The following is a 56,259-nucleotide window of genomic DNA, read 5'->3' on the forward strand; positions in this document are numbered from 1 at the left end:
GCATCGGGCAGGTCCTCGGCCGTGGCGCTGGACCGGACCGCGAACGATGCCTCCGCGTCGTCCCCGGCCAACTGGTCGTACGCCGCCCGGATGTCGGCCTCGAGCGCCGGCGGGAACGGCTGCTCCACCACCGCGCGGCGGATCTCCTTCCCGGCCGCGGCCAGCGCCCGGACGTCGTCGGTGTCCAGCGTGCGCAGCTGCTCGGCGATCCGGGCGGCCAGCCCGGTGTCGCCGAGGAAGCGCTGGTACGCCGCGGCGGTGGTGGCGAACCCGTCGGGGACGCTGACCCCGGCGTCGGCGAGGTGGGAGATCATCTCGCCCAGCGAGGCGTTCTTCCCGCCCACCACCTCCAGGTCGCCCAGCCCCAGCTCGGCGAACCAGCGCACGTTGTCCTCGGTACGGATCTCGCTGCTCATCAGGTGGCCCCTCTTCGTCGAAGGTCGCGGTTCGTGGCCCGGCCGGCGGCGCGCCGCTGTCGGGCCAGGGTCTGGATCACCACGGCGGCGATCTCCTCGACGGAGGCCGCCGAGGTGTCCACCGTGGGCAGGGAGTGCGTCTCGTAGATCGCCGTCGCCCGGCGGAGCTCGAAGCGGCACTGCTCCTCCGAGGCGTACCGCGAGTCCGGGCGACGTTCCTGCCGGACCCGGCTCAGCCGGGAGACCGTGGTGGTCAGCCCGAAGCAGCGGTCGCGCAGGTCGCGGACGGGGCGGGGCAGGTCGGTGGTCTCCAGGTCCTCGTCGACCAGCGGGTAGTTGGCCACGAACAGGCCGTGCTGCAGCGCCAGGTACATCGCGGTCGGGGTCTTGCCGCAGCGGGAGGGCGCCAGCAGGACGACGTCGGCCCGGTCCAGTCCGCGCGGGCTCAGGCCGTCGTCGTGCTCGATGGCGAACTCGATCGCCGCCATCCGGTCGTTGTAGCGCCGGACGTCGCCGACCCCGTGCAGCCGCCGGGCCTCGCGCAGCCCGCGGGCGCCCAGCTGCTCCTCCACCCGGGCCATGTGCATGCCGAAGAAGTCGATGATCGGGGCCCGGGTCTTCAGCAGCTCCTCGCGCACCTCGTCGAGCGCCGCGGTGGTGAACACCAGCGGCGCCACCGGGCCGGCCATCGCCTCGTCGAGCTGGGCGACCACCTCGCGGGCCATCTCCACGGTGGAGATGAACGGGATCAGGGTGCGCTCGAAGTGCACGTCGGGGAACTGGATGAGCAGCGCGTTGCCCATCGTCTCGGCGCTGATCCCGGTGCTGTCGGACAGGAAGAACACCGGGACGACGGCGTCCGGGTCACGGTCGGCCGGGAGCGGACCGGTCACCGGGCACCCCGGCGGGAACCACCGGCAGCACGGCGGGAGCCACCGGCAGCACGGCGGCAGCCACCGGCAGCACCGCGGCAGCCACCGGCGGCACGACCGTGGCGACCCGGGGGTCCGAGCATCACGTGGGCACCTCTGTTCTTCCGCGCCGTTGCAGAGAAGAGCGAGCTCGCCGTGAGCATCACACGCCGGCCGGGACCGCGGCGTCCCTGCTCCGCTCCCCGGAAGACCGGCCCCTGCGGGCCCCCGCAGGCGCACGGTCAACAAGTGACGAACGGGAACGGTTCGTCTCGTTGCGGATCTCACCCCCAGAACGGCGGGCGATCACCTACTGTCGGTCCCAGCGCGGACGCACAGCGTGGTCACAACGACCAGCACCGCGGTCCGTACCCGCCACCGAGAGGAACCCCGTGACCCTGCCCCAGCGCTCCCCCGCTCCGGCACTCCCCCGGCCGACCGCCCACGCCGCGCACCGCCCCACCCAGCTCCCCCACGGGCGGCCCGTGGTCCCGGGCCCCCGGACGGCGATGCGCCCCGCGCCGGTGCAGCCGCAGGCCCAGCGACCGTCGGCCCCGGGACACGTGACCCAGCGACCGGCGGCCGAGCGGCCCGCTCCCCGCCCGGTGGCCGCGTTCCTGACCGTGGCCGAGGTGGCGGCGATCATGCGCGTCTCGAAGATGACCGTGTACCGCCTCGTGCACGGCGGCGAGCTGGCCGCGGTGCGCGTCGGCCGGTCCTTCCGGGTTCCCGAGCAGGCAGTGCGCAGCTACCTGGCCGACGCCCGGACCGACCTGGACTGAGCCACCGGGCACCTCGGGCGGCAGCCGCCACGGGTCACCACCCCGACCGCTCCGGCGCTGATCCCCGCCCGCCCAGCACCGCCAGGGCGGCGGCACGGACAGCACGCTCCTCGCCGCGGCAGCAGGGCGTCGGCGTGGGCCGGACCTGCGACCTGTAGTGGCAGCGAGTGGTCCGGGGCGCGGGAGGTGGAGAGGTGTCAGCTCCCAGCGGTGCCCTGGCGGGCCCGGCGGCCGGCTGCTGCCACGTGGACCGCGCCGGGTACGACGTCTGCCGGCCGGAGGTCGGCGACCCGGCCAGGCCCACCCGGCCGCTGCTGGACTTCGGCGCGCGGTGTACGAGCTGCCGAAGCAGGGCGACCGGACGCCCTAGCTGACGTCGACGGACCACCGCACCGACGTCGCGCTGCTGCGCAACGACGACGTGACCGACCCCGAACTGCACGTCCCGCGTGCCGCGGCCGGGACGGCGACCGGTTCGTCGACCTCCCGGTACGCCTCCTCCCGAGCGCCCGCCCCCGCATCGCAGCCCGGCGGCAGCCGCGGTGGCGCGGGCGGGGTGGGCTCAGCCGGCGAAGACGGCGCTCAGGGCGGCGGCGGCGTCGCGGTGGTCGCGCACCAGGCTGATCCGGCCGCGCCCGGCCCGGGCCAGGTCTCGGCCCAGCTCCACGTCCACCTCCCCGGAGGTGTCCAGCAGGACGTCCAGCCGGGGCAGCCGGGCGGCGGTGAGCCGCGGGTCCGGCCCGGCGTTGTGCACGCAGTCGGACAGCAACAGCACGCGGGCGTCCCGCGGTGGCACCCCGGCCAGCTGCCGCGCCGCCGTCTCCAACGCGAAGGTCACGTTGGTCAGCCCCTGGGTCGGCACGCGCAGCAGCAGGTCCAGGACCTCGAGCGGCGCCACCTGCTCCTCCATCCGCACCAGCACTGCGGCATCGGACCAGAACGCCACCACCGCGAGCCGGTCCCGGGCCAGCTCCCCGGCCAGCGCACCGACCATCGCCGCGGCGGTGCGCACCCGCTCCCCCTTCATCGACCCCGAGACGTCGACCACCAGCACGACCGAGCGGCGCTGCCTGACCCGCTCCCGGACGACAATGTCGGTGCCCTCCGGGTACGGGTTGCCGGCGATCGCCTCCAGGGTCCGTTCCAGGTCCAGCTCGTCCGAGCCGCCGCTCCAGGCCGTGCTCGTCAGCTCCCCGACGCCGCGGCGCGGACGACGGTCCCGCGGTGGCCTGGGCACCGAGAGCCGCCGGGCGATCTCCCGGGCGCGGGCGCGAGTGCGCTGGTCGACCGAGGTCTCGGTGGCCAGGTCGGCGAGCGGAATCAGGTCGGCCGGTTCGTCCGTCGTACCCGGGGCCGTGCCGCCCCGCCGAGATGGTCCGGTCCGGGTCCGCCGGCGGTCGCCGGAGGACAGCGCCAGCCCGCCGCCGCCCCGGGCCGGCTCGTAGAGCGCGGGCTGCTCGGTCAGCTTCTTGGGCCTCCGGCGCAGCGGCCGCGCGCCGCGAGCAGCGCCGGACCGGGTGCGCCGGGTGATCGGTGAGTCGGCCTCGACGGCTCTTCAACCAGGCTCGGCGGCCGCCGGCTGCAGCAGGAAGTGGTCCGCCCAGATCTCCTGCAGCACCGCCTCCGGCGTCGTCTCGACGGTCTCGTCGAGGAAGATCCGCCCGGACAGTGCCAGCAGGAGGGCGTCCAGGACGACGGCCGTGTACTCCTCCGGCAGCCCGCGTGGCGGCGCCACCGAGGGCTCGTCGGGCAGCGCCACCTCCCGCACCGCGGCGAGCTGGGCGGCGACGAGCGCGGTGTCGATGGCCCCCCGCACGCTGCTGCCCTGCCGGACGTCGTCCCGCTCCCGGGTCGCCCTGGTGAGCGCCACGGCGTCGGCGACCAGCCGGGGGGACTCGACGCCGGTGCGGCGCCCGACGATGCCACGCTCGGCGTCGGCGTCCTGGTAGCCGATCGCCAGCCGGCACAGCCGGTCGTGCACGGAGGTCGACAGCCGGGTGGTGCCGACGTTGTCGTAGGGGTTCATCGAGGCGATCACCCGGAAGCTCGGGGCCGCGTCCACGGTGCCCACCCGGGGGACCGCGATCCGCCGCTCGGCCATCGCGGTGAGCAGCGTGTTGAGCGTGTCCTCCGGCGCACGGTTGAACTCCTCCACGTACAGGAAGCCGCCCGTGCGCATCGCCTCGACCAGCGGCCCGGGGACGAAGTTGTCCGGTGAGTAGTCCTCACGGAGCACCCGGGCCGGGTCGTGGTGCCCGACCAGCCGGGTGGGCGTCAGGTCCGCATTGCCCTCGACGAACACCAGGGGGATGCCCCACTCGGCGGTGATCGACCGCAGCAGCGTGGACTTCGACGTCCCCGGCGGCCCCTCCAGCAGGACGTCCCGGCCGGCGGCGACCGCGGCCAGCAGCAGGTCCAGTTCCCGGTCCCGGCCCACCAGGTGGCGGGCCACCCGGCTGCGGACGGCCCGGACCGAGGTGCCGTCGTCGCCGGTGACCCGGCTGCCGGTGACCACGGGGTCGCTGTGCTGGTGCGTGTGCAGGGCGTGCTCCTCGCTCCGCCGCGGTGGGGACGGCGACCGCGCGGCCACCGTCCCCACCCCGGTCACTTGACGGTGTAGCCGGCGTCGACCGGGAGGGTCACGCCGGTGATGTACCGCGCCTCGTCGGAGACGAGGAACAAGATCGCGTTGGAGATGTCGACCGGTTCCACCCAGGGAACGGGCAGCGCGTTGGTCGAGGCGAAGATCGGCTCGGCCTTCTCCCGGCTGGGTGCCGGGTCGTCGGGCGCGAACAGCCCCCACGTCTTCTGGTTCTGGATCATCACCGTGTCCACCCCGGTGGGGTGGACCGTGTTGACCCGGATGGAGTGCTGCGCGAACTCGTTGGCCAGGGTCCGCATGATCCCCACGACACCGTGCTTGGCCGCGGTGTAGTGGATCGTGTTCGGCGTCCCCTTCAGCCCGGCCGTCGAGCTGGTCAGCACGATCGCCCCGCCCCGCCCGCCCTCGATCAGGTGCGGCAGGGCCACCTTGCAGGTGTTCCACACGCCGGTGAGGTTGACGTCGATCATCTCCCGCCAGGCGTCATCGGTGAGCTCCAGCGCCGGCTGGATCTCGAACACCCCGGCGTTGCCCAGAACGATGTCCAGCCGGCCGAGCTGGGCCACCCCGTCGTCGACCGCCGCCTTCAGCGCCGCCGTGTCCCGGACATCGGCCTTGGTGGCGACGATCCGCCGGTCCAGCGCCTCCACCTGGCGCACGGTCTCGGCCAGGTCCCCCTCGGTGGCCGGCGGGTACATCCGGATCGACTCCACGGGGCCGGCGATGTCGACCGCGATGATGTCCGCGCCCTCCTGGGCCAGCCGTACGGCGTGACTGCGGCCCTGGCTGCGCGCTGCCCCGGTGATGAAGGCGACCTTGCCCTCGACCCGCCCGCTCACTTGATGACCGCCCCGGCGTCGACCGGCAGCTGCACCCCGGTGACGTAGCGCCCCTCGTCGCTGACGAGGAAGAGGATCGCGTTGCTGATGTCCACGGGCTCGACCCACTCCACCGGCAGCGCGTTCATCGTCCTGAACGACTCGGCCGCCTCGTCCCGGGTCACCTCGGTCTTCGGCTTGTCCGGCCGGAACAGCCCGTAGGTCTCCGGATTGTGGATCATGTCCGTGTTCACGGACGTCGGGTGCACCGAGTTGACCCGGATCATGTCCGGGGCCAGCTCGTTGGCCAGCGTCTTCATCATCCCGACCACACCGTGCTTGGCAGCCACGTAGTGCGCCAGGTTGGCCAGCCCCTTGATGCCGGCCGTGGAGCTGGTGAGCACGATCGCCCCGCCCCGGCCACCGGCGCGGATGTGCGGGACCGCGGCCCGCACAGTCTTGAAGACGCCGGTCAGGTTCACCCCGATCATCTCGTCCCACATGTCGTCGGTCAGCTCCTCGACCGGCGCGAAGCTGGCGATGCCGGCGTTGGCCAGCACGATGTCGAGCCGGCCGAGCTGCGCCACCCCCTCGTCGACGGCGGCCGCCAGCGCGGCGGTGTCGCGCACGTCGGCCTTCGTCGTGACGATCCGGCGGTCCAGCGCCTCGACCTGGCGCACGGTCTCGGCCATGTCGTCCTCGGTGGCCTGTGGATAGCCGACCGAGGCCATGTCCTGCAGGTGGTCGACGGCGATGATGTCGGCGCCCTCCTGCGCCAGCCGGACGGCGTGGCTGCGGCCTTGACCGCGCGCTGCGCCGGTGATGAACGCGACCTTCCCTTCGAGCTTTCCCATTCGTCCTTCTCCTCTGACGTCGTCGTCGGCGGATCCGGTCTCTCGCCTGGCGGCGGGGGATCGATCCCCGGCACCCCGCTCGGGCGCCGAGTTCAGGGGTGCGGTCGTCGTCCGACCGCCGCACGTCCGGCCCAGCCGTGCTCCGGGGCGCGTCGTCGCCGGGGTCCCCGCGGCGGGTCGGTCGCGTCGAGCACGGTGCCTCCAGGTGAGCTGGGTCACGGACGAGACGGCGACGACGGTAGTGGCACTGGGTGCCGAAAGGCAATGCGTGACGGGACGAGGTGCTCGTCCGACCAGGCGCGGACCGGATCCGCGCCGTCAGCGGCTGGTCGGTTCCGCGGGCAGCAGCAGGCGCAGCATGCCGAGGAGCGCGTCGGCGAGCTCGGTCTCCGGGCGGGCGGTCCAGTGCGCGTGCGCCGCGACGGTCGCGGCCACCACCGCGTGCCCCAGGGCCTCCGCGTAATAGGGGTCCTCGCACGGGCGCGTCCGGGCGAACTCGGTCACCGCCCGACACCACTGGGACAGCACCACCGCGGTGTGCGCGGCGAGCGCGGGGACGCCGAGGATCAGCTGGGCGCGCTGCAGCGCCCACTCCCGGTCCTGCGGTGGGTGCTCCAGCGCCGCCAGGACGGCGCGGGTCACCACGGCCGGGCAGGGCTCGGCGGGGTCCGCGGCGGCGAGCCCCTGCTGGAGCCGGGCCAGCTCGGCCGGGGACTCGACGAAGAGCACGTCGGCCTTGCTCTCGAAGTAGCGGAAGAAGGTGCGCCGGCCGATCCCGGCAGCACGCGCGATGTCGTCGATGCTCGTGTCCTCGAACCCGACCTCGACGAACAACCGCTGGGCGACGGCAGCCAGCTCGCGCGGCGTGGTGACAGCGGGGCGCCCGGTTGCTCCCGACGATCGCATCACTCGCTCCCCCACGGCCACAGTCTGCCCCGCCGGCCGGCCGGTCACCGCTGACGTGCGGCGCGCCCGGGTCAGCCTCCCGGGCCGGCGCGGCGGATGTTGGTCCAGCCGGTCCAGCCGCGCTGCTCCAACAGCCGGAACAGCCGGCGCAGCGTCGGGTGGTCGATCTGCGCGTGCTTGACCGCCATCATGCCCGGCACCTGCTCGGGCATCCGGGCCGCGATCAGGATCCAGCTGTCGCGCTCGATCTGTTCCAGCCGCTCCGGGAAGCCGAGCTCGCGCATCCGGTCGAGATAGGCGACCGCCACCGGTGGCAGCACCAGGCTCTCCCCGGCCGCGAGCTGCGCGATCCGTGCCCGGTGCCGTTGGCGGTCGCGGATCTCGGCGCGCAGCCGGCGGTCGACGTCGGCCACTGCCGCCGCGAACTCCCCTCCCCCGCAGCGAGCAGCTCACGGACCCGTCTCAGCGGCACGCCCGCCTCGGCGAGGGTGCAGATCCGGATGAGCTCGACGACGGCTGCGGCGTCGTAGCGCCGGTACCCGGAGGAGTCGCGTTCGGGCTCGGGCAGCAGCCCGGTGGCGTGGTGGTGCCGCACCGCGCGCACCGTCACGCCGGCGTAGGACGCGAGCTGGCTGATGGTCAGCACGGTGCCGCCGCCTCCCCTCGTCGTCGTGCTCAGCCGATCTTCCGGCGGTAGGTGCGCATCGCGAGCACGTAGGCCACAAGGAGCAGGCCGACGCATCAGGCGAGGGCGGTCCAGCCGTCGTCGCCGACCGGTTGCTCGGCGAACAGCCCCCGCAGGGTGTTCACGATCGGGGTGACCAGCTTGTGCTCGGCGAACCAGCGCACCGGGCCGGGCGTGCCCGACGTCGGCAAGAACGCCGAGGAGATGAACGGCAGGAAGACCAGCGGGTAGGTGGGCGACGAGCACGAGGTCCTCCCGGCCGGTGAGGATGTCGTCGACGGCGGCGAACTGCCCGGTGAGGCTGATCGACGCCCGCACCTGCGCGGGCTGGGTCGCGACGTCGAACCCGTTGACGGCGACCGTTCCGCCGTCGGCCCGCAGCAGCGTGGAGAGGATCCGCACGGTCGTGGTCTTGCCTGCGCCGTTGGAGCCGAGGAGGGCGGGGACGGTGCCCGCGGGGATGCTCAGGTCGACGCCCCGGAGCACCGTGGAGTCGCCGTAGTTCTTGGTGAGCCCGGCGATCTCGATGGCTGGTGTCGTGGTCATGGCAGCAGCGTCGCGCCCTGACCCTGCGTCAAGGTCGAGCGCCGAGGACCGGGACGGCCACGGCACCGGCGTGCGAGGCTCGGAGCTCCTGCGGCGGGCGCCGGAGGACATCGACCGGACGTGCGGAGGAGCCGGCCATGGGCGAGAGCAGCGGCGGCCACGAGCCGGTGACCTACGACCACTGCGGGCACGTCGTCGGCCCGTTCTTCCACGGGACGAAGGCGGCCCTGGCGGTGGGCGACGAGCTGGTCCCCGGCCGCGGGTCGAACTTCCACGCCGGCCGGGTGTCGAACCACGTCTACTTCACCGCGCTCGTGGACACGGCCGTCTGGGGGGCCGAGCTGGCCGCCGCCCTCGCCGGGAGCGGCGAGCGCGGGCGCGTCTACGCCGTCGAGCCGCTGGGCCCGTTCGAGGACGACCCGAACGTGACCGACAAGCGGTTCCCGGGCAACCCGACGCAGTCCTACCGCACCCGCCACCCCCTGCGCGTCCTCCGCGAGGTGGACGACTGGCAGGGGCACGACCCGGAGGTGCTGCAGCGGATGCTCGAGCACCTGGCGCAGCTGCGGGCGGAGGGCCAGGACATGATCGAGGACTGAGCGCCACCGGGGGCGACCCGGGGTGCGGTCAGGTGCCTCCGCGCAGGGCGTCGACCGGCTCGATGGCTGCTGCGCGACGGGCAGGGAGGCCGCCGGCGACCAGCCCGAGGACGGCCCCGAGCAGGGCGCCGCCGACGGCGATCCAGGGGTCGATGACCGGGGTCCAGTCCCGGACGACGGAGATGCCGATGACGGCGAAGACGCCGAGCGAGGCCCCGATGAGACCGCCCAGCAGGCCGATGACCACGGACTCGGCGACGAACTGGCCAGCGATCTGCCGCCGGGTGGCGCCGATGGCGCGGCGGAGCCCGATCTCGCCGACGCGCTCCATCACCGACAGCATCGTCACGTTGGCGATCCCGACCCCGCCGGCGAGCAGCACGATGACCGAGAGGATGACGAAGACGCCGTTCACGTCGGCCTGCACGTCCTGCCCCAGGTCGGAGCGACCGCGGGGGGCGTTGACCTCGAGGCTCTCTGGGTCGTCGGGGGCCAGGGCGAGCGCGGCCTGGGTGCGCAGCTGCGGTCCGGCGCCGATCGCGATGCGGGCCTGCGCGTCGCCGGGGGCGCGCAGGCCGAAGTCGGCCCGCGCCGTGCCGGTGGGCAGCAGCACCGCGTTGAGCAGCTCGGCGCGGACGTCGGTCGAGTCGACGATCCCCAGGACGGCGTAGGCGATGCCGTCGATGAAGATCGAGGGCTGGGTGTCGACCCGCTGGACGCCCAGCCGGTCCGCCGCCCGGGCGCCGAGCACCACCACCCGGTCGGCGCGGGCGTCGTGGCCGGCGTCGAGGAACCGGCCGGTGGCCAGGTGCCCACCGACGGTGTCCAGCAGCTCGGCGGAGGCCGCGTAGACCGGTGGTGCCGCCGTGGGCGGTTGCGACGGGTCGTTCACCGGCACCGCCGCGATGACCGCGCGGGGCAACGGCACCTCCGCCAGCAGCGCCGCCGCCTCGATGCCGGCCAGCCGTTCCAGGCGGGGAACGGCGTCCCAGGGCAGGGCGCCGGTGGCGACGGTCGCGCCGCCGCGGGTGTCCGCGGTGGCCGGGGTGACGACGAGCTGGGTGGCGGCGGTCCGGTCGAACTGCCGGGCGATCTGGCCGGCAGCGGTCTGGGCGAAGCCGATGGTGGCGATCAGCGCGGCGATGCCCAGCACGGTGCCGACGATCGTCGTCACCAGGCGCCCGGGACGGGAGCCGATGTCGGCGGTCGCCTCGCCGAGGAGGTCGGAGAAGCGGAACCGGTCGGCCGGGTCGACCGGCCGTACGCCCGGCGTCGGAACCGCGCTCCGGGACCGGCGCAACTGAGTCGGAACGCGCAGCCGGGACCGGCGCCGCGACCATCGCCGTCCGCGGGTGCCGGACGGCGGCGTCCCCCCGTCGGTCATCCGACCTCGCTCACGCGGCCGTCGGCGAGCCGGATGCGCCGCTCGGCGCGCCGGGCGACGGCTCCGTCGTGGGTGATGACGACGAGGGTGAGCCCGTCGGCGTGCAGCTCCTCGAAGAGCACCATGATCTCCGCGGACGTCGCCTGGTCCAGGTTGCCGGTCGGTTCGTCGGCCAGCAGCACGCGCGGCCGGGAGGCCACCGCGCGGGCCACGGCCACCCGCTGGCGCTCGCCGCCGGAGAGGGTGCCGGGCAGGAAGCCGACCCGGTGGTTCAGCCCCACCCGGTCCAGCGCCTCGCGGGCCCGCGGTTCCCGCTCGGCGCGGGGGGTGCCGTTGTAGAGCATGGGGAGCAGCACGTTCTCCAGCACGGTGCGCCGCGACATGAGGTGGAAGGCCTGGAAGACGAAGCCGAGCTGGCGGGCACGGACGGCAGCTCGTTCGTCGTCCGCGAGCGCGCTGGTCAGCACCCCGCCCAGGCGGTACTCCCCCACGGTGGGCCGGTCCAGCAGGCCGAGGATGTTGAGCATCGTGGACTTGCCCGAACCACTGGGCCCGATGATCGAGACGTACTCGCCGTCGGCGACGGAGACGCTGACGCCCTTGAGCGCCTGCACCTCCGGCGGCCCGGGGAAGGACCGGGTGACGTCGCGCAGCTCGATGGCCGGGACCCGAGCCGTCCCCGAGGTGACGGCCGCGAGCGGTTCGGTGGGCGGCGCCGCCGTCATCGGCCGACCACCACCAGGTCGCCCTCGCCGAGGTCGTCGTCCACGGGCCGGACCTCGACCGCGCCGTCGGCGGCCAGGCCGGTCTCCACCACCACCAGGCGGGTCTCGGCCCGGTCGCCGTCGCGCGGGTCGCCGTCGACCACCTGGACCCGGGACTCCCCGCCCGGCCCCGCGGTCAGCGCCGCCAGCGGCACCGAGAGGACCTCGCCCTCCGTGGCGCCGACCGGGATGCCGACCCGCACGTTGGCGCCCTGCAGCTGCGTGACCTGCTCGGGGGTGAGCGGATCCGGTTCCAGCCGCACGGTCCAGCGCGCGTCGTCGCCCTCCCCCGGAACGACCTCGGCGATCGACGCGGCGTGCTCTCCACCGTCGGGCAGCTCGAAGGTGGCCGGCATCCCGGCGGTGAGCAGCCGGGCGTCCGCGGCGGCCACCGTCCCGGACAGCGCCAGCGTCGCCCCCGAGACGGTCATGGCCGGGCCGTCGAGCACCGACCCGCGCCGGGCCGCCACGGCGTCGACCCGCCGGGGCAGCCCGGTGAGGTACAGGACCTCGCCGGCCGGCAGCGACGGCAGCACGGCCTCCCGGGCCCCGGTGAGGTCGCCGCGGGCCTGGGCGAGCTGTTCCTGCGCGGCGCCCAGCTGGGCGCGCTCCGGGTCGGTGTCCGGGGCCGCGTCCAGCTCCCGGCGCCGCAGCTGGGCCAGGGCGAGGGTGTCGCGCAGGTCGCCGACGACCACGGCGTCGTCCGGGCTGGTGGCCAAGGCGGCGTCCAGGGCCCGCTGGGCGCTGGCGACGGCGTTGTCGGCCTCCCGCATCTCGACGGCCGAGGGCCCACCCCGGGCGCGGGCGAGGTCACCCTCGGCGGCGGCCACCGCCTGCTCCGCGGCCCGGACGGCCTCCTGCGCGGCGCGCACCCCGTCGGCGGCGCCCTCCTCGGCGGCCGGCGCCGGGTACCCGGCCTGGGCGTACATCGCCGTCACGGCGGAGGCGGCGGTCTGGTCGAACACGTCGTCGGCGGGGTCGCCGGCGTCGATGCCGACCGCGCGCATGGCCTCCTTGAACTGGACCACGTCGGGCCCCGACACCCCGACGCGCAGCGCCCGGTAGGCCGGCAGCTCGCCGGGCAGCACGACGACCGGGCGGCCGGCGACCTCCAGGGCGACACCCAGCGGGCCCAGCTCCGAACCGACCTCCGGCACCTGACCGGTGACCACCGCCGGCCCGGAGATGGCGGAGGTGTCCAGGGTGACCTCGAGGGAGTCGGCGTACGCGACCTCGCCCCGGATGGTCACGTCGTTGCTCAGCGCCCCGAAGGCGACCGGCACGGTGACCAGCCCGGGGTCGGGCGCCTGCGCCCCCGCAGGGTCGGGTGCGACCACGAACCGGCCGACCACCAGCCCGGCGACCAGGGCCACCACCGCCACCGCGGCGGTGAGCCACAGCGGGCGGTTGCGCTGGAGGTACGCCGGCCAGGCCAGGCGTCGCCAGCGGGGTCCGCCGGCCGCGGCCGGTTCCGCTGCGCCCACCTCGTCCGGCGCCCCGTCGTCCCGGCCCCCGTCGTCCCAGCCGATGACGTCCGTACTGCCGACGTCGCCGCTGCCGACGTGCTGGCCCGCGGGCTTCCGTGCGACCACGTCAGTTCTGCTCGGCGGCGGCCTTCATGGCCTCCAGCTCGCTCTTGTGGTCGTCGACGAACTGCTGCTCGGCCTCGCGGTTGACGTCGGCGGCACGGTCGCGGTAGTCGGTCTCCTCGCGGCACTCCAGGTCCGCCAGGGCCAGCTCCACCTCGCGCTTCGCGAGGGCGTCGAGCGCGGCCTGGTCGGGCTCGCCGGCGAACTCGCCGTCCTCCGTGGGCGCCGTGCTCTCGTAGATCTCGTTGAGGTCCTCGTAGAGCGAGTTCTGCGCGTCGGTCTGGGTCGCGTAGCCGCCGTGGCCGGCGGCGTCCATGCAGGCCGCCCACTCGGCGTCCAGCTCGGCGATGCCCGGCCAGGACGCCATGCCCTCGTAGAACTCGTTGAGCGCGTCGAAGAGGGGCTTGAACTCCTCCGACTGGGACACGTCCTCACCGGCGACCTCGTGCTGCGCGGCCCCCTGGCACCCGGCGGTCTTCCAGTCGTACTCGTAGGAGACCTCCTCGTTCATCTCCTCCTCGGTCGGCTGCGGCCCGTAGAGCGCCTCGTAGAAGGCGGCCTGCTCGGACTCCGAGAGGCTGGCGACGTAGTCGCCGTTGGGGTCGACCCACTCCTCCTCCGCCGGCACCGGTTCCTCGCTGAACGGGGACTTCACCGCGCCGTACCCGTACTGCCCGACCCACTCCCGGTCGTCGGGTTCCCACTCGGTCCCGTCGCCGCTGGAGAACGTCATCGACTGGTTGTCGGGCGTGTACTCGAAGCCCTGCTCCTGCATGCACTGGGCGACGAGCTCCTCCTGCTTCTCCTGCTGCTCGGCGAACTGCCGCTCCTGCTCCTCGGGGGAGAGGTCTCCGCCGTAGACGGCGTTCATGTACTCGCCCAGCGGGCCGATCTCCACCTCGCTCGCCGAGTCGTCGGGAGCGTCGTCGGAGCCCGAGCAACCGGTCAGGAGCAGGACCCCGGCGGTGAGGGCGGACAGGACGACGGGGGTACGGCGGATGCGCATGGGGTCTCCCTGGGAGGCAGTTGCGGCAGACCGTAGCGGTCACGGACGGCGATACGCGTCATTCCCGGGTCGGATTTGTCGAGTCGATTCCTGCGACCTCCGGATGAACCGAAACGCCTGCTCACACCCCCGGACTCGGTGCCGGAACTGCCCGGTTCTGTTCGGCTCCGGCCATTCCGGAGGGCGGGGAACTGCGGCGCACGAGAAGGTGAACGGCGACTGAACTCCCGTCCCCCGACGCCGTCGAGCGTGGACGTCGAGCGACCGGCCGGGTTCCCCGCGGCCGACGCAACCGGACCGCTGCAGGTCCCCCTTCCGTCACGGGCGGCACGGCAACGCCGGTCGGCCCGGACTGCCCCGCCCCCGGGTAGCGTCGGCCGACCGCTTCGGGCTGCAGGCCCGCCGGGACAGGAGGACGGGACAGCCGATGTCCGACGCGCGCCGACCGAGCCGGCACCCGGAATGGGCCACCGGTCAGCTGGACCTGACCGCCTACCTGGACCGGATCGGCCACCCGGGACCGGTTGCGGCGACCGGCGCCACGCTGCACGCCCTGCACCGCGCACACGTGGCGACCATCCCCTTCGAGAACGTCGACGTGGTCCTCGGCCGGTCCGTGGCGGTCGACCTCGACGGCGTCCAGGCGAAGCTGGTGCACGGTCGCCGGGGCGGCTACTGCTACGAGCACGCCACCCTCTTCGCCGCCGTCCTCGAAGAGGCCGGCTTCGGCGTCCAGCGGCTGCTGGCCCGCGTCGGCGGGGACCGGGTCCGCCCCCGGCCGCGCACGCACATGGCGCTGCACGTGCGCAGCGAGGACGGTGACTGGCTGGCCGACGTCGGGTTCGGCAACGCCCTGCTCGAACCGCTGCCCTGGGGCGACGCCGGCTGGCACCGGCAGGGCGGCTGGCGGTACCGGATGACCGGCGGACCGGAGAACACCTGGCAGGTCGAGCAGCAGGTCGAGCAGCAGGTCGAGCAGCAGGTCGAGCCGCAGTCCCGGGACACGGCCACTGCCCTCTACCGCCTGGTCGACGAGCCGGTGCACGCCTCGGACGTCCTGATGGCCAACCACTTCACCGCGACCCACCCGTCCTCGCCCTTCGTCGGGCGACTGGTGGCCATCCGCAAGGACGACGACTCGTTCGTCCGGCTGCGCGGGACCGTCCGGCGGGTGGAGTGGCCGGACGGCAGCGCCGAGGAGGAGCGGCTGTCCCCGGCGCGGGCGGTGGCCGCGTTGCGCGACGAGATCGGCGTGGGCCTGTCGGAGACGGACGCCCGGGCACTCGAGGAGACCCTGACCCGCTGAGACGGGACGCACACCCGCGCGACCCGCACGCTCAGGTGGGCTTGCGGAGGGAGGCCCAGACGAGCTTGCGGTCGGCCTGGTAGTGCACGCCGTGCTCGGCGGTGAGGTCGGCGATCACGTAGAGGCCGTAGCCGCCCTGCCCGGCGGGGCGTCCCCGGGCCGGTGTGGGTGGCCGGTCGGGGGCGCCGTCGGTGACGATGACGATCCACCGTCCCTCGTCGTCGCCGACGTGCAGGATCGACGGTGGGGACCCGTGGCGCAGCGCGTTGGACGTGAGCTCGTCGATCACCAGGACGGCCCGCTCGACGGCGTCCTCGACGTCCGGGAGCACCTGCTCCTCCCGCCCGACGCCCAGCGAGGCCAGCAGGAACTGCCGCACCTGCCGGCGCACGACGCTCAGGCCGCGCAACGACCCCAGCTGGAGCGACAGCCGGGTCTCGGGTGCCTCCGGGACGGGGCTGTCGGCGTGCCAGGAGGCGTAGGCCTCGGCGTACTCGGCCGGGGTCCGGCTGGGGACGGTCGGGGTCGCGCCGGCTGCTGGGACCCGGTGGTCGACGGGGTCGGCGGCGAGGTCCCCGCCGTCCTGGCGGTTCAGCCGGACGGCGACCAGGGCGACGTCGTCGGCCGGGTGCCCCTCGACCAGCCGCTCGAGGAGCTGGTCGCAGAGCTCCTCCAGCGGCAGGTGCGCCAGCTCGGTCGCCAGCCGGTGCAGCCTGCCGACGCCGACGTCCAGGTCGCTGCCGGACCGTTCGACCAGACCGTCGGTGTACAGCAGCACCGTGGCACCGGGGGGCAGCTCCACGGTGGTCTCCCCCCGGGCGCTGGCGGTGTCCACCCCCAGCATCAGCCGGCCGGGGGCCTCGGGGACGTCGACGAGCCCGCCGTGCGCGTCGAGGACCACCGGGGCCGGGTGGCCGGCACTCGCCCACCGGAGCCGGGTGATCCCACGGGTCGCCTCCGCGGCGGGCTGCTCCAGCCGGCCCATCCCGACGGTGGCGTAGGTGTCCAGGGACAGCTGGGTGATCGCCGTGTCCAGGGCGTCCAGCACCTGCGCCGGGCTCGAGCCGCCGGCGACGGCGATGCCCCGCAGCAGGCTGCGCAGCTGTCCCATGGTCGCCGCGGCACCGGTGTCGTGGCCGACGACGTCGCCGATGACCAGGTCCACGCCACCCTCGGCGCTCGGGAACGCGTCGTACCAGTCACCACCGACCTGAGCGGTGCCGGTGGCCGGCAGGTAGCGGACCGCGATCTGGCAGTGCTCGGGGTGGAAGGGCTCGGTGAGCATGCTGTGCTGCAGCTCCTCGGCCAGCTGCCGGCTGCGCTCCGCGGAACGGCGCTCCTCGGTCAGGGCCTGCAACCGCTCCAGGGCCTGCGCGGACTGCGCGGCGAAGGCCTGCACCCGGTCGACCTCGTCGGGTGAGATCGCGCGCTCCACCGTCCAGCCGGCCAGCAGCGACCCCAGCAGCCGGCCCCGCGCGGACAGCGGGACGGCGATCCAGGACCGCTGCCCGGACTGCTCGAACACCTCCCGCATCTCCGGTGACCAGGCCTCGGCCTCGGCCTGGCTCTCGTAGACCACGGTCTCCCCGGTGCGGGCCGCCCACGCGGCGGGCAGCCGGCTGTCCAGGTCGATGGTGCCGAACCGCCGTTGCGCGCCCGATCCCAGCGACGGGGTCATGGTCACGTGCAGGACCCCGGAGTCGTCGTCGCGCAGGGCGATCGCGCCGCCGTCCGCGCCGATGGCGGCGAGGCCGGCCCCGGCGAGGATGTCGGTGACGTCCGCGACGGTCTCGGCGTCGGTCAGCTGGAGCACCACCTGCGCCATGGCGGCCAGCCGGCGGGTCGCCGACTCGCGGGAGGCGAGCACGGCCCGCAGCTCCTGCGTGCGGGCGAACAGGTCGGCCTCCAGCCCGTCCAGCCGCGCCCAGCTGCCGTCCTCCCGGCTCTCGGCGAGCCGCTCCCGTTCCGCGAGGTACTCCGACACGTCCTCCACCCGCTGCAGCACCAGCTGGGTGCGACCGGCCTCGTCGACGACGGGCGCGCTGATCAGCGACCAGGCCCGCGGGACCGGGCGGCCGGTCTCCTGGTCGAGCACCTGGTACCGGAACAGCGGCATGTGGTCGGGCAGGCCGGTGTCGCGGGCGCGCTCGAAGGAGGTCTGCAGCGGGTTGACGCCGTCGAGGTCCAGCGACTCCGGCGCGGGCGGGAACGCGGCGAAGACGTACCGGCCGATCAGCTCCTCTCGGGTGCGCCCGAGCAGCTGCAGGTACGCCGGGTTCGCCTCCACGATCCTCAGGTCCGGGGACATGACGAGGTAGGCGGTGGGCAGCGCCGCGAAGACCGCGGCGAAGTCCTCGACGGTGACGCGGTCGATGTCGATGTCGATGTCGTCCACGCTCACCTGGCCGCCCCCGATCGCTACGTTGAGTGAGTACGCGGACCGTTGCGCGCAACCCGAGGTGTCATCATGCGGCATCCACCGGCCGGCCGATCCGTGGCCCGCCGGAGCACGGTGCCCGCGCAGCTCGTGAACGCCGACTCGCCGGTGCGGTCGGGGCGACCCCCGGGGCCCCGCTGGTGCCGACCGATCCGGCGGCCGAGCCGGACCTGCGCGTCCGCGCCATCGCCAGCGGATTCCAGGCTCCCAGTGCACCGGGACCGCTCGCCGGGGTCGGCTCCACGCTGGACCGACCTGGCGGTGACCACCCAGGGGCCGCAACGCGTTCCACCGCTCCGGGCCCTGGCCCGTCGGCCGTGCGGGTCCATGGTCCGAGCGGTGGCGCCCCCGATCAGCGGCGAGACCTCAGTTGGCGCTGGTCGCCCGGCGTCGTACCCGTCGGTCGAACCGGTCGAGCCGGCCGCCCACCGGCCGGCCGACGTACCTGCCCAGCACCACGCCGGCGGCCAGAGCCAGCCCGATCGCCGCCGCGCCCACGAGCTCGTTGACCCCGCTCCGGACGTCCGCCTCCACGACGATCGCGAAGAGGCCCCGGTAGATGGCGAGTCCGGGCAGCAGCGGGACGATCCCGCAGATCACGACGAGCAGCGGAGGGATCCGCAGCCGATCGGTCAGCGCCTCCCCGCAGAAACCGACGACCACGGCCGCTGCCGCGCTCGCCACCGCTGGACCGGCACCCAGCGAGCCGGCCGCCGACGACGTCGTCCACGCCAGCGCACCGGCCACCGTGGCGACCCCGACGGCCTGCGGGCGGGCGTGCGACGCCAGCGCCCAGAACCCGGCCATCCCGGACGCCGCGACCAGCGCCACGACGAACGGCACGGTGAACGTCGCCGGGTCGACCACGCGCAGCGGGACCTGCGCCCGCTGCGCCAGGTCCAGCACGGCGGCGATGCCGACGACGATGCCGGTCGTGAACGTCAGCACCTGGAAGGCCCGCGCAACGGCGGTGACCGGGAACCCGTTGATCGCGTCCTCCGCGGCGCTCACGAAGGAGAGCCCCGCCAGGAGCACCACGATCCCCGCGGCGACGACCAGCGAGCTGCGGACCTGGACGTCCCCGACGACGAGGAGGACGGCCGACCCCGTGGCCACCGCGGCGCCGGCTGCCTGCTGGAAGAACATCGGGAGCCCGTGCCGGTCCAGCACTCGGATGACCAGCTCGATCGCGGCCGTGGTCAGCGCCGCGACCAGGGCCACCAGCCAGCCGCCACCGAGCAGGAAGGCGACGCAGCCCGCCATGCCCGACCAGCCGAGTGCGTGGATCCGCCGGCGGTAGGGGTGCGGCGCGGACAGGACGTCGTCCAGCCGACGTTGCGCGTCCTCGATGAGCAGGCCCTCGGCCGCGATCGCTCCCGCGAGGTCGGCGATCCCCTGGAGCCGGGTGTAGTCCAACCCCCGCGGGCGCACGATGCGCATCAGCATCAGCGGTGGGACGTCGTCCGGGTCGTAGCTGACCGTCAGCGAGGTGAAGGTGAGGTCGACCTGGCAGTTGCTCAACCCGTAGGCCGCCGCCACCCGCAGCAGCGTGGCGGTGACGTCGGCTGCGGAGGCCCCGACCGCCATCATCGACTCCCCGATGCGGAGGGCCAGACCGAGCGCCGCCCGCGCGGTGGTCGCATCGACCGGGCTGGGCCGGGAGCGCAGCGCGAAGGGCTCCGTCGGCGGCCCGGAACCGGAGATCGCCTTCCGCGCCCGGTCCGGCAGGCGAACGAACCGCGGCCTGCGGTCCCGGGTCGTCAGGCGCACGTCTCCAGGCTACGGATCCCTGACGAGGAACCGCGGCCGACGACCACCAGGGGCACTGTGGCTCTCCTTGCGCGACCACCGACGCCGCCGAGCCTGGGCTGCCACGTCACGCCCTGGCCCCACCACCATGCGAGCCGTGCAGATCACTCGCTTCGGTGGGCCCGAGGTGATGGACGTCATCGACCTCCCCGCCCCCCCCGGCGAGGGTCAGCAGTCCTACGAGGTGCCCTCCGCCGGCGTCAACTACGCCGACATCCACCACTGGCTGTCGCGCGACTGACCTGCGCATCCCGCTCGTCCCGTGCTGTCCCATACCCGCTGGCCATCGGCCGCTCCGGGTGGTCGGAGGCCTCATCGCGGAGCCCCGCTCCCCGGCCGGGCTCGCCGACTCCAGGCGGCACTCTGTCCCGCACGTGGCCCCATCGGGTGGGCGGGCAGCTGACCCGAGCGCTCCCGGCGGGCCGACGTGTCCTCACGATCGGACCTCCTCGGTCCTGCTCTGGAGGGAACGGGCCCGCAGGACCGTCCGGGCCCGGCCCGCCCGACGGCGGATCAGCCACTCGGCGACCGCCAGGTTGATCACCCAGCCGGCGCCCATGACGAGGGCCTCAGCGGTCGCGCCGGGCGGGCCTGCGACCAGGAGCCAGAAGGCGTTGGTGAACACCTGCGTCCCCGCGCCGAGGCCGAGGGCGTAGCCACGCAGCATCCAGGCCCGGTGCCGTCGGATGTCGCCGCCCAGGACGGCCACGACGCCGAGCGCGAGGGCTCCGGTCATGCCGATCCCCGCCGCCGAGCGGAACGCGGTCAGCAGTCCGCCGTCGAGTTCGGTGATCACGAGGGCCAGCCAGAGCCCGCTCAGCGCGGCGACGAGGCCGGCGGGGACCGCCAGCCGGCCCGTCGTCCGGTGCCAGCGCGGCCGGGCCCGGCCGGTGCCGGGCACGAACTGGAACGCGCCCACGACCGTGAAGACCGCGGCGCTGACGATGTGCACCACCAGGGACGTCGGCGCGTCCGCGGAGCGTGGCGCCTCCGGCAGGACGGCCGCCCCGCCGGTGAGCTCGACGAGGCGGGCGCCGCCGGCCGCGAGCGGCACGAGGGCCAGTGCGATGAGCGCGGCAGGGACCAGCCACTGCTGCCGTCGGCGGGATGTCGTGCCTGCTGCTGCGGTCATGCACCGAATCGTCGAGACGTCGGGGCTCGCGGTCATCGCCGGAAAGGCCGGTTCCGGCACCGTGCTCCGGTCGGAGCCGGCGGTCGTACTTCCGGCCGGCTAGTGGCCGGGGAGCCGTCGCGGGACGCGGTGCGTCTCGTGGGCCCAGATGGCGATCTCCACGCGGTTCCGGGCGCCGAGCTTGGTCATGAGGCTGGCGACGTGGGTCTTGACCGTGCTGAGCGTGATGTGCAGCTCGCGGGCGATCTCGTCGTTCGACCGTCCTCCCGCGACGGCGGCGAGGACCTCCTCCTCCCGGTCGGTGAGCGGGTCGATGGGCTGGACCGGCGGCGCGGCGGGCCCGGCCCCGGCGAAGGCGCTGAGCAGCCGGGCGGTCACGTTCGGTGCGATCAGGGCGTCGCCGCGAGCGGCGGCGTGCACGGCTTGGGAGAGCAGGTCCGCACCTGCGTCCTTGAGCAGGAACCCCGGGCTCCGGCGCGCAGCGCGGCGTACACGTACTCATCCAGGTCGAAGGTGGTGATCACGACGACGGGGATCGGGTCGTCGACGCCTGGCCCGGTGAGCAGGCGGGTGGCCTCGAGACCGTCCGTGCCCGGCATGCGGATGTCGAGCAGGCAGACATCGGGGCGCAGTCGCCGGGCCACCTCGACGGCCGCCCGGCCGTCCACAGCACCGGCGTCAAGCAGTTCCGCCACCCCGCGGTCGGCACGCTCGACCCGGTCCACCACTCGTTCACCGTGCCGACCGAGGACCACGGCGAGCTCTCGATGACCACCTACACCGCCGAGCCGGGGACGTCGTCCGAGGAGACCCTCGAGGTCCTGGCCAGCTGGGCGGCGACCAGCACCATCACCGACGACCAGCCCCGCTCCGATGGTCGGTCGGCCGTGACCTCTCCCGCTGGGCCCTTCCACCTGCCCCACTCCGTCCCCGGGGACGGCAGTAGCTGATCTGCGCGTCCAGCTGCGGCGTCGTCGGGCGCTGTGCTCAGTCGACGGGGAAGCCGGGCGGCACCCGGGTCGGTCCGGCCTCCGGCGGGCGTGGCTGGTCCTGTGGGTGCAACCGGACCGCCACCAGGGCGACGTCGTCCTCGGGTGCGCCGGGCAGCATCCGGGCCAGCAGTTCGTCGCACAGCTCGTCGACGTCGTGGCCGGCCAACTCGGCCAGGGTGGCCTGCAGGCGGGCCAGCCCCTGGTCGAGGTCCTGGTCGCGGCGCTCCACCAGCCCGTCGGTGTACAGGACGACGACCGCCTCGCGGTCCAGCGTGGCCTCCCACTCCCGGCGGGGCGCTGCGGCGTCGACCCCGAGCAGCAGGTCGGCGCGCTCGGCGGTGAGCACGGTGACGGTCCCGTCCGGCATGACCGCCATGGGCGGCGGGTGCCCTGCGTTGGACCAGCGCAGCCGGGTCAGCCCAGCGGCACGCTCGTCCTCGGTCTGTTCCAGTCGCGCCACCACCGTCGTCGCCAGGATCGGCGACTGCAGGGTCTCCATCACCTGCTCCACCTGACGCAGGACCGCGGCCGGGCCGTCGTGGTCGAGCGCCCCCACGGTCCGCACGATGCTGCGGATCTGTCCCATGGCCGCAGCGGCAGCGACGTCGTGGCCGGCCACGTCGCCGATGACCATCAGCGTGGCGCCGCCGGGTTGCATGAACGCGTCGTACCAGTCACCGCCCACCTCGGCTGCCTGGGCAGCGGGCACGTAGCGGACCACGATCTGCAGGTGGTCCGGTTCCGGCGGCGCGGTGAGCAGCGACCGTTGGAGGCCCTCGGCCAGCCCCCGCTGCTGCCGGTACAGCCGGGAACTGTCCAGCACCAGCCCCGAGCGGGCGGCGACGTGCCGGGCGGTGACCAGGTCCTCGGGGGTGAACGGCCCACGAGACGGGCCGTTCACCAGGGACAGCAGGCCGACCGGCCCCGACCGGCCCGGCAACGGCAACACGACCACCGCGTCCGGAGCGAGCGCCGCCACCAGGTCACGGGTCGGGCCGGGCACGAACATCGGCAGGACCCGGGCGGTGGCGTCGGCGTCCACGCTCTGCACCTGCCCGGTGCGCAGGGCCTCGGTGATGAGCGCGTCGTCCTCGAGCGAGCTCAGCCGGGACTCGGCGTAGGCACCGACGGTCTCCTGCATGCCCGGGTCGGTGTGCCGCCAGGCGGCCGGTCGCAGGCCACGACGGGAGCCGGCGGCCTGGTCGTCGTCGATCAGGGTCACGACGCACCAGTCGGCGATCGCGGGCACGGCCAGCTGGGCCAGCCGGTCGGCGGCCTCGTCGGCGTCCAGGGTGCCCACCAGGTCCTCGGTGATCCGGCTCAGCAGGTGCTGCCGCGCCGCGGCCCGCTCGGCCTGCTGCTGCAGCAGTGCCCGGGCGGTGATGTCGACGAAGTGCAGCGCGAGCCCGGTCGGGTTGGGCACCGCCCGCACCTCGACCCAGACGTCCAGCGGTTCGGGGTAGTGGGCGTCGAAGGACACCGGTTCCCCGGTGAAGGCGGCACGCCGGTAGTGGGCTTCGTACTCCGTGCCGACGGTCGCCGGGAACGCCTCCCACAGCGTCCGACCCAGCAGGAGCTCCCGCGGACGGCCGGTGATCCGCTCGGCCGCGGCGTTGAGGTGGGTGATCACCCAGCCGGAGTCCAGCGCCATGAACCCGACGGCCATGGACTCCAGCGCCTGCACGGCCTGGCCCAACGGCTCACGCTGGGCCGTGGTGTCGTGGACGACGCCCACGAGGTGCGCGCCGCTGCCGCCCGCACCGCCCAGCACCTGGCCCCGGGCGGCGACCCACCGCGCGGATCCGTCCGGGAACACGATGCGGTACTCCGCGTCATAGGAGCCGCCGGACTCGATGGCGCCCCGGACACGGGCCACCACCTCCGTGACGTCGTCCCGGTGCACGTGCGCGTAGACGTCCTCCGGGCGGCCGCTGAAGGACCTCCGGTCCATCCCCGACAGCTCCAGCAGCCGGTCGTCGACGACCAGCTCACCACTGGTCAGGTCCAGGTCGAACGTACCCACCTGCCCGGCGTCCAGCGCCAGCATCCAGCGGGACCGGTCGAACTCCTGCTGCCCCAGCAACTGCTCCGTGTGGGCCGCTGCGTCTTCGGCGCGCTGCTGCGCGGCCTGCAGCTGGAGCTGCGAGGTGCACGCCTCGGCCAGGTCGGTCAGCACGGCCAGGTCGTCGTCGGTCCAGGTCCGCGGCCGGCTGTCGATGGCGCACAGCGACCCGACCACCGCACCGTCGGCGTCGGTGAGGGGCACCCCGGCGTAGGCGATGACGTGCAGGTCCGGGATGGCCAGGTTGTCCGCGACCAGCGGGTCGGTGCGGGCATCGGTGATGACCAGCGGTGCGCCGGAGCGCACCACGTGCTGGCAGAAGGAGTGGCTCAACGGTGTGCAGCGGGTCGTCTGCCACGGCTCGGGCAGCCCGGCGGCGCCGGGGAAGACCTGCTGGTCGGCTGACACCAGGGTGACCAGGGCGACCGGTACGTCCAGCTGGCGGCGGACCAGGCGGGCGAACCGCTCGAACGCCGGGTCCGACAGCGGCGGCAGCGAGGTGCCCGCAGGCAGCGAGCCGGTCACACGTCCCCCTGGCGACGGGGACTCGACAGCCGATGTCCCGATGAGCGAGCCTGGCGATGGTACCGAGCCGCCGGCCTCCCGGACGGCGCCCGACCGCGACGCCGTCGCTCGGGTCGAGTTCGAGTTCGGCCGCACCGCAGCGACGTCCACGCCCGACGGGCGGTTCTCGGCAGGCGGGGGTTCAGCTCCAGTGGGTGGTCAACCGCACACTGTTGCCCGCCTCGTCGCGGCGGATTGCGACATGGTCGCACAGCTGGCGGGCGAGCCACAGGCCCATGCCGCCGTGGGAGAGGTCCTGCCCGTGCGCCGGCCCGTACCCGGCGAACGGGTCGTCCCAGCCGCGTCCGGAGTCCCGGATCGTGCACACCAGCGTGCCCGGCTCGACCCACAGCTGCAGGCCGACCGGGGGGCGGCCGTGGCGCACGGCGTTGGACGCCATCTCGTCGACGGCGAGCAGGAAGTCCTCGATGAGGTCGTCAGGCCCGTCGACTGCTGCCAGCCGGTCGCGCACGGTGTGCCGCAGCCCGATGAAGTCGCTGACGTCCTCGACGGCCAGGGCGGGCGTGGTCGACTCCATCGGCTCGACCGGCACCGGCAGGGTGGTCACGTACCGGGCCGGGTCGATGAACCCCGGGTTGCTCACCCGACCGTCGGAGCCGCGCCTGTGGGGGTGGGTGTGGACGGCGGTGTCCAGGACCTCCTGGGGCAGCCGCTGGGTGTCGAACACGCACAGGCCGGTCAGGGGCAGACCCGCGAACGCATGGTTGATCACCGACTCGTAGCGCTGCCACTCCCGCCGGTCGGCGACGGTGGTGCCGAAGTCGACCTCGCCGACCACGCGTGCCCGCGCACCGGGGGCGGCGTACTCCGTCGGCACCTTGCGGAACGTCGTGATGGCGGTGGGCGTGCGCGACCGGTACAGGGCGCGCCGCTCCAGGACGACGACCCGTGGGTCGTTGCGCACCGCCTCGCGGACGAGCCCGGTGTTCTCCTCGCTGACGGCGATGACCGCCGCCTCACCGAGGGCCAGGCCCTCCAACAGGAAGGAGCCGGCGACGGCGGCGAGCTCGTCCGGAGAGTCGTAGAGCAGTGCGTCGTGCTCGAAGCCCACCTCGTGTGTCCTCCGTTCCTGCCCGAACACACCGTCCGGGCGTCGCGACCACGTCGGACACGTGCCGCTGTTCCACCGACCATGGTCCATGACCACCCTCGGGTCAGCGCGGCGAGGCCGCCCGGGAGCGCGCGGCCCCTGCCACCACCCGGCCCGAGGTGTCACCCGAACTCCTGCCGCACCGCATGCCCGGGGCGGGACCCAGGATGTCGTCAACGGGGTCGCTCTAGCCTCGCTGCCATGCGATCAGTGCAGATCACCCGCTTCGGCGGCCCCGAGGTCCTCGACGTCGTCGACCTGCCCGACCCCACGCCCGGGGACGGCGAGCAGCTGTACGAGGTCTCCTCGTCCGGGGTGAACTACGCCGACACCCACCACCGGGAATCGTTGAACTGAGCTGACGGGAGGCCGGCGTCCGGCGGCTCAGCTCAGCGAGCGGTACAGCTGGCGGTGTGCCGTCGCGGCCGCGCTCCAGGTGTGCCGCGAAGCGAGCTCCCTGCCGGCGGTCCTGCGGGCTGGGTCCGGCCGGTCCGCCGCGGCCAGCAGCGCGTCACCGAGCTCCCCGGCGTCGGCGGCGAAGGTCGCCGCGTCGCCGAACACCTCACGCAGCACCGGCAGGTCGCGAGTGACCACCGGGACGCCGGCGGAAAGGGCCTCCATCGCGGCGAGACCGAAGCCCTCCTTGGTCGACGGGAAGGCGAACACGTCGGCGGCGGCCACGAGGGTCGGCAGCACGTCGTCGGGCACCGGGCCGAGCACCACCGGCCGCACGCCGAGCTGCGCTGCGCGGCCCTCGACGGCGGCCCGGTAGTCGCGGTAGTCGAACAGCGTCTCCCCGCCCGCGACGACGAGCGACAGGTCCGGCCGCCGGGCCTGGACGGCGGCCATGGCCTCGACCAGGTCCAGGGTGCCCTTGCGGGGCTCGATCCCCCCGACGGCCAGCACGTAGCGGCCGAGCCGGTCGCGCCACGCCCGCCGGCCGGACTCCCCCGCGGGGCCGGCGGCCGCGGCGAACCGGGCCGCGTCCACGCCGTTGGGGATGACGGTGGCGATCCGCCCCCACCCGGTGGCGACCTCGGCGGCCACCGCGGCCGAGACGCAGACCAGCGCCCGCGGACCCACGATCGCGCGCTCGTGGCAGGCGGCCAGCGCCGGGGTGGTGAAGGTGTCCAGGTGGTGCACGGTGCGTACGCAGCCGGGGACGGCGTTGGCGCTGATGCAGTCCTGAGCGTGCACCACGTCGTAGTCGTCGTCCCGGAAGGCGCTGCCGAGCACCTGGATCGAGCGGAGGATGCGGTCGCCGACGTCCTCACCGGGCATGTCGGGGAACGGCACCAACCGCAGCGTCACCGCGGGGTCCACCGCCCGGAAGAAGGCGGCGTCGCCGCCGCGTCCGAGCGACCAGACGGTGACCTCCTCGCCGGCCCGGGCCAGCGCCTCGGCGAGGGCGAGGGTGTGCACCACACCGCCACGCGGCTTGGTCGAGTAGGTGAGCAGCGCGACCTTCACCGGTAGGCCTCCGGTCGCCGTTCGGTCAGGTGGGCCAGCACCAGCCGGGCCCGGTCGACCTCGGCCGCCGGGTCCAGCTCGGCCAGCGCCAGGCCGGCCTTGGCCCAGGTGCGGGCCAGCACGTCACCGCCGGGACCGACCACCTTGGACTGCCCGAGGAACCGCAGCCGGCCCATCGACCCGGTCTGGTTGGCCGACACCCACACCACCTGGTTCTCCGCGGCCCGCGCACAGTCGTAGAGGTCGAACAGCCGGGACTGCCGGTCCTGCACCAGCCGCGGTGCCCGGTTGGTGAGGCTGGCCGGCCACGCGGACAGGCAGGCGATGAGCTGGGCCCCGCCGGCGGCCAGCGTGCGCGCAGCCTCGGGGAAGGTCTTGTCGTAGTCGATGAGCATGCCCATCCGGCCGACCGGTGAGTCGAACGTGCCGAACGTGCTGCCCGCCCGGTAGGCCCGCTGCTCCCCCACCGGCTGGTGCACCTTGCGGTGCCGGCCGAGCACGCCGTCCCCGGTCAGGCAGACCGCCGCGTTGTAGTGCCCGTCATCGTCCGTCTCGCGGTAGCCCAGGCAGACCACCATGTCCCCGGCCATCGCCGACACCCGCTTCAGCTCCGGGGCGTCGGCCGGCAGGGCCGGCGGCAGCCCGGTCCGGTCGACGTCGGCGAAGGTGCCGAGGTACCCGCCGATCGTGGCGTCGGGGAAGACCAGCAGGTCGACCTGCCGGGTGCGGGCAGCCCCGATGATCGCCTCGATCCGGGACATGCACTGCTCCAGGTCGCGGCCGAAGTGTGCAGAGACCGCGGCGACGTTCACGGGCGCACGGTCATGCCATGCGGGCCGCCGACGAGGCGGCCGCCACCGCGAGCGTCCGCCCGAGCCCGGTGGGCGCACCTTCGGCGGACAGCTCGGTGACCCGGTCGGCCAGGAACTCTGCGTCCCGGGCGATACCGGCGAACCGCCCGGACCCCCAGGTGTGCAGCCAGGGCAGCCCGAGCACGTACAGGCCGGGTGCCGCGGTGACGCCGCGCGCGTGGGTCGGGTAGCCGGCGCCGTCGAACACCGGCACCTTCACCCAGCTCCAGTCGGCACGGAAGCCGATGGCCCAGACCACGGCGGCGATCCGGTCGACGTCCAGCGCCTCCGGCTCCGACTCCGGCGCCCACACCGGCGTGTAGCGCGGTTCGACCGGGGCGTGGACACCGGTCCGCTCGATGTGCGCGTCGACGAGGTCCTTGGCGTTGTCGTCGACCCGGTCGGCGCGGTCCAGGTTGGCGGTCAGCTCGGGCGCGAAGGCGAACCGCCCGTCGCGCACCCCGGTCAGCGGGCCGTAGAGCTGCATGCCCTCCAGCGCGAACCGCCGCAGATCGATGTCGCGCCCGCCATCGCGGCCGGTGACGTAGTGGTTGGTGCCCATCCGGGCGGCCTCGCCGTCCCGGTGCTGCTCGACGGGCATGTCGTAGTGACCCATGTCGTGCAGCCACTCGACCATGTCGCGGCCGCGGTACCGGCGGGCGATCCGCGGGGCGCTGCCGACGGCGAGGTGCACCCGCCGGCCGGCCAGGTGGAGGTCCTCGGCGATCTGCGCGCCGGACTGCCCGGTGCCCACGACCAGCACGTCGCCGTCCGGCAGCTGGCCGGGGTTGCGGTACGCCTGGGAGTGCACCTGGACGAGGTGCTCGGGCAGCGCCATGGCGTAGGGCGGGACGACGGGCAGGTGGTAGCCGCCGATGGCGAGCACGACCTGGTCGGCGGTGATCTCCCCGGCGCTGGTGGTGAGCGTGTAGCCGCCGTCGGGTGCCGGGGCGAGCCGGGTGACGGCGACGCCCTCGTGCACCGGAGGCGAGAAGCTCGCCGCGTAGGACCGCACGTACTCCACGATCTCGTCCCTGACCATGAACCCGTCGGGGTCCTCGCCCCGGTAGGGCCAGCCGGGCAGCTGGCACTGCCAGTTCGGGGTGACCAGGCAGAAGCTGTCCCAGCGGGCGTCCTCCCACTCGTGCGCGATCGTGCTGCGCTCCAGGACGACGTGCTCGACACCACGCTGGACGAGGTGCCACGAGATCGACAGGCCGGCCTGGCCGCCGCCGACGACGGCGACCGGCACCCGGGCGGGCAGCGCACGAGCCGGAGCGAGGGTGGCCTCGGTGAGGGTCACGGTCACACCCCCGCCAGCACGCCGTAGGCGTCGGGACGGCGGTCACGCAGGTGGGCCATGGACCGCCGGGCACCGTCCAGCAGTTCCCGGACGTCGACGTCGGCGACGGCCATGCCTGGGTCCACGCCGGTGGTGGCGAGCACGTCCCCGCCCGGTCCGACGACCTTGGCGCTGCAGACGAACTGCAGGCTGCCGAAGGTGCCGGACTGGTTGGCCGACAGCCACACCACCTGGTTCTCCAGCGCCCGCGCGGAGTCGAACAGGTCGAACCGGCGGGTCCACCGGTCCTCGGCCAGGTCGGGTGCGGCGTTGGTGCGCGAGCCCGGCCAGGCGGACATGCAGGCGATCACCTCGGCGCCGTCCATCGCCAGCGTGCGCGCGGCCTCGGGGAAGGCCTTGTCGTAGCAGATGAGCATGCCCATCCGGCCGATCGGTGAGTCGAAGGCGCGGAACCCGTCGCCGGCCGCGTAGGAGGCGTTCTCCCCCAGCGGCTGGTGCACCTTGCGGTGCACGCCCAGGATGCCGTCCCCGGTGACGGCGACCGCGGTGTTGTAGCGCTGCGCGCCGTCGGACTCGCAGAACCCGGCGGTGACGACCATGTCGCCGGCCAGCCCGGCCAGCCGGGCCACCTCCGGGCCGTCGACGTCCAGCGCGGGCGGCAGGTCGGGTGCCCCCGTGCCGCTGAGGTCGGCGAGGTAGCCGCCGAGCGCCGCTTCGGGGAGGGCCAGCAGTTGCACGCCGCGGGCGCGGGCCCGGGCGACGAGGTCGGCGATGAGCGCGAAGCCGGCCTCGAGGTCGCGGCCGAAGGGGGCCGCGACCGCGGCGACGGTGGTCACTTGTGTCCTCCTGCAGTGGGGCCCAGGCCGGTCACGGCGCCAGGCAGGGCGGGGGTGAGGGAACCGTCGGGCCAGCGCAGCTGGACGCCTGAGCCGGGGACCAGTTCCCCGCAGGCAGCCGTGGTGGCCGGTCCGGCGTCGGCGACGGGCGCCCCGGGCACGTCGGTGGTGACGAAGGCGGTGCCTGGGAAGCAGCTGAACCAGTCGCCGACGGTCGCGGACGACGGCCGCGGGACGACGGCGACGTCCAGCACCGCCCCGCACCCGCTGGCCTCGGCGAGCATGCCGAGCGTGCCGACCAGGCCGGCCATGCTCACGTCCTTGGCGGCGGCCGGGGCGGTGCGGGCGACGACCGAGCCCATCAGCTGCAGCTCGGCCGTGCTGCGGGACGACGTGGAGTCCCACTGCCGGCCGGTGTGCCCGCGCCGCCAGCCCCCGCCGATGTCCGTTGTCAGCGACACGGCGTGCCCGGGGCGTCCGCCAGCCGCCGGCACCGGCCGGTCGGTGCGCCCCAGCGCCGTCACCGACAGCGCGGCCGGGACGCCCAACTGGGTGTGCCCGCCGAGCACCGGCACGCCCCAGGCGCGGCTGGCCGCCCTCAGCCCGGCGAGCACCCTGGCGGCGAAGGAAGCATCCCGGGCGCCCACCGCGTCGAGCAGGCCCAGCGGAGCCGCGCCCATCGCGGACAGGTCGTTGACGTTGACCAGGACGCCGCACCAGCCGGCCCACTCGGGGTCGCGCTCGACCATCGAGGGCAGGATCGCGTCGCAGGCGGCGACGACGTCGGTGCCGGGCACCGGGGCGCCGTCGTCCCCCACGAAGCCGGCGCCGCCGAGGTGCAGCCCCCGCAGCAGCCCGCCGAGCGGGGCCTTGGTGGCCGTCGCGAGGGCGGCCAGCCGGCCGATCGGCCAGGTCATGGTGGTGTGGCTCCGGCTGCCGATGCTCGACCGGCCGGTCGCTCGCCAGCCGAGCCGGGTGAACATCCGGGCGTAGCGGTCCTGCACGGTGGCGTCGAACCGCAGCACCCCGGCCGCCTCGGCGCGGGCGCAGGCCGCGGTCACCAACGCGGGGCCGAGACCGGGCGGCGTGCCGGGAGCGGCGACCAGCCGGGAGCCGGTCCACCACCCGACGTCCGGGGACCCCGGGTCGGCCGGTCCGAGCCGGACTCCGCCGAGCACCGTCCCCTCGGCGTCCCGGGCGACCAGGACGACGGTGCGCGGGTCGTCGTCCGCGTCGTCGAGGTCGCTGCCGGCGAACAGGCCCTGGGCGTCGACGAACGCGCGGTGCCGCAGCTCCCGGTGGTCGGCGACGCCGGCGGCGTCGGCCTCCTCGATGTGCCAGGTGGGTGCGGGCGGCGCCGTCCGGAAGTCGACCAGCAGCACGCTGCGCTCCAGGCTCGCCCGCTCGTCGCCCGCCCGGTCGTCGAGGACGCTCATGCGCCGGCCGCCGAGAGCGCGCTGCAGGCACCGCACGCGGCGCAGCCGGCACCCTGGTCGGCGCCGCGCATGCCCAGCCGGCGCAGCCCGGCGGCCACCCGGCTGGTGACGTCGCCGAGCAGCTCCGGGTCCGGCGCCCCGACGCCGTCGGCCATCGCCAGGGTGCCGGCCAGCGGTCGGTACGGGACGACGAACGGGTAGACGCCCCGCTCGGCCAGCCGCAGCGCGCCGTCCACCAGCTCGTCCGGGTCCTCCCCCAGCCCCACCAGCAGGTAGGTGGACACCCGGTTGCGGCCGAACACGCGCACCGCCTCGTCCCAGGCGGCGTCGTACTGGCTCATCGGCACGCTGGCCTTGCCGGGCATCCAGCGGCGGCGGACGTCGTCGTCCAGCGACTCGACGTGGATGCCGATCGCGGTGGCCCCGGCCTCCTTGAGCTCGGTGATGGCGTCCAGGTCCTCCGGGGCCGGCGGCTCGCACTGGACCTGGACGGGCAGCCCGGGCACCGCCGCGGTGACCGCGCGGACGCACCGGGACAGGTGCCGGGCGCCGCGATCCCGGCCGTTCGTCGTCCCGGTGGTCAGCACCATCTGCCGGACGCCGTCCAGCCGCACCGCAGCCTCGGCGACCTCGGCCAGCTGCGCCGGGGTCTTCACCGCGGTGGTCGAGCCCGCGGCGAGCGAGGCCTCGACGGCGCAGAACCGGCAGCGATCGGCCTCGGCGTAGCGGATGCAGGTCTGCACCACCGTGGTCGCCAGCACGTCCCGGCCGTGCAGCCGGGCGAGCTTCTCGTAGGGGACGCCGTCGGCGGTGGTGAGGTCGTAGAAGCGGGGCCGCTCGATCGCCTCCGCCGCCAGCCCCAGGTCGGCGCCGTCGAGCAGCAGCCGGCCGCCGCTGATCGAGTACGGCGAGTCGGGGTTCAGCGGCAGGGCGGCGCCGTGCCCGCCGAGCAGCACGTGCCCGTCGTCGCTGGGGCCCGCCCCGGCCCGTCGCCGGACCGGGGCGTCGACCCGGATCCCGAGGATCGCGACGTCCACCCGGGTGGACGTCCGGTCCGGGGTCGTGATCTCCGGAGCCTGGGTCATGGCCGGGCGATCAGAGGTTGTAGGTCGAGTTGATGATGGCGCCCTTGCGGGCGTAGTGGATGAGCGCGTCCTGCACGTCCAGCGGGTGGCAGGGGACGCAGCCGGCGATCAGGTCCTCCTCGCGCAGACCGTGCAGCGAGAGGCCGAAGCGGCAGACGTAGACCGTGCCGCCCTCCTCGATGAACCGCTCGATCTGCGTGTTGATGTTCTGCTCACCCGGGAAGCCGGAGTCCCCGGTGGTCGGGAACCCGCGGGTGGCCATCGCGTTCATCGCGCCGGGCCCGTAGAAGTACAGGACGGACTCATAGCCCTTGCGCAGCGCACGCAGCGCCTGCAGACAGGCCACGAACGCCACCGACGACTCGTGCGCGATGCCGTGCACGAGGGTGAAGTACGACTCGCCCTCGCCGGCCTGGTAGTCGGGGAAGATCTTCGTCGAGCCGTAGAGGTTGCTCCCCTTGGGCAGCGAGGGGTGCGGGATCTCGCTGCGGCTGGTGTCCTGGGCGGCCTTGAGGTCCGCGTCGCTGATCAGCGGGGTGCCGGTGGTGGCGGGCAGGGTCGTGGTCATCTCGGTGCCTCTCCTCGTGTCGGGTCGTTCAGAAGCCGTGCAGGGTCTCGAAGTTGGTGCGGAAGACCCGGTCGGTGAGCTCGGTGCCGGCGGTCGCGGCGAGCAGCCGGGCGTGCTCGCCCTCGAAGTCGCCCCAGGGCTGGTCGGAGGCGAAGAGCACCCGGTCGTGGCCGACCCCGTGCCGCTCGATCTCGGCGGCCAGCCAGCGCGGGGCGAAGCCGATCGCCCAGCTGGTGTCGGTGTAGACGCGCTTCCCGGCGGCGATCCAGGCGAAGAAGCGCGAGCCGATGAGCTTGATGTGGCCGCTCATGCCACCGCCCATGTGCACCAGGTGGACGGCGACGTCGTCGGCGTACCGGTCGACCAGCTGGCCGACCTGGTCCAGGTCGCTGGCCGCGCCCGGGCTGGTGTGCACGTGCACCACGAGCCCGAGCTCCCGGGCCGCACCGAAGATCGCGTCCAGCTGCGGGCGGCAGGCGTCGTCGTCCACCCGGCCGCCGAGCAGGAACGACAGCTTGAGCGCGGTGACGCCGTCCTCCCTGGCCAGCGCGAGCGCCGCGGCGGTCTGCTCGGCGTCCTGGGGACGGGGGCTGGTCCAGATGCCGGCGCGGATGCGGTCGTCCCGTTGCGCTGCCTCGACGATCAGCTCGTTGAGCGCGAAGGACGCCGTCACGTCCGGGACGCCGTAGTTCGGGATGACCAGCGCGCGCTCGGTGCCCTCGCGGTCGAGGTCGGCGATGAGCTCGTCGATCGTGGCCCGGGCGGTGGTGTCGGGGTTGACGGCCGGCCCGCCGTAGAACGGGTGCGCAGGCAGCACGCCGAGGTGGCGGTGTCCGTCGTGCACCCGGGCCGGGCCCCGCGTCGTCATGCGAGAAGGCTGGTGCCGGCGTGTGTCCCCGTGGTGACGACCGGAAACAGATGTCGTTGCGACATCGAGCCCGTCCACGCCTTGGGTTTCGCCGCAGTTGCCCGGGGTGCCCCGAGTCACCTGGGACCGCCTGTCCGATCGACCAGACTGGACGGGTGCCCGAGGTGCGGATGGACGTGGAGTGGCCCGACGGCAGTCGGGAGTCGTTGTACTCGCCGTCCACGGTGGTGGAGGACGTCTTCACCGCCGGCGCCGAGTACCCGCTGGCCGTGTTCGTGGAGCTGACCCGGCAGGCGATGACCGAGGCGAGCGACCGGGTGCAGGCCCGCTACGGCTTCCCGTGCACCCGCGCGGCCGCCACCGTGGCCGCGGTCGAGGCGGCGGCCGCGCAGTGCAACGGCCGGACCGGGGACGGTGTGGTGCGGGTGGTCGGCTTCCACCGCTGACGAGCCGCGCTGCACGCTCGCCCCGGTGCGCGGCAGGTCATCCCGACATGCGGTCGTCGGATCGCGCTGGCCGTCCGCGTCGGCGGCATGCCCATCAGCCGGCTGAGCGGGTCCGGCGCTGGGCGAACCGTCACCACCCGCTGACGCCCCGACGTGGGGAAGCACCGGCACCGCTCGCGGTGTTGTCCCGGCGTACTCGGCAGAGAGGCAGGAGCCATGACCACTGAGACCGCGATCCTCGCCGGCGGCTGCTTCTGGGGCGCCCAGGAGCTGCTGCGCAGGCGCCCGGGGGTGCTGTCCACCCGCGTCGGCTACTCGGGAGGTGACACCCCCAACGCCACGTACCGCAACCACGGTGACCACGCCGAGGCCGTCGAGATCGTCTTCGACCCCGAGGTGATCTCGTTCCGGGACCTGCTGGAGTTCTTCTTCCAGATCCACGACCCGTCGACGAAGGACCGGCAGGGCAACGACATCGGTCGCAGCTACCGCTCGGCGATCTACTACACCAGCGACGAGCAGCAGCGCGTCGCGCTCGACACCATCGCCGACGTCGACGCCTCGGGCATCTGGCCGGGCAGGGTCGTCACCGAGGTCGAGCCGGCCGGAGCGTTCTGGGAGGCCGAGGAGGAGCACCAGGACTACCTGCAGAAGATCCCCTTCGGGTACACCTGCCACTACGTGCGGCCCGACTGGGTGCTCCCGCGCCGCGAGGCGCAGACCGCCTGATGGCCTGAGGTCCCCGATCGGACGTCCCGAACGATCGAGCCGGGACGCCCATCGCGCCCGTCGCTGCCACCAGGGGGTGGAGTGGACGACGAGGCGCTGCTCGACTCGCGAAGGAGTCAGCTTCACAGCGGGTCTCCAGCTCCTGGGAGCACCCGTTCGGCCGGACTGTCGCCTCGTACGCGCGCGCCGGCGCGTGGAGGGGCAGCGGGACTCGGTTCCTGAGGAGGCGTCCGGAGCCGGTGACCGGGCCGACGCTGCCCCTGCCCTCGGCCCTGCCCCTGGCCAAGACGGGTAAGTCCTAGCCTCAGGGCATGCGAGCAGTGCAGATCACCCGCTTCGGCGGGCCCGAGGTCATGGACGTCGTCGACGTCCCCGAGCCGGAGGCCGGTCCCGGCCAGCAGGTCTACGACGTCTCCGCCGCCGGCGTCAACTTCGCCGACACGCACCACCGCGAGTCGCGCAACACAGCTCGGATGACGACGGCCTGGCTACGTGACGCCGGCTCGCCGATCAGTACGACTAGTTGGCGTTGAGGCCGAACCGCCGGGTGAGCAGCTTGGACTTCCAGTACGACTCGATCTGCTCGATGGTGTCGTCGGGGGTGTTGCCGTCGACGACTTCCAGCACTGACACCTGGTAGCGACGCCGGCCGCTGCGGGCGACGGCCTTCAGGCGAACGTCGCCGCCGTCACCGCCGTTCGCGTACTCCAGCCAGCGGCCGAGCAAGCTGTCGGCCCCCTTCGCGGAGCCGACGTACTGCTGTCCGGACTCGACGTCCACCAGCAGGTACACGCCCTTCACGGCGCGCAGGACCTGCTGCCAGCCGTGCGGGAGGGTGGGGATGTCGTCGACCGGTCGGACGAACTCGCGGAACCCGGGGAAGCGGGGTTCGTACTGCTCGGTGATCTCCAGGACCGGCTTGGGCTGGTTGGCGGCTCGCTGAACCCAGGTCCGAGTGCCAGCGCCCCAGTCGATGACGACCTTGTCGGTGTAGTCGCCGAGTTGCTCGAGCAGCCGCAGGTCGTAGCCGTGGAAGCCAGACACGTCCACACCGGTCAGGGCGTCGACGGCGCCCGCCGGGCAGGGATGGACACCGGCGACCTCGTACAGGCCGACGAACACGGTCTTCCGGGCCTCGGTCACGATGAAGCTGGCGAGCAGGTCGCCCACGTCGAACACGTCGCGCTGCTGGACGCTCTGGTACCGGTCGAACGAGGGTCGGTCGTTACGCCAGGCCTCATAGAGCCGTCCGGGCTTGAGCCGGTTGTCTTGGTGCCGGACCAGGCGGACCTGCGCCGGATCGACACCCTCGAGAGACAGCAGGTCGTTGAACGTCAGCATCGGGCATCCCCCGGGGCAGTGTCTCGGCGCCACGATCTCGAGACGCCCGGCCAGCAGCAGGCTAGCTGCGGTCTCGGACGGGCCTTCTCGACCACAGGCGCCTGGTCTCGGCTGAGGCCCGGTACCACCGGGCACGAATTGAGGCCCGGTACCACCGGGCGCGAACGCACGTACTGCCCTGCTAGGGCAGCCTCGTGGTCGGCTGCTCCCAAACGATCGATCGGCGGTACCCAATGGCCGTCTCGGAGCATGCTCCAGGCACGCTCGCCCTGGCCCATGCCCTCCCAGCGGGAGTCGTTCTGCCGCTCGTAGTACGCGTCCCGCTGCCGAGGAGTTCCTTCATCGGCAGCCGGCCATCGACCTACTGTTGGTCGTCGAGGCTGTGACAGTGGAGCGGCGCAGTGATCGACCGAACACAAGACCTCCTCCGGGCGCTGAACCCAAGTCGAATGAGCTCTCATCGAGAGTTCGCAGCGCGCACCGCCGGTCAGCGGCTTCGCGTCGGCCCGTCCTCGCGCCCGAGCCCTAGTCGGCTCACGCCGCTTGTGTCCAGGCAGCACAAACGCTGATCATCCTCGGCGACGGGGCGGCTTCGTGCGAAACACAGACCTCGTCCTCAATGCGCCTAAGTTGAGGTGCATGCGAGCCGTGCAGATCACCCGCTTCGGCGGCCCTGAGGTCCTCGACGTCGTCGACCTGCCTGACCCCACCCCCGGGAACGGCGAGCGGCTGTACGACGTCTCCTCGTCGGGGGTGAACTACGCCGACACCCACCAGACGGAGAACAGCTACCTCGCGCCGCAGGAGCTGCCGCTGGTCCCGGGCGCGGAGTTCGTCGGCACCCCGGTCGGCGGCGGCCAGCGGGTGGTCGGGCTGCTGCCCGGCGGCGGTTACGCGCAGCAGGTCGCAGCGAACACCCGGCTCACCTGGCCGGTGCCCGACGAGGTCACCGACGAGCAGGCCCTCGCCGTCGTGCTGCAGGGCGCCACCGCCTGGCACCTCCTGCGCACCTCCACCCACCTCTCCCCCGGCGAGTCCGTGGTGGTGATCGCCGGCGCCGGCGGGGTCGGCACCCTGGCTGTCCAGCTCGCCAAGCACTGGGGGGCCGGCCGGGTCATCGCCACCGCCTCCAGCCCGGAGAAGCGCGCGCTCGCCGAGTCACTCGGCGCCGACGCCACCGTCGACCCGGCACTCGCCGACGACGACCCGAAGACCTTCACCGCCGCGCTGCGCGAGGCCAACGGCGGCCGCCCGGTCGACGTCGTCCTGGAGATGACCGGCGGCACCGTCTTCGACGGCGCCCTCTCCGCGCTCGCCCCGTTCGGCCGGCTCGCCGCCTACGGCACCGCGGGCCGGGTGCCGCCCAAGCCGATCAACCCGCAGGCGCTGATGGGCACCAGCCGCACCGTCGCCGGGTTCTGGCTGGCGCACTGCTTCCGCCGTCCGGAGATGCTCGACGCCGCGATCACCGACCTGCTGGCGCTGGTCGCCGCCGGCACGCTGCGCCCGGTCAGCGGCGGCCGGTACCCGCTGACCGCCGTCCGCGAGGCGCACCAGGACCTGCTCGCCCGCCGCACCACCGGCAAGCTCACCCTCGACCCCACTCGCTGACGGAGCCCCCTCCCGCCGAGCCGCACGGCCCGGCGGGAGGGGCGCTGCTCAGACCTCGTGCACCAGGCCCTCGTGGGCCACGGTGACCGGCCCGTTGAACACGCGCGCCGCGACCCGGCCCATCTCCTCCGCCTCGGCCGGGACGGCGAAGTGGGTGAGCAGCAGGTGCGCGGCACCCGCCTCGGTGGCGACCTGGGCCGCCAGCTCCGGGGTGAGGTGGCCGTGGCCGTGGATGGCGTCGTCGTCGGCCTCGAGGTAGGTGGACTCGCAGACGAACAGGTCGGCGTCACGTGCGGTCTCGATCAGCGCCGCGCACGGGCCGCTGTCGGAGGAGAACGCCACGGTGCGACCGTCGGCCTCGAACCGCAGCCCGGCCGAGGGCACCGCGTGGTGCACCCGGCGCGGGGTCAGCCGCCAGCCGGCCAGGTCCAGTGGCGTGCCGACGTCCAGGTCCATCGAGACGACGTCGAAGGCCGAGGCGATCGGGGCGCGCATGGTCGGCAGCGTCGGGATGCCGAACAGGTCGTCGAAGGCCCGCAGCCGGCCCAGCTCCTCCGCCGGCACCAGCAGCGGGATGGGTGGCAGCACCTCCGGGAAGGTCCAGCGGTAGGCCCACGCCATCAGGTCGAGGCTGTGGTCGGCGTGCAGGTGGGTGACGACGATCGCCGACAGGTCGGCCAGGTCGTGGCCGCGCGCGTAGGCCAGCAGCGAGCCCGGTCCGGCGTCGACGAGAACGGTGCCGCGAGGGCCGTGCAGCAGGTAGCTGGACGCGGCGCCGGTGGCGCCGGGCGCCGTGGCGTTGCAGCCGAGCACCTCGAGTGTCGCGGTCACAGCAGGACGATCCCTCCGGGTCGAGGAGCAAGGCTCAGGGTCGGCGTGGCGGGCAGGACGCCGGGGTGCTCCAGGTCGAACTCGGCGCCACCGACGTCCAGGCGCAGCCGGGTGTGCGAGCCGGCGAACTCGACGTGGCGCACGACGGCGGTGACGGCGCCGGGCGCGTCCGGCTCGGCCGGCACGAGCGAGTCGCGGCGCAGCAGCACCCGGTCCCCCCGCCGGGACCCGGCGGTGTCCAGGCCCGCGACGGGCACCACCCAGCGCCCGTCCAGCAGGTGCACGGTCTCCCCCACCCGGCGGGCCGGGAGCATCCGGCCGGAGCCGAGGAAGTCGGCGACGAACTCGTCGGCTGGGGCGTTCCACAGCTGCGCCGGCGTGCCGACCTGCACGACCTGCCCGTCCCGGACGACGGCGATGGTGTGCCCGAGGGCGAGCGCCTCCTGCTGGTCGTGCGTGACGATCACCGTGGTGCAGCCGGCCTGGGCGAGGTTGTCGGCCAGGCTGCGCCGCAGCCCGCCGCGCAGTTGCGGGTCCAGCGCCGACAGCGGCTCGTCCAGCAGCAGCAGCGCGGGGTCGACCGCCAGCGCCCGGGCCAGCGCGACCCGCTGCCGCTGGCCACCGGAGAGCGCGGCGGGCCGGCGCTGGGCGTACTCGGTGAGGTGCACCAGGTCGAGCACCTCGGCGACCCGGCGGTCCCGGACGTCGCGCCGGGTCCGCCGGGCCCGCAACCCGTACGCCACGTTCGCGGCGACCGACATGTGCGGGAACATCGCGTAGGACTGCGGAACCAGGCCGACGTTGCGCCGGGCCGCCGGCACCCGGGTCACCTCGCGCTCGCCGATCAGGATGCGGCCGGCGGCGACGTCGATCAGGCCCGCGACCGCGCGCAGGATCGTCGTCTTGCCGCAGCCGCTGGGGCCGACCAGCGCCAGCACCTGGCCGGCGGGGACGGCGAGGGAGACGTCGCGGACGGCGTCGGTGGACCCGTACCGGACGGTGAGCCCGTCGATGGTCAGGCCGGGGCGGGTGGTCATGAGGACCTTTCGACGAGCCGCCCGCGGAGCGCGGCGAGGAGACCGAGCACGGGCAGCAGGGAGACGATGAACCAGATCGACATCGCCGACGCCAGCTCGAGCCGCCGGGTGGCGTAGGCGTCGAAGAGGGCGAACGGCGCGGTGGGCGCGGCCGGCGCGTTGACGAAGAAGCTGATGTTGAACTCGCCGTAGCTCAGCGCGTACGCGGTGGCCGCGGCCTGCAGCACCGCCACCCGGGCCCACGGCAGGGTCACCGTGCCCAGCCGGCGCAGCACGGAGGCGCCGAGGCTGCGGGCGACCTGCTCGCACTCCACGAGCCGGTCGGCGCCGAGCACCGGCACGAGCGCGGCGAGGGTGAACGGCAGCGTGAAGACGATGTGCCCGGCGATCAGCAGGAGACCGCTGGGTCGCAGCTGGGCGTAGGTGCCGATCAGCGCGACCGAGACGGCGATCCCGGGGACGGCGAGCGGCAGGTTGGCCAGGTAGCCCACCAGCCGGCCGGGCCAGGCCGTCGTCCGGGCGACCCACCACGCCAGCGGGCCGCCGATCAGCAGGTTGGCGGCGGCCACCGTCAGGCCGACCAGGAGGCTGCGCAGCAGGGTGGGCGCCAGCAGCTCCAGCCCCAGCGACATCCAGTCGAAGGTGATCCCGCCGCTGAACGGCCCGGTCGAGAAGCTGACGCTGGTGGCGACCACCAGCGTGACCAGCATCGGGACCACGACGACCGCGACCATCAGCCGGGTCCACACCGCGCCGGCCCTCATCGGGCGACCCGGCGGGTCAGCAGCGCCGACAGCGCCTGGCCCAGCAGCAGGAAGCCGCAGGCCAGCACGGCCAGGACGACACCGGTGGCCGAGGCGGTGGCGACGTTGAAGCCGGCGGCGCTGAGCTGGTCGACGACCTCCAGCGGCAGCAGCCGCACACCCTGGGACAGCACCGCGATGGTGCCGTAGCCGCCCAGGGCGATGGCCAGTGCGGTGCCGGTCGCTGCGGCGATGGCGGGGGTGAGCAGCGGCAGCGTGATGGTCGCCAGCACCCGCACCCGGCCCGCACCCAGCGAGCGGGCGGCCTCGGGCACCGCGGGGTCCAGCGCCTCGGCGGCACCGCGCAGCGGCCCGATCACCCGGGGCAGCGAGAAGTAGACGTAGGCCGCCACCAGCCCCGGAATGGCGTAGGACATGCCGCCCAGCGGGTCGAACCACAGCCCGAGCAGGCCGGTGTTGCCGATCAGCACGATGGCGAAGAAGCCGATGATCGTGCCCGGCAGCGCCACCGGCAGGGTGAACAGGGCGTCCAGCCGCGAGGTGTCGTGCCCGGCGGCGCTGCGGGCTGCGGCGTGCAGCACCACCGGGACGGCAAGGACGACGGTGATCGCCACCGCCGTGAGGCAGACGCCGATCGAGGTCAGCGCCGAGCTGCGGACGGTCTCCGAGGCGAACACGTCCCGGTAGAACTGGAACGAGAACCCCGGCTGCTCGTGCAGGCCGGTGCGGCCCAGGCCGAGCGAGTTCCGCATCAGCACCACGATCGGGTGCAGCGCGAAGGCCAGCAGGAACGCCACCCCCGGCACCGCGGCGAGCCACGCCCAGCGGGGCGTGCTCACCGCGGCACCGGTCGCCCGGGGGCGAGGGGTCACTGGCCCACCTCGGCCTTGAACTGCTCGATGAAGCTCTGCTGCACCTCACCCTGCTGGACGTAGTCGACGGTGCCGGCGCGCTCGTAGTCGGAGTCGGGCAGCATCTTCGCCGTCATCTCGGCCGGGAGCTCACCGATGACCGGGCGCATGTAGCCCTTGGCGAACAGCTGCTGCCCCTCCTCGGAGAAGTAGAAGTCCAGGAGCCGCTCGCCGTTCTCCTGGTTCGGCGCACCGTCGACCAGACCGACGATGTAGGGCACCAGCAGGCTGCCCTCCTCGGGGATCACCACGGTGACGTTGGCACCCTCGTCACGGAGCTTGTAGCCGTTGAAGTCGGTGTCGATCAGGATCGGGATCTCGCCCTGCGCGACCTTCGCGGTGGCGGTCTGCGCCGGGGTGACCGTGCCGTTGGCCTTCAGCTCGGCCAGGTACTCCAGACCCGGGCCCCAGTCGTCGAGGCTGCCGCCGAGGGCCTCGTTCGCCGCGGTGGCCACCGAGTACCCGACCGCCGCCTGGGTGGGGTCCAGGTAGCCGACCTTGCCCGCGTACTCGGGCCCGGTCAGGTCCGCCCAGCTCGTCGGCACCGGGGCGCCGTCCAGCTGGTCCTCGTTGACGATGAACGCGATGGTGCCGGTGTGCACGGCGAACCAGCTGTCGTCCTCGGCGCGCAGGTCGGCCGGGATGCCGTCGGTGCCCTCCGGCGCGTACGGCTGGAGCACGCCGGACTGCACCAGCTGGTCGCCGAAGGCGATGCCGGCGTAGGCCACGTCGGCAACCGGCGCGTCCTTCTCGGCCTGCAGCGCGGCGAGGGTCTGCCCGGAGTTCTTCGGGTCGTTGGGCGCCTGGATGCCCGTCTTCTCGGTGAACGTGGCGAGCACCTCGCCGTAGTTGCCCCACTCCGCCGGGCTGTTGTAGGTGATGACCGAGCCGGTGCCGGAGGCGGCGGCCGGGCTCGGCTCCGGCTCTTCGGCCGAGGTGTCGGCGTTGCCGCAGGCGGTGAGCACCAGACCTGCCGCAACGCCCGCGAGCAGCCCCCTGGTTGTGCGTCCGACGTGCATCGACCTGCTCCTCTCGTCGCCGCGGGCATCCGCGGCCGGTGTGCGTGGCGGGAGCAGCATCACCGCGAGCAAATCGATTTGGCAACGAACGGAGCACCAGAACGTCGACCTTTCAGCGGCCGTTCACCTGCCGGTGGCGGGATCGTCCCCGCGCAGGTCGGCCACCGAGTCCCGCACCCGCAGGACGACGGGCAGCCGGACCGGGGACGCGAGAGCCTCCCCGCCAGGTCCGAGCAGCAGCCGTGCCGCGGCTCGGCCCACCTCCCGGCGGTCGAAGGCGACCGTGGTCAGCGCCGGCGCCAGCAGCTCCGAGGTGGGGATGTCGTCGTGACCGACCACGCTCACGTCCCGCCCGACCACCAGCCCGGCCGCCCGGGCGGCCCGGTAGACCGCGGACGCGGTGTAGTCGGAGTTCATCAGGAAGGTGCGGGGGGCGCCGGGGTCGGCCAGCTGGCCGGCCACCGCGGCCTGCACGGCGTCGAACTGCAGCGAGGTGTGCAGCACCAGCCCCTCGATGCCCAGTTCACGGGTTCGCGCGGTGAAGGTGGCGGTGCGGTCGTCGTCGGCGACGCCGCCCTCGGGCGCGCAGACGAAGGTGATCCGCCGGTGACCCAGCCCGGCCAGGTGGTCGACCGCGACCTCGACCGCGGCGACGTTGTCCGGCCCGACCGCGAGCACCCCCGCGGCCGGCGCCACGTTGATCAGGACCAGCGGCTGGCCCGGGCGGTTCTGCCGCCACCACTCGACGCTGACGCTGCTGCCCACCGGCGCGATGGCCAGTGCCCGCACCTCGTGCTCGGCCATCCGGCGGACGGCCTCCAGCTCCCGGTCGACGTCGTAGCCGGAGTCCATGACGACGACGCTGGTGTCCTGCGCCGAGGTGATCTCCTCCATGCCCCGCAGGACGTCGAGGAAGTAGGAGTTGGACAGGTTCCGGGTGACCAGCCCGACGCTGCTCGCTGAACCGCTGCGCAGAGCGCGGGCCACCGGGTTCGGCCGGTACCCGAGGCGCTCGGCCGCTTCGCGCACGCGCCGGGTCGTGCTCGCGGCGACCCGGCCCTGACCGTTGAGGGCGAGGCTGGCCTGGGGAGTGGAGACGCCTGCCTCCCTCGCCACGTCGCGCAGCGTGACCCGCTTGGACTCCGGCACCGTGCTCCCTCCGTCGCCGGGCAGCCCGTCGCGGGACCGGGCGTCTCGTGCCGCGAAGGATAGGGCCGAGCCGCCGCTGCGCCGCGAGGCGGCGGAACGCTACAGCAGGCGGTTGGTCCAGAGCAGCGAGCCGACGACGCCGAGGAAGGCGAACAGCAGCCCGGCGCGGACGAACCACGGGCTGACGTCCTGCAGCTCGGAGGTGTAGCCGATCTGGCTGCCCAGGTCCTCGTAGACCGCCTCCAGCTCGGCCGCGCTCGCCGCCTGGCTGAAGCTGCCACCGGTCTCCTCGGCGATCTGCTCCAGCGTCGCGCGGTCGACCGGCACCGGCACGACCTCGCCGTTGAGGTCGAGCGTGCCGTAGTCGGTGCCGAAGGCGATCGTGGACACCGGCACCTCGGCGGCGTTGGCCGCGTCGATCGCCTGGGTCTCGTCGCGGCCCATGGTGCTGTAGCCGTCGGACAGCAGCACGATCCGCGCCGGCGGCACCGACTCGCCCTCGGACTCCAGCGACGCCTGGTAGTTGCTGATCGTGGTCAGCGAGGTGAACACCGCCTCCCCGATGGCGGTCGCCTCGGCCAGCTCCAGATTGTCGATCGCCGTCCGCACCTCCCCGCGGTCGGTGGTCGGGGTGACCAGCGTGCTGGCCGTGCCGGCGAAGGCGACCAGCCCGAGGTTGATCCGGGTCGGCAGCACGTCGACGAACTGCTTGGCCGCCACCTGCATCGCCTGGAACCGGTCGGGTTCCACGTCGGTGGCGCGCATCGACAGCGACACGTCGACCGCCATCACCACCGTCGCCCGCTCCCGCGGCACCCGCACCTCCGTGCTGGGCTGGGCGAGGGAGAACACCAGCACGCCGAGGCCCAGCGCGACCAGGCCGAAGGCGACGTGCCGGCGCCACCCCGGCCGCCTGGGCACCACCGAACCGAGCAGCGCGACGTTGGTGAACCGGGCGGCGTACCGGGCCCGGCGCAGCTGCAGCACCACGTACAGGCCGACGACGGCGAGCACGGCCAGCAGGGCGAGCAGCCACAGCGGCGACTGCAGGGTCATCGGGAAGCTCCTCCAGAGCCGGCGCGCCGGCGGTCTGCCACGAAACGGACGACGTCGGCCAGCCAGTCGCGGTCGGTGCGCAACCGCAGGTGCGCCGCCCCCGTCCGGCGCAACCCGGCGGCGATCTCCGCGCGCTGGGCGGCCGCGCCCTCGGCGAAGCGCCGGCGGAACGCCGCGTCACCGGTGGGCACCTCCAGGGTGCGCCCGCTCTCCGGGTCGACGACGGTGAGCAGCCCTACGTCGGTCAGCTCCAGCTCCCGCGGGTCGACCACCTCGACGGCGAGCAGCTCGTGCCGCGCGGACAGCCCGCGCAGCGGCCGCTCCCACTCGGCGTCGCCCAGGAAGTCGGAGATCACCACCACCAGCCCGTGGCGGCGCTGCGGCCGGCGCAGCAGCTCCAGCGCGGCGGCCAGGTCACCGCGGCGGCCACCGGACGCGCGCGGGGTGGCGACCACCGAGCGCAGCAGCCGGTCGGCGGCCAGCCGCCCCGGGGCCGCCGGGTACCGGTCGACCCGCTCCCCCGTCGTCACGATCGCGCCCAGCCGGTTGCCGCCGCGCACCGTCAGGTGGCTGACCGCGGACAGCGCGGCGATCGCCAGGTCGCGCTTCTCGCACTGCCCGGTGCCGAAGTCCAGGCTCGCCGACAGGTCGACCACCGCCCAGGTCTCCAGCTCCCGGTCGGCGATCGTCTCCCGGACGTGCGGCACCTGGGTGCGCGCGGTGACCGGCCAGTCCATCCGCCGGACGTCGTCGCCGGGGTGGTAGCTGCGGGAGTCGCCGGCCTCGCTGCCCGAGCCGGGCACCAGGCCGAGGTGGTCGCCCTGCAGCAGGCCGTCGAGCCGCCGGCGCACGGTCAGCTCCAGCCGGCGCAGCAGCACCTGCGAGGGGCCGCTGCCGAAGTGCGGCGGAGCGCCGCGGTCCGGCGGGGACGCCGGGACGCCGGTCACCCGCGCTGCCGCCCGGCGCCGTCGGGCCGCTCACCGTGCGCCGCGGTCGAGCCGGAGCCCTGCTGCCCGGGGGCCTGCGGTCCGGGGAAGTCGTGACCGTTGGGCGCCGGGGGCTGACCCCAGCCCTGCGGACCGACCTGCTGCGGCTGCCCCTGACCCGGCTGCCCCCAGCCCTGCGGGCCGGGCTGCTGCTGGGCCTGCGGCTGGCCCCAGCCGGGCGGCGGGCCCTGCGGCGGCTGACCGGCCGGGCCGAAGCCGGGCACCATCGGGCCGCCGGGCGCGCCGGGACCGAAGCCACCGGCCCGCTGCCGGGGGGTGACCTGCGGCAGCGGCACGCTCTCCACGATCCGCCGGACCACGTGGTCGGCCGGCACACCGTCGGCCAGCGCGTCGTAGGAGAGCACCAGCCGGTGGCGGAGCACGTCGCCGGTGACGTCGAGGACGTCCTGCGGCAGCACGTAGTCGCGGCCGCGGATCAGCGCGAGCGCGCGGCTGGCCCCGATCAGGCCCAGTGACGCACGGGGGCTGGCCCCGTAGGACACCCAGCCGGCGACGTCGGGCATGCCGTGCTCGACCGGGGCGCGGGTGGCCACCACCAGCCGGACGACGTAGTCGACGAGTGCGTGGTGGACGAACACCTCCGAGGCGGTCCTCTGCAGCCGCCGGACGTCGTCGGGGTCGAGCACACGCTCGGCGACCGGCGGGACCGAGCCCATCCGGTAGATGATCTCCCGCTCCTCCTCCGGGCTCGGGTAGTCGACGAGCACCTTGAGCAGGAAGCGGTCGCGCTGGGCCTCGGGCAGCGGGTAGACGCCCTCGTTCTCGATCGGGTTCTGCGTGGCGAGCACCAGGAACGGGTCGGGCAGCTTGTGCGTGACCCCGCCGATGGACACCTGCCGCTCGGCCATGACCTCCAGCAGCGCCGACTGCACCTTGGCCGGCGCCCGGTTGATCTCGTCGGCGAGCACGAAGTTGGCGAACACCGGGCCGAGCTCGGTGTCGAAGGAGTCCTGCCCGGACTTGTAGATCCTGGTGCCGACGATGTCGGCCGGCACCAGGTCGGGGGTGAACTGCAGCCGCGAGAAGTGCCCGCCGACGACGGTGGCCAGCGTCTCCACGGCCAGCGTCTTCGCCACCCCGGGCACGCCCTCGAGGAGCACGTGCCCCCGGGCCAGGAGGCCGACCAGCATCCGCTCGACCAGGCGGTCCTGGCCGACGATGACGCGCTTGATCTCGAAGAGCGCGCGCTCGAGCCGGGCGGCGTCGACGGAGGGCGGGGTGGGCTGCTGCTGGGCGGGCGCGCTGCTGGCGGCGGTCACCCGGCCAGTGTCCTACAAGCAGCTGCGCGGGGCCCCGACCCGCACCGGTCGCGACCCGGGTCACGTGGTGCCCGGCGGGGTGGTCCGGTCGTTCCATCCACCGGAGTGGAGAGCCCCCTCTGCGTTCCCCGCCCTGCTAGCCTGAGCCTCGCGTCGGGCAGCTCCCCCCGTGGCTGCCCGACGCCCTTCTCCCTCCGGGTCCGGCAACCCGCTCAGCCGGTCGGCCGCACCGCGCCGAAGTACGTCGAGCTCGACGTGCGCGCCGAGGAGATCCGCACCGTCTGGCCCCGGTCCGGCGCCTCGATCATCTGGCCGCCGCCGATGTACAGCGCCACGTGCACGATCGCCCCCGACGTCGGGTTGGCCCGGCCGTCGTCCCAGAACAGCAGGTCGCCCGGCTGCAGGTCGCCGACGGCGACCCGGTGGGCGCTCAGCCGGTTGTACTGCTCCCGGCTGGTGCCACCGATCCGGATGCCCGCCTGGGCGTAGGCGTACTCGGTGAGCCCCGAGCAGTCGAAGCCCCACACGCCGGCGTCCGGCGGGATCCCGTAGCTGGGGCCCTTGCTGCCGCCACCGCCCCACGAGTAGGCGACGCCGAGCTGGCTGCGGGCCGCCGCGATCGCGGTCTGCACCGCCGAGCCGGACGGCGCACCCGCCGTCGTCCCGTCGACCGGGGCGGTGCCGCCCCCGCCGGAGGACGAACCACCCCCGGAGGACGAGCCCCCACCGGGCGACGACCCACCCCCGGACGACGAGCCGCCGGGCGAGCTGCCACCCGGGGAGGAACCGCCGGACGAGCTCCCGGCCGGGGACGCGCCTCCGGCCGGGGTGCTCCGCGGCGGAGCGGCCGGGGCGCGGGCCGCGGCGGTGCGCTGCTGCTCGGCGTACGCCTGGGCCGCGGCGCGGGCGTCCTGCAGCCCGGTGAGGGTCTGCTGTGCCGCGCTGAGCTGCTGCTCGACGGCGTCCTGCTGCTCGATCAGCGCGGCGGCCTGGGCGCGCGCGGCGACCTCCTGCTGCTGCGCGCCGGCGAGCAGGGTGGCCGCCTCCTGCTGCAGCCCGTCGGCCGCACCGACGGCCCGCTGGGCCACGGCGTCGGCCGCGGCGGACTGCTCCTGCAGCACGGTCAGCTCGGCGACGACGTCGGTGCGGTGCTCGCCGACCGCGTCGAGCAGGGCGGCCCGCTCCAGCAGCTGCGCCGGCCCACCGGACGACAGCAGCGCCATCATCCCCGAGGAGGTGCTGCCCTGGATGTAGCTCGCCCGGGCGAAGGCGGCGACCTCCGCCTCGCCCTGCGCCAGCTCGGCGACGGCCTGCGCGGCAGCGGCCGCAGCGGCGTCGGCCTCGGCGCGCGCCTGCTCGTAGGCGGCCTGCGCCTCCTCGTAGTCCTGCAGCGCGATCTGCGCGGCCGCGGAGGCGGCGGCCGCATCGGCCTCCGCCTGGGCGAGCTGCGCGGTGATCGCGCCGACCTGGGCGGCGGCGTCCTGCCGTGCGCGCTCGGCGGCGCTGATCCGGGCGTCGCCCGGGTCGGCCGGCGCGGCCGAGGCCGCCGCCGGGGCGACCAGCAGGAACACGACCACCGCTGCGGCGACCCCGAGGACGCGCGGCACCCGGCGTCCCCGCGTGCTGAGCTTCGTTCCGACCCGCTGGCGCACTGCCCCGACTCCTCGCGTTGCCCGGCACCAGGGATCGGCGCCGGTCTCGACCGGTCCAGGCACACCCGTCCGGGTGTGCTCTCGACCGGGTCATCGACCGGATCGGGTGAACGCCTTGAGCTCGCCGGGGTCACCTCCCCCCTCGGGGTGAGGCGCCGGCGCCAGGTGACGTGCTGGCACGGCTCTGCTGCGGAGGGCAGCAGGGTCCATCTACTGGCGGTCCTGGGGATCCCCGTAGGCCTGGCGCAGCTTGAACTTCTGCACCTTCCCGGTCGCGGTGCGCGGGATGGCCGGGCGGAACTCCACCCGCTTGGGTGTCTTGTACCCGGCCAGCCGGCTGCGGCAGTGGGCGATGATCTCGGCCTCGGTGACCTGCGCCCCCTCGGCGGGCACCACCAGCGCGGTGACCATCTCGCCCCACCGGTCGTCGGGCACCCCGATCACCGCGACCTCGGCGACGGCGGGATGGCTGAAGACCGCGTCCTCCACCTCGATGGAGGAGACGTTCTCCCCGCCGGTGATGATCACGTCCTTCTTCCGGTCGGAGATGGTCAGCACGCCGTCGTCGTCGACCGTGCCGCCGTCGCCGGTGTGGAACCAGCCGCCGTCGAGCGCGTCGGCCGTGGCCTGCGGGTTCGCCCAGTAGCCGGCCAGCACGGTGTTGCCCTGCGCGAGCACCTCGCCGCTGTCGCTGGTGCGGATCCGGGTGCCCAGCGCCGGCGCGCCCGCGCGGGACAGCGCCCGCGCCCGCTCCTCGGCGTCCAGCCCGTCGTACTCGGCGCGCGGCCGGTTGACGGTGAGCAGCGGCGAGGTCTCGGTGAGGCCGTAGATCTGGTTGAACTCCCAGCCCAGCTCGTCGGTGACCCGGGCGATCGTCCGGGACGGCGGCGGCGCGCCCGCGACGACGATCCGCACCCGGTCCCGCCCCGGGACGGGGCCGTCCCACTCGGCGGCCGCGTCGAGCACCGCGTTCCACACCGCCGGTGCTCCGGCCATGAGGGTCACGCCGTGCTGCTCGACCCGGCGGAGGATCTCCGCGCCGTCGACCTTGCGCAGCACCACCTGGGTGCCGCCGAGCCCGGCCACCGTGTAGAGCAGCCCCCAGCCGTTGCAGTGGAACATCGGCAGGGTGTGCAGGTAGACGTCGCGGTCGCTGACCTGCATGTGCATGCCGAAGGTGACCGCGTTGAGCCAGACGTTGCGGTGGGTCAGCTGCACGCCCTTGGGCCGCGCCGTCGTGCCGCTGGTGTAGTTGATCGTGGCGGTGGCGTCCTCGTCGGGCTCGGCCCAGGGGCGCGGTTCGGTGTCCGGTCGCAGCAGCCCGGTGTCGTAGTCCTCCCCCAGCACGAAGCGGTGCCGCGCCCGGATGCCGTCCAGGGCGGGGGTGAGCTCGGGATCGACCAGCAGCACCTCGGCGCCGCAGTGGTCGACGATGTAGCGCACCTCCTCGGCCTGCAGCCGGAAGTTGACCGGCACCAGCACCCGCCCCGAGGAGGGGACGGCGTGCAGCAGCTCCAGCAGCCGGGCGGAGTTGTGGCTGACCACCGCCACCCGCTCGCCCTCCCCCACCCCGAGCGCGTCGAGGCCGGCCTGGACGGCACGGGCCCGGCGGGCCAGCTCGCGGTGGGTGGTCCGGCCCAGCGAGGGGGCCGGCTGGGCCGGTTCGTCGACGACGCCGACCCGGTCGCCGTAGGCGAGCTCCGCCCGGTCGAGGAAGTCACGGGTGGTCAAGGGCACGCGCATGGCGGCTCCCGGTGGCCGGGGCCGGCTGCGCTGCCGGCCGCTGACGTGGTCCCCGTCACGCTAACCGGCCGGGGGGCGACCGACGAGGGGACGCCCGCCGCGTGGCGGACGCCCCCTCGTGCGGTTCAGCGGACCCGGCTCAGCTCGCCGGCGTGGCCGGCCCCGTGGGGGGAACCGCCGTGGCCCCGGCCGGCCGGTGGAGGCTCTCCTCGAGCCCGTCGAGCGGGAAGTGGCAGGCCACCTGGTGCCTGGGCCGCAGCTCGCGCAGCTGCGGCGCCTCGTCCGCGCAGCGCTGCTGGGCCCTCGGGCAGCGGGTGCGGAACCTGCACCCGCTGGGCGGGTCGATCGGCGACGGCGGTTCCCCGGGCAGCGCCGTCGGCCGGTGTGCCAGACCGGTGGCGGCGTCGACCCGCGGGATGGAGTCCAGCAGCGCCGCCGTGTACGGGTGCAGCGGCTGCCGGTACATCCCTTCGGCCGGGCCGACCTCGGCGAGCTGCCCCAGGTACATCACCGCGACCCGGTCGCTGACCTGCTTCACCAGCGCCAGGTCGTGGCTGATGAACAGGTAGGCGAGGTCCAGTTCGCGGCGCAGCTTCTCGAACAGGTTGAGCACCTGCGCCTGGATCAGCACGTCGAGGGAGGAGACCGCCTCGTCGCAGATGATCAGCGCCGGGTTCAGCGCGATGGCCCGCGCGATCGCGACCCGCTGGCACTGGCCACCGGACAGCTCGTGCGGCCGCCGCTTGCCGTAGGACGAGGGGTCGAGGCCGACCAGGTCCAGCAGCTCGGCCACCCGGGCGCGCCGCCAGTCGGCGTTCCCCGCCCCGTAGCCGATCATCGGCTCCTCGACCAGCTCGGTGACCCGCCAGCGCGGGTTCAGCGAGCCGAACGGGTCCTGGTAGACCATCTGCATCTGCCGGCGGGCGTCCTTGAGGTCGCGCCGCTTGAGCGTCATCAGGTCCTGGCCCTGGAACTCCACGGTGCCGGACTTGGGCCGCGGCGCCTGGATCACCGACCGGGCCAGCGTCGACTTGCCCGACCCGGTCTCCCCCACCACGCCCAGGGTCTCCCCGGCGCAGATGTCGAAGGACACGTTCGACACCGCGTGGACGACGCCGCCCTTGACCCCGCCGGCCGCGCGCACCGGGAACTCCTGCACCAGGTCGCGGGCCCGCAGCAGGGGCGCCTTGGCCTCCACCTGCTCGCCCGCCATCCGCTCGTCGACGGCGGTCATCGCTGCTCTCCGTTCTCGGTGCCACAGGGGTGCCAGCAGGCCCAGGAGTGCTGGGGCTCGTGCTCGATGAGGGCGGGCTGCTCCACGCACCGGTCGGTGGCGTTCGAGCAGCGCGGCCGGAAGGGACAGCCCTTGGGCAGGGCCGACAGGTCCGGCGGCTGCCCCGGCGTGACCGGCAGCAGCGAGTGCGGCTCCCGGTCCAGCGCCGGGATCGCCCCGAGCAGCGCCCGCGTGTAGGGCATCCGCACGTTGGCGAACAGGGTGCGGGTCGGCGCGTGCTCCACCGCCCGGCCGGCGTACATGACCACGACGTCCTGGGCGTAGCTGGCCGCCAGCCCCAGGTCGTGGCTGATCATGATCACCGCCATGCCGAGGCGCTCCTGCAGCTCGACCAGCAGGTCCATGATCTGCGCCTGGGTGGTGACGTCCAGCGCGGTGGTGGCCTCGTCGGCGATGAGCAGCCGCGGTTCACCGGCCAGCGCGATGGCGATCATCACCCGCTGCCGCATGCCGCCCGACAGCTGGTGCGGGTACTCGTGGAAGCGCCGCTCCGGCGCCGGCAGCCGCACCAGCCGGAGCAGCTCCACCACCCGCTCGTGCACACCCTTCTTGTCCAGGTCGCAGTGCGCCCGGACCGCCTCGGCGATCTGCGCGCCGATCTTCATCGTCGGGTTCAGCGACCGCGCCGGGTCCTGGAAGACCATGGCGATGTCGCCGCCGCGCAGCTTGCGGAACTCGCCCTCGGAGAGGCCGAGCAGCTCACGCCCGTCGAACCGGATGGAGCCGGTGATCTGCGCCGTGGGCGGCAGCAGCCCCATCAGGGCCCGGGAGCTGACGCTCTTCCCGGAGCCGGACTCGCCGATGATCGCCATCATCCGGCCGGGCACCAGCTCGTAGGACAGGCCGTTGACCGCCCGCACGCACCGGCCCCCGCGGGTGAACTGCACCCGCAGGTCCGACACCTGCAGCAGCGGCTCCCCCGGCACCGGGTCGGGCCGACCGAGGACGCCGGTGGCGCCCGCCTGCTGGTCCGAGGCGATCACCCCCGAGGTCACCTGGGTGTCCGCGACCCGCAGGGCCGCCGTCCGCTCGCCGTTCATCGACCGCTCCATCGCGCCCGGAGGTTCTCCCCGAGCAGGTTGAAGGACAGGACGGTGACCAACAGCGCCAGGCTGGGCCAGACCACGAGCATCGGCGTCGCGGAGAGGCTGAGCTGGCCGTCGGCCACCATGTTGCCCCAGCTGGGAGCCGGGGCCGGGATGCCCAGACCGAGGAAGCTCAAGGCGCCCTCGATGATGATCACGATGCCCATGCCGAGCATCGCGAAGGTGATCAGCTGCGGGGCGATGTTGGGGGCCAGGTGCTTGAACAGCACCCGCCACCCCGGCGTCCCCGCCAGCTGGGCCGCCGCCATGAACGGCTGCTCGCGCAGGCGCAGCACCGCCGACCGGGCGATGCGGGCCACCGCCGGGATGCTGAAGAACGTCAGCGCGAAGATCGTGTTGGTCATGCTCGGGCCGAGCGCCTGGGCGACCGCCAGGGTGAGCACCAGCGACGGGAACGCGATCAGCACGTCGAGCACGCGCATGACCAGCGTGTCCAGGAGGCCGCCGACGTAGCCCGACAGCGCGCCGAGCGTGCCGCCGATGACCAGCCCCAGCACGTTGACCGTGGTCGCGATCACCAGCGACGCCCGCCCGCCGTGCAGCAGCCGGGACAGGATGTCGTTGCCGTTGGGGTCGGTGCCCAGCAGGTGGCCCGGTGAGCCGGCCGGGAGGTAGCTCTCCAGCACGCTGCCGCCCACCGGGCGGGGCAGCCCCAGCAGCAGTGGCCCGAGGAAGCAGGCCACCACGATGAAGCCGATCACCCCGGCGGGGATCCAGGTGCCCAGGTTGGCGGGGCGGCGCCGCCGGCGGCCGGACTCGACCTCCTCGAGGTCGACGTCCGGGCCGACGGCGGACGCGGCCGCTGGTTCAACGACTGTCATGGCGGATCCTCGGGTCCAGGACGGCGTACAGCAGGTCGACGACGAGGTTCGCGATCACCGCGACCAGCGCGAAGATCACCACCGCGGCCTGCACGACGACGACGTCACGGGTGTTGATGGCCTGCAGCAGCATCTGGCCGATGCCCGGTAGCGCGAAGATCTGCTCGATGATCACCGTGCCGCCGATCAGCGCCCCGAGGTTGAGGCCGACCACGGTGATCAGCCCGAACGACGAGTTGCGGAAGGCGTGCTTGATGAGCACCTGCCACGGCCCGATCCCCTTGGCGCGGGCGGTGGTGACGTACTCCTCCTGCTGCATCTGGTCGACCAGGTCGCCCCGCAGGAAGCGCGCGTAGAAGCAGAACAGCGGGATGCCGATCGCCGCCGACGGCAGGATCAGCGCCCTCAGGTTGGGCCACACGCCCTCGGACAGCGGCACGAAGCCGATGGCCGGCAGCGTGCCGAGCTGGACGGCGAACACCAGCACCAGGATCAGCGCCAGCACGTAGTTGGCCACCGAGAGCCCCATGGTGCTGATGAACATGCTGACCCGGTCGATCAGGCCGTTCGGCTTGTACGCGGCGAGCAGCGCCACCGGGATCGCCAGCGCCAGGGAGACGACGAAGGCAAGCACCACGAGCTCGCCGGTGACCGGGAGCCGGTTGGCCAGGATGTCGCTGACCGGCTGCCGGCTGACCATCGAGTTGCCCAGGTCGCCGGTGAGCGCGCCGCCCAGCCAGTCCAGGTACCGGGAGACGCCGGACTCGTTGAGCCCCAGCTGCGCCTCGAGCTGGGCGATGTCCTCCGCGGTGGCCTCGGGGCCCAGCAGCTGCTGGGCCGCGTTGCCGGGGATCAGGCTGAGCACCCAGTACGTCAGGATCGTGACGCCCAGCATGATCGGGATCGCCATCAACAGCCGCTTGACGACCAGCCGCAGGATCGGCGAGCCGGTCACCCGGCTGAGCGGGGAGACCCGCGGGTCCCGGGAGGCCGGGACCCGCGGAGCGCTGGTGGCCGTGGTCACTGCTCCTGCCAGACCTCGTCCCAGATGACCCCGGAGTTCACCAGGATCGCCGGGATCTTCGTGGTCAGACCCGGACCGTGCACCCCCTGCACCGCGAGGTTGGCCGGCGCGAACGCCAGGCCGAACGGTGCGTAGAAGTTCTCCGCGATGAGCTCACCGGCCTGCCGGTAGAGGTCGGCCCGCTCGTCCTCGTCCACCGTGGCCGCGGCGTCCTCCAGCAGCTGGTCCAGCTCCGGGTCGTTCACCCCGCTGTAGGGGACGCCGGAGGAGAACCGGAAGCCGACACCGACGCCGGCCGCCGGGTCCCAGGCGCCGGCGGTCTGCAGCATCGCCTGCCACTGACCACCGGTGAACTCCGAGATGACCCCGGAGAGCTGGTAGTCGTTGATCTCGACGTCGATCCCGGCCTCCTGCCACTGCGTCTGCAGGGCGGTCACGATCTGGGTGGCGACGTAGTTGCTGATCGTGCCGAGCCGGACGGTCAGCCCGCCGAGCTCCTCCACCAGCTCCGTGGCCCGGTCCAGGTCGTGCTCCGGGTAGCCCTCGACCTCCGGCTCGTAGAACTTGCCGCCGGGGCCGGTGAAGCTCTGGCTGACGTCGTAGTTGCCGCCGAAGATGCCCTGGTTGATGGCCTCGAAGTCGGTCGCCCGGTAGATCGCCTCACGCGCCCTGACGTCGTCGAACGGCGCGATCGCGGTGTTCAGCTGGATCACGTACGGCGAGGTGGCCGGCTGGATGGTGACCTGCAGCTGGTCGCTGGCCTGCGCCTGCTCCAGCAGCGGCGTGGTGTTGAGGCCCTCGTAGGCCTGCGCCTGACCGGCCTGCAGCGCCTGGTAGGCCGGCTGGTCGCCGCCGATCGACTGGAAGGTCAGCCCGTCGAGGTAGGGCAGACCCTCCTTGAAGTAGTTCTCGTTCCTCGTCAGCTCGAGCCGCGAGCTCAGCTGGTTGGAGACGACGGTGAACGGGCCGGCGCCGACGGGGTTGATGGCGAAGTCGTCCTCACCCTGCGCCTCGACGGCGGTGGGGCTGGCGATCCAGTTGACGTTGGCGGCCGGGAAGGAGGCCAGCACCGCCGGGTACGGCTGGGCGAACGTCAGCCGGACGGTCAGCGGGTCGAGCACCTCGATCCCGTTCTCCGCCAGCTCCCAGGTCGGCTTGCAGGTGCACGGGTTGGCGAGGTCGCGCTCCCAGTTCCAGCGCACGGCCTCGGCGTCCAGCGGCGTGCCGTCGCTGAACTCGATGCCCTCGCGCAGCGTCATGGTGAACTGCGTGCCGTCCTCGGAGATCTCGTAGCTCTCCGCCTGGTTCGGGGTGACCTCGGCGTTGGAGCCGTCGTCGTCGGCCGTGAGCAGGAACAGCCCACCGAAGATCGCCTGGTTCATCGCGATGTTCGAGCCGCCGGTGGTGTTGGTGGCGGGGTCCAGGCCGGCCGGCCAGGAGCCGGCGAAGGCCGCGTCCTCCAGCACGGTGATCTCACCGCCGCGCACCGGCTCGCCGGCGGCCGCTGCGCTCCCACCGTTGTTCCCGGTGGTGGAACCGCCGTCACCGCCACCGCAGGCCGTGACCAGCATCAGGGCCGCGGCGACCGGGGCCAGTCTCATCATTCGTCTCACGTGGGTGCTCCCGCTTCAGAAGGCGTCGTTGGCTGCGCGGATCCGGCCGTTCGCCGGTGAGCCTCGGTGCTGCTGCAGTGAGCGGGTCCAGTGACCGGGCTCACTGCTCTGGTGCCAATCTCCCGTGGCGGGGGCCACACCAGGCCCGCCGCTT

Annotated in this window: 55 protein-coding genes and 2 pseudogenes (1 of these 57 cut by a window edge); 10 read left to right on the forward strand and 47 right to left on the reverse strand. The window is 73.9% G+C overall.

Features of this window, described 5'->3' with window-relative positions; translation table 11 throughout:
• Positions 1 to 416: the beginning of a phosphoenolpyruvate synthase gene (gene ppsA, locus ACI783_RS07105; protein ID WP_457082253.1), read on the reverse strand. Its footprint begins 1,999 nt before the window's first position; 416 of the gene's 2,415 nt are visible here — the first part of the coding sequence; it begins with the start codon at positions 414 to 416; its stop codon lies off the left edge, out of view.
• Complete coding sequence (locus ACI783_RS07110; RefSeq protein WP_457082255.1) at positions 416 to 1,309, reverse strand: pyruvate, water dikinase regulatory protein; 894 nt, start codon at positions 1,307 to 1,309, stop codon at positions 416 to 418. The genes ppsA and ACI783_RS07110 overlap by 1 nt, the downstream gene beginning before the upstream one ends.
• 581 nt (positions 1,310 to 1,890) lie before the next feature.
• Here ACI783_RS07110 and ACI783_RS07115 point away from each other — a divergent pair.
• Positions 1,891 to 2,109, forward strand: coding sequence for a helix-turn-helix domain-containing protein (locus ACI783_RS07115; RefSeq protein ID WP_457139784.1), 219 nt, complete (start codon positions 1,891 to 1,893; stop codon positions 2,107 to 2,109).
• A 562-nt stretch (positions 2,110 to 2,671) separates the two neighbouring features.
• Here ACI783_RS07115 and ACI783_RS07120 read toward each other — a convergent pair.
• The 9 genes and pseudogenes from ACI783_RS07120 to ACI783_RS07160 form a co-directional block, all read right to left on the reverse strand.
• A complete protein-coding gene (locus tag ACI783_RS07120) occupies positions 2,672 to 3,346 on the reverse strand; it encodes a vWA domain-containing protein (protein WP_457139785.1) in 675 nt (224 codons plus the stop codon).
• 318 nt (positions 3,347 to 3,664) lie between these two features.
• Positions 3,665 to 4,699, reverse strand: coding sequence for an AAA family ATPase (locus ACI783_RS07125; RefSeq protein ID WP_457082261.1), 1,035 nt, complete (start codon positions 4,697 to 4,699; stop codon positions 3,665 to 3,667).
• Positions 4,700 to 4,713: 14 nt separating this feature from the next.
• Entirely contained in the window at positions 4,714 to 5,550 is an 837-nt protein-coding gene (locus ACI783_RS07130; RefSeq protein ID WP_457082263.1) for a mycofactocin-coupled SDR family oxidoreductase, read from the reverse strand.
• Entirely contained in the window at positions 5,547 to 6,383 is an 837-nt protein-coding gene (locus ACI783_RS07135) for a mycofactocin-coupled SDR family oxidoreductase (protein WP_457082265.1), read from the reverse strand. The genes ACI783_RS07130 and ACI783_RS07135 overlap by 4 nt, the downstream gene beginning before the upstream one ends.
• Positions 6,384 to 6,701: 318 nt before the next feature.
• Entirely contained in the window at positions 6,702 to 7,289 is a 588-nt protein-coding gene (locus tag ACI783_RS07140; RefSeq protein ID WP_457139786.1) for an acyl-CoA-like ligand-binding transcription factor, read from the reverse strand.
• Positions 7,290 to 7,360: 71 nt separating this feature from the next.
• A complete protein-coding gene (locus ACI783_RS07145; RefSeq protein ID WP_457082379.1) occupies positions 7,361 to 7,702 on the reverse strand; it encodes a hypothetical protein in 342 nt (113 codons plus the stop codon).
• Between the two features lie 35 nt (positions 7,703 to 7,737).
• A pseudogene (locus ACI783_RS07150) lies at positions 7,738 to 8,031 on the reverse strand (MerR family transcriptional regulator); the annotation flags it as partial.
• On the reverse strand, positions 8,031 to 8,165 hold the full coding sequence (locus tag ACI783_RS07155) for a hypothetical protein (RefSeq protein ID WP_457082381.1): 135 nt from the start codon (positions 8,163 to 8,165) through the stop codon (positions 8,031 to 8,033). The gene ACI783_RS07155 and the pseudogene ACI783_RS07150, both read right to left, overlap by 1 nt.
• A gap of 52 nt (positions 8,166 to 8,217) precedes the next feature.
• Positions 8,218 to 8,631: pseudogene (locus ACI783_RS07160) on the reverse strand (ATP-binding cassette domain-containing protein); the annotation flags it as partial.
• A gap of 26 nt (positions 8,632 to 8,657) precedes the next feature.
• On the opposite strand from ACI783_RS07160, the gene arr reads away from it, so the two are divergent.
• Positions 8,658 to 9,119 (forward strand): NAD(+)--rifampin ADP-ribosyltransferase, encoded by a 462-nt coding sequence (gene arr, locus ACI783_RS07165; RefSeq protein ID WP_457139787.1) that lies wholly within the window; start codon positions 8,658 to 8,660, stop codon positions 9,117 to 9,119.
• Between the two features lie 28 nt (positions 9,120 to 9,147).
• Here arr and ACI783_RS07170 read toward each other — a convergent pair whose 3' ends face one another.
• The 4 genes from ACI783_RS07170 to ACI783_RS07185 all read right to left on the reverse strand — a co-directional run bounded on the left by ACI783_RS07170 (position 9,148) and on the right by ACI783_RS07185 (position 13,862).
• Positions 9,148 to 10,419 carry an ABC transporter permease gene (locus tag ACI783_RS07170; RefSeq protein WP_457139788.1) on the reverse strand — a complete coding sequence of 424 codons (1,272 nt, stop codon included), beginning with the start codon at positions 10,417 to 10,419 and terminating at the stop codon, positions 9,148 to 9,150.
• Positions 10,420 to 10,499: 80 nt separating this feature from the next.
• The gene (locus tag ACI783_RS07175) at positions 10,500 to 11,228 is read right to left on the reverse strand and encodes an ABC transporter ATP-binding protein (protein ID WP_457139789.1); all 729 of its coding nucleotides are present in this window, start codon (positions 11,226 to 11,228) and stop codon (positions 10,500 to 10,502) included.
• Positions 11,225 to 12,859, reverse strand: a complete 1,635-nt coding sequence (locus ACI783_RS07180) for a hypothetical protein (RefSeq protein WP_457139790.1) — start codon at positions 12,857 to 12,859, stop codon at positions 11,225 to 11,227. The genes ACI783_RS07175 and ACI783_RS07180 overlap by 4 nt, the downstream gene beginning before the upstream one ends.
• Position 12,860: 1 nt before the next feature.
• Positions 12,861 to 13,862: a hypothetical protein gene (locus ACI783_RS07185; protein ID WP_457139791.1), complete on the reverse strand. Its 1,002-nt coding sequence runs from the start codon at positions 13,860 to 13,862 to the stop codon at positions 12,861 to 12,863.
• Positions 13,863 to 14,289: 427 nt separating this feature from the next.
• Here ACI783_RS07185 and ACI783_RS07190 point away from each other — a divergent pair, with 427 nt between their 5' ends.
• Entirely contained in the window at positions 14,290 to 15,168 is an 879-nt protein-coding gene (locus ACI783_RS07190; RefSeq protein WP_457139792.1) for an arylamine N-acetyltransferase family protein, read from the forward strand.
• Between the two features lie 31 nt (positions 15,169 to 15,199).
• Here the strand turns inward: ACI783_RS07190 and ACI783_RS07195 are convergent, their stop codons facing one another.
• Both ACI783_RS07195 and ACI783_RS07200 read right to left on the reverse strand, forming a co-directional pair.
• On the reverse strand, positions 15,200 to 17,563 hold the full coding sequence (locus tag ACI783_RS07195) for a SpoIIE family protein phosphatase (RefSeq protein WP_457139793.1): 2,364 nt from the start codon (positions 17,561 to 17,563) through the stop codon (positions 15,200 to 15,202).
• Between the two features lie 408 nt (positions 17,564 to 17,971).
• Positions 17,972 to 19,375, reverse strand: coding sequence for a threonine/serine ThrE exporter family protein (locus ACI783_RS07200; RefSeq protein WP_457139794.1), 1,404 nt, complete (start codon positions 19,373 to 19,375; stop codon positions 17,972 to 17,974).
• Positions 19,376 to 19,502: 127 nt separating this feature from the next.
• On the opposite strand from ACI783_RS07200, the gene ACI783_RS07205 reads away from it, so the two are divergent.
• Entirely contained in the window at positions 19,503 to 19,655 is a 153-nt protein-coding gene (locus tag ACI783_RS07205; protein WP_457139795.1) for a Zn-dependent oxidoreductase, read from the forward strand.
• Positions 19,656 to 19,847: 192 nt separating this feature from the next.
• Here the strand turns inward: ACI783_RS07205 and ACI783_RS07210 are convergent, their stop codons facing one another.
• The 3 genes from ACI783_RS07210 to ACI783_RS07220 all read right to left on the reverse strand — a co-directional run bounded on the left by ACI783_RS07210 (position 19,848) and on the right by ACI783_RS07220 (position 21,274).
• Positions 19,848 to 20,546: a DUF2306 domain-containing protein gene (locus tag ACI783_RS07210; RefSeq protein ID WP_457139796.1), complete on the reverse strand. Its 699-nt coding sequence runs from the start codon at positions 20,544 to 20,546 to the stop codon at positions 19,848 to 19,850.
• A 99-nt stretch (positions 20,547 to 20,645) separates the two neighbouring features.
• Entirely contained in the window at positions 20,646 to 20,966 is a 321-nt protein-coding gene (locus ACI783_RS07215; RefSeq protein ID WP_457139797.1) for a response regulator transcription factor, read from the reverse strand.
• Positions 20,936 to 21,274, reverse strand: coding sequence for a response regulator (locus tag ACI783_RS07220; RefSeq protein WP_457139798.1), 339 nt, complete (start codon positions 21,272 to 21,274; stop codon positions 20,936 to 20,938). The genes ACI783_RS07215 and ACI783_RS07220 overlap by 31 nt, the downstream gene beginning before the upstream one ends.
• Between ACI783_RS07220 and ACI783_RS07225 the strand changes: the two genes are divergently transcribed.
• Positions 21,167 to 21,496 carry an MmyB family transcriptional regulator gene (locus tag ACI783_RS07225; RefSeq protein WP_457139830.1) on the forward strand — a complete coding sequence of 110 codons (330 nt, stop codon included), beginning with the start codon at positions 21,167 to 21,169 and terminating at the stop codon, positions 21,494 to 21,496. The two genes, ACI783_RS07220 and ACI783_RS07225, sit on opposite strands and share 108 nt — an antisense overlap.
• A gap of 37 nt (positions 21,497 to 21,533) precedes the next feature.
• Here the strand turns inward: ACI783_RS07225 and ACI783_RS07230 are convergent, their stop codons facing one another.
• Both ACI783_RS07230 and ACI783_RS07235 read right to left on the reverse strand, forming a co-directional pair.
• Positions 21,534 to 24,125, reverse strand: coding sequence for a SpoIIE family protein phosphatase (locus tag ACI783_RS07230; protein ID WP_457139799.1), 2,592 nt, complete (start codon positions 24,123 to 24,125; stop codon positions 21,534 to 21,536).
• A gap of 181 nt (positions 24,126 to 24,306) precedes the next feature.
• On the reverse strand, positions 24,307 to 25,236 hold the full coding sequence (locus tag ACI783_RS07235) for an anti-sigma factor RsbA family regulatory protein (RefSeq protein WP_457139800.1): 930 nt from the start codon (positions 25,234 to 25,236) through the stop codon (positions 24,307 to 24,309).
• A 240-nt stretch (positions 25,237 to 25,476) separates the two neighbouring features.
• Here ACI783_RS07235 and ACI783_RS07240 point away from each other — a divergent pair, with 240 nt between their 5' ends.
• On the forward strand, positions 25,477 to 25,632 hold the full coding sequence (locus ACI783_RS07240) for a Zn-dependent oxidoreductase (RefSeq protein ID WP_457139801.1): 156 nt from the start codon (positions 25,477 to 25,479) through the stop codon (positions 25,630 to 25,632).
• A gap of 27 nt (positions 25,633 to 25,659) precedes the next feature.
• On the opposite strand, the gene ACI783_RS07245 is transcribed toward ACI783_RS07240, so the two are convergent.
• The 8 genes from ACI783_RS07245 to ACI783_RS07280 are packed head-to-tail and all read right to left on the reverse strand — an operon-like array spanning position 25,660 to position 33,692.
• Entirely contained in the window at positions 25,660 to 26,745 is a 1,086-nt protein-coding gene (locus ACI783_RS07245; protein ID WP_457139802.1) for an MSMEG_0565 family glycosyltransferase, read from the reverse strand.
• Positions 26,742 to 27,557 (reverse strand): carbon-nitrogen hydrolase family protein, encoded by an 816-nt coding sequence (locus ACI783_RS07250; protein WP_457139803.1) that lies wholly within the window; start codon positions 27,555 to 27,557, stop codon positions 26,742 to 26,744. Before ACI783_RS07250 ends, ACI783_RS07245 begins: the two co-directional genes overlap by 4 nt.
• A gap of 10 nt (positions 27,558 to 27,567) precedes the next feature.
• Complete coding sequence (locus ACI783_RS07255; RefSeq protein ID WP_457139804.1) at positions 27,568 to 28,899, reverse strand: MSMEG_0569 family flavin-dependent oxidoreductase; 1,332 nt, start codon at positions 28,897 to 28,899, stop codon at positions 27,568 to 27,570.
• 2 nt (positions 28,900 to 28,901) lie between these two features.
• Complete coding sequence (locus ACI783_RS07260; protein ID WP_457139805.1) at positions 28,902 to 29,735, reverse strand: carbon-nitrogen hydrolase family protein; 834 nt, start codon at positions 29,733 to 29,735, stop codon at positions 28,902 to 28,904.
• Positions 29,732 to 31,171, reverse strand: a complete 1,440-nt coding sequence (locus ACI783_RS07265; RefSeq protein ID WP_457139806.1) for an MSMEG_0567/sll0787 family protein — start codon at positions 31,169 to 31,171, stop codon at positions 29,732 to 29,734. Before ACI783_RS07265 ends, ACI783_RS07260 begins: the two co-directional genes overlap by 4 nt.
• Positions 31,168 to 32,256, reverse strand: coding sequence for an MSMEG_0568 family radical SAM protein (locus ACI783_RS07270; protein ID WP_457139807.1), 1,089 nt, complete (start codon positions 32,254 to 32,256; stop codon positions 31,168 to 31,170). Before ACI783_RS07270 ends, ACI783_RS07265 begins: the two co-directional genes overlap by 4 nt.
• Before the next feature lie 10 nt (positions 32,257 to 32,266).
• Positions 32,267 to 32,824 carry an MSMEG_0572/Sll0783 family nitrogen starvation response protein gene (locus ACI783_RS07275; RefSeq protein WP_457139808.1) on the reverse strand — a complete coding sequence of 186 codons (558 nt, stop codon included), beginning with the start codon at positions 32,822 to 32,824 and terminating at the stop codon, positions 32,267 to 32,269.
• A gap of 28 nt (positions 32,825 to 32,852) precedes the next feature.
• Positions 32,853 to 33,692, reverse strand: a complete 840-nt coding sequence (locus ACI783_RS07280) for an amidohydrolase family protein (RefSeq protein ID WP_457139809.1) — start codon at positions 33,690 to 33,692, stop codon at positions 32,853 to 32,855.
• Between the two features lie 155 nt (positions 33,693 to 33,847).
• On the opposite strand from ACI783_RS07280, the gene ACI783_RS07285 reads away from it, so the two are divergent.
• The 3 genes from ACI783_RS07285 to ACI783_RS07295 all read left to right on the forward strand — a co-directional run bounded on the left by ACI783_RS07285 (position 33,848) and on the right by ACI783_RS07295 (position 35,400).
• Entirely contained in the window at positions 33,848 to 34,138 is a 291-nt protein-coding gene (locus ACI783_RS07285; protein ID WP_457139810.1) for an MSMEG_0570 family nitrogen starvation response protein, read from the forward strand.
• Between the two features lie 216 nt (positions 34,139 to 34,354).
• A complete protein-coding gene (gene msrA / locus ACI783_RS07290) occupies positions 34,355 to 34,867 on the forward strand; it encodes a peptide-methionine (S)-S-oxide reductase MsrA (RefSeq protein ID WP_457139811.1) in 513 nt (170 codons plus the stop codon).
• Between the two features lie 311 nt (positions 34,868 to 35,178).
• Positions 35,179 to 35,400: a hypothetical protein gene (locus ACI783_RS07295; RefSeq protein ID WP_457139812.1), complete on the forward strand. Its 222-nt coding sequence runs from the start codon at positions 35,179 to 35,181 to the stop codon at positions 35,398 to 35,400.
• On the opposite strand, the gene ACI783_RS07300 is transcribed toward ACI783_RS07295, so the two are convergent.
• The gene (locus tag ACI783_RS07300) at positions 35,387 to 36,208 is read right to left on the reverse strand and encodes a GIY-YIG nuclease family protein (RefSeq protein WP_457139813.1); all 822 of its coding nucleotides are present in this window, start codon (positions 36,206 to 36,208) and stop codon (positions 35,387 to 35,389) included. The genes ACI783_RS07295 and ACI783_RS07300 overlap by 14 nt on opposite strands.
• Before the next feature lie 639 nt (positions 36,209 to 36,847).
• Here ACI783_RS07300 and ACI783_RS07305 point away from each other — a divergent pair.
• Complete coding sequence (locus ACI783_RS07305) at positions 36,848 to 37,819, forward strand: quinone oxidoreductase family protein (RefSeq protein ID WP_457139814.1); 972 nt, start codon at positions 36,848 to 36,850, stop codon at positions 37,817 to 37,819.
• Positions 37,820 to 37,867: 48 nt separating this feature from the next.
• On the opposite strand, the gene ACI783_RS07310 is transcribed toward ACI783_RS07305, so the two are convergent.
• The 16 genes from ACI783_RS07310 to ACI783_RS07385 form a co-directional block, all read right to left on the reverse strand.
• Positions 37,868 to 38,650: an MBL fold metallo-hydrolase gene (locus tag ACI783_RS07310; protein WP_457139815.1), complete on the reverse strand. Its 783-nt coding sequence runs from the start codon at positions 38,648 to 38,650 to the stop codon at positions 37,868 to 37,870.
• On the reverse strand, positions 38,647 to 39,687 hold the full coding sequence (locus ACI783_RS07315) for an ABC transporter ATP-binding protein (RefSeq protein WP_457139816.1): 1,041 nt from the start codon (positions 39,685 to 39,687) through the stop codon (positions 38,647 to 38,649). The genes ACI783_RS07310 and ACI783_RS07315 overlap by 4 nt, the downstream gene beginning before the upstream one ends.
• On the reverse strand, positions 39,684 to 40,451 hold the full coding sequence (locus ACI783_RS07320; protein ID WP_457139817.1) for an ABC transporter permease: 768 nt from the start codon (positions 40,449 to 40,451) through the stop codon (positions 39,684 to 39,686). The genes ACI783_RS07315 and ACI783_RS07320 overlap by 4 nt, the downstream gene beginning before the upstream one ends.
• Entirely contained in the window at positions 40,448 to 41,323 is an 876-nt protein-coding gene (locus ACI783_RS07325) for an ABC transporter permease (protein WP_457139818.1), read from the reverse strand. The genes ACI783_RS07320 and ACI783_RS07325 overlap by 4 nt, the downstream gene beginning before the upstream one ends.
• Positions 41,320 to 42,381 (reverse strand): extracellular solute-binding protein, encoded by a 1,062-nt coding sequence (locus ACI783_RS07330; protein WP_457139819.1) that lies wholly within the window; start codon positions 42,379 to 42,381, stop codon positions 41,320 to 41,322. The genes ACI783_RS07325 and ACI783_RS07330 overlap by 4 nt, the downstream gene beginning before the upstream one ends.
• Before the next feature lie 123 nt (positions 42,382 to 42,504).
• A complete protein-coding gene (locus tag ACI783_RS07335) occupies positions 42,505 to 43,530 on the reverse strand; it encodes a LacI family DNA-binding transcriptional regulator (protein WP_457139820.1) in 1,026 nt (341 codons plus the stop codon).
• Positions 43,531 to 43,629: 99 nt separating this feature from the next.
• Positions 43,630 to 44,586 (reverse strand): VWA domain-containing protein, encoded by a 957-nt coding sequence (locus tag ACI783_RS07340; protein WP_457139821.1) that lies wholly within the window; start codon positions 44,584 to 44,586, stop codon positions 43,630 to 43,632.
• On the reverse strand, positions 44,583 to 45,533 hold the full coding sequence (locus ACI783_RS07345) for a DUF58 domain-containing protein (RefSeq protein ID WP_457139822.1): 951 nt from the start codon (positions 45,531 to 45,533) through the stop codon (positions 44,583 to 44,585). Before ACI783_RS07345 ends, ACI783_RS07340 begins: the two co-directional genes overlap by 4 nt.
• Entirely contained in the window at positions 45,530 to 46,852 is a 1,323-nt protein-coding gene (locus ACI783_RS07350) for an AAA family ATPase (RefSeq protein ID WP_457139823.1), read from the reverse strand. The genes ACI783_RS07345 and ACI783_RS07350 overlap by 4 nt, the downstream gene beginning before the upstream one ends.
• Positions 46,853 to 47,064: 212 nt before the next feature.
• The gene (locus ACI783_RS07355; protein ID WP_457139824.1) at positions 47,065 to 48,459 is read right to left on the reverse strand and encodes a C40 family peptidase; all 1,395 of its coding nucleotides are present in this window, start codon (positions 48,457 to 48,459) and stop codon (positions 47,065 to 47,067) included.
• 255 nt (positions 48,460 to 48,714) lie between these two features.
• The gene (locus ACI783_RS07360; protein ID WP_457139825.1) at positions 48,715 to 50,247 is read right to left on the reverse strand and encodes an AMP-binding protein; all 1,533 of its coding nucleotides are present in this window, start codon (positions 50,245 to 50,247) and stop codon (positions 48,715 to 48,717) included.
• 139 nt (positions 50,248 to 50,386) lie between these two features.
• A complete protein-coding gene (locus ACI783_RS07365; protein ID WP_457139826.1) occupies positions 50,387 to 51,481 on the reverse strand; it encodes an ABC transporter ATP-binding protein in 1,095 nt (364 codons plus the stop codon).
• Positions 51,478 to 52,581, reverse strand: coding sequence for an ABC transporter ATP-binding protein (locus ACI783_RS07370; protein WP_457139827.1), 1,104 nt, complete (start codon positions 52,579 to 52,581; stop codon positions 51,478 to 51,480). Before ACI783_RS07370 ends, ACI783_RS07365 begins: the two co-directional genes overlap by 4 nt.
• Entirely contained in the window at positions 52,578 to 53,468 is an 891-nt protein-coding gene (locus ACI783_RS07375; protein ID WP_457139828.1) for an ABC transporter permease, read from the reverse strand. Before ACI783_RS07375 ends, ACI783_RS07370 begins: the two co-directional genes overlap by 4 nt.
• Positions 53,455 to 54,492, reverse strand: a complete 1,038-nt coding sequence (locus tag ACI783_RS07380; RefSeq protein ID WP_457082373.1) for an ABC transporter permease — start codon at positions 54,490 to 54,492, stop codon at positions 53,455 to 53,457. Before ACI783_RS07380 ends, ACI783_RS07375 begins: the two co-directional genes overlap by 14 nt.
• Positions 54,489 to 56,093 (reverse strand): ABC transporter substrate-binding protein, encoded by a 1,605-nt coding sequence (locus ACI783_RS07385; RefSeq protein WP_457139829.1) that lies wholly within the window; start codon positions 56,091 to 56,093, stop codon positions 54,489 to 54,491. The genes ACI783_RS07380 and ACI783_RS07385 overlap by 4 nt, the downstream gene beginning before the upstream one ends.
• Positions 56,094 to 56,259: the final 166 nt, after the last annotated feature.

Source organism: Modestobacter sp. SYSU DS0511 (assembly GCF_054050755.1).

Excerpts from the sequence above, each read along its gene's own strand:
- ACI783_RS07135 (WP_457082265.1), bottom strand. The coding sequence starts at position 6,383 with ATGGGAAAGCTCGAAGGGAAGGTCGCGTTCATCACCGGCGCAGCGCGC.
- ACI783_RS07140 (WP_457139786.1), bottom strand. The coding sequence starts at position 7,289 with ATGCGATCGTCGGGAGCAACCGGGCGCCCCGCTGTCACCACGCCGCGC.
- arr (WP_457139787.1), top strand. The coding sequence starts at position 8,658 with ATGGGCGAGAGCAGCGGCGGCCACGAGCCGGTGACCTACGACCACTGC.
- ACI783_RS07175 (WP_457139789.1), bottom strand. The coding sequence starts at position 11,228 with ATGACGGCGGCGCCGCCCACCGAACCGCTCGCGGCCGTCACCTCGGGG.
- ACI783_RS07185 (WP_457139791.1), bottom strand. The coding sequence starts at position 13,862 with ATGCGCATCCGCCGTACCCCCGTCGTCCTGTCCGCCCTCACCGCCGGG.
- ACI783_RS07190 (WP_457139792.1), top strand. The coding sequence starts at position 14,290 with ATGTCCGACGCGCGCCGACCGAGCCGGCACCCGGAATGGGCCACCGGT.
- ACI783_RS07205 (WP_457139795.1), top strand. The coding sequence starts at position 19,503 with ATGCGAGCCGTGCAGATCACTCGCTTCGGTGGGCCCGAGGTGATGGAC.
- ACI783_RS07210 (WP_457139796.1), bottom strand. The coding sequence starts at position 20,546 with ATGACCGCAGCAGCAGGCACGACATCCCGCCGACGGCAGCAGTGGCTG.
- ACI783_RS07240 (WP_457139801.1), top strand. The coding sequence starts at position 25,477 with ATGCGATCAGTGCAGATCACCCGCTTCGGCGGCCCCGAGGTCCTCGAC.
- ACI783_RS07265 (WP_457139806.1), bottom strand. The coding sequence starts at position 31,171 with ATGAGCGTCCTCGACGACCGGGCGGGCGACGAGCGGGCGAGCCTGGAG.
- ACI783_RS07270 (WP_457139807.1), bottom strand. The coding sequence starts at position 32,256 with ATGACCCAGGCTCCGGAGATCACGACCCCGGACCGGACGTCCACCCGG.
- ACI783_RS07275 (WP_457139808.1), bottom strand. The coding sequence starts at position 32,824 with ATGACCACGACCCTGCCCGCCACCACCGGCACCCCGCTGATCAGCGAC.
- ACI783_RS07280 (WP_457139809.1), bottom strand. The coding sequence starts at position 33,692 with ATGACGACGCGGGGCCCGGCCCGGGTGCACGACGGACACCGCCACCTC.
- msrA (WP_457139811.1), top strand. The coding sequence starts at position 34,355 with ATGACCACTGAGACCGCGATCCTCGCCGGCGGCTGCTTCTGGGGCGCC.
- ACI783_RS07295 (WP_457139812.1), top strand. The coding sequence starts at position 35,179 with ATGCGAGCAGTGCAGATCACCCGCTTCGGCGGGCCCGAGGTCATGGAC.
- ACI783_RS07300 (WP_457139813.1), bottom strand. The coding sequence starts at position 36,208 with ATGCTGACGTTCAACGACCTGCTGTCTCTCGAGGGTGTCGATCCGGCG.
- ACI783_RS07305 (WP_457139814.1), top strand. The coding sequence starts at position 36,848 with ATGCGAGCCGTGCAGATCACCCGCTTCGGCGGCCCTGAGGTCCTCGAC.
- ACI783_RS07315 (WP_457139816.1), bottom strand. The coding sequence starts at position 39,687 with ATGACCACCCGCCCCGGCCTGACCATCGACGGGCTCACCGTCCGGTAC.
- ACI783_RS07320 (WP_457139817.1), bottom strand. The coding sequence starts at position 40,451 with ATGAGGGCCGGCGCGGTGTGGACCCGGCTGATGGTCGCGGTCGTCGTG.
- ACI783_RS07330 (WP_457139819.1), bottom strand. The coding sequence starts at position 42,381 with ATGCACGTCGGACGCACAACCAGGGGGCTGCTCGCGGGCGTTGCGGCA.
- ACI783_RS07340 (WP_457139821.1), bottom strand. The coding sequence starts at position 44,586 with ATGACCCTGCAGTCGCCGCTGTGGCTGCTCGCCCTGCTGGCCGTGCTC.
- ACI783_RS07360 (WP_457139825.1), bottom strand. The coding sequence starts at position 50,247 with ATGCGCGTGCCCTTGACCACCCGTGACTTCCTCGACCGGGCGGAGCTC.
- ACI783_RS07365 (WP_457139826.1), bottom strand. The coding sequence starts at position 51,481 with ATGACCGCCGTCGACGAGCGGATGGCGGGCGAGCAGGTGGAGGCCAAG.
- ACI783_RS07370 (WP_457139827.1), bottom strand. The coding sequence starts at position 52,581 with ATGAACGGCGAGCGGACGGCGGCCCTGCGGGTCGCGGACACCCAGGTG.
- ACI783_RS07375 (WP_457139828.1), bottom strand. The coding sequence starts at position 53,468 with ATGACAGTCGTTGAACCAGCGGCCGCGTCCGCCGTCGGCCCGGACGTC.
- ACI783_RS07385 (WP_457139829.1), bottom strand. The coding sequence starts at position 56,093 with ATGAGACTGGCCCCGGTCGCCGCGGCCCTGATGCTGGTCACGGCCTGC.